General features: G+C 70.7%; 53 protein-coding genes, 3 tRNA genes and 1 pseudogene (2 of these 57 only partly in view). 37 read left to right on the top strand and 20 right to left on the bottom strand.

The genetic code is table 11. From position 1 onward, the window contains the following. The 3 genes from IE264_RS08430 to IE264_RS08420 all read left to right on the top strand — a co-directional run. A protein-coding gene (locus IE264_RS08430) for a ferredoxin-like domain-containing protein (RefSeq protein WP_032760186.1) crosses the window boundary here: on the top strand, nucleotides 1-1216 show its 3' portion. The gene continues 59 nt to the left of window position 1, outside the view; the window shows 1216 of its 1275 coding nt (coding positions 60-1275); the start codon falls outside the window, past its left edge; its stop codon occupies nucleotides 1214-1216. 69 nt (nucleotides 1217-1285) lie between these two features. After that, entirely contained in the window at nucleotides 1286-1912 is a 627-nt protein-coding gene (locus tag IE264_RS08425) for a precorrin-8X methylmutase (protein WP_015610086.1), read from the top strand. Then, a complete protein-coding gene (locus tag IE264_RS08420) occupies nucleotides 1912-3447 on the top strand; it encodes a precorrin-2 C(20)-methyltransferase (RefSeq protein WP_051822038.1) in 1536 nt (511 codons plus the stop codon). The genes IE264_RS08425 and IE264_RS08420 overlap by 1 nt, the downstream gene beginning before the upstream one ends. Here the strand turns inward: IE264_RS08420 and IE264_RS08415 are convergent. Then, entirely contained in the window at nucleotides 3432-4196 is a 765-nt protein-coding gene (locus IE264_RS08415; protein WP_051822039.1) for a cobalt-precorrin-6A reductase, read from the bottom strand. The two genes, IE264_RS08420 and IE264_RS08415, sit on opposite strands and share 16 nt — an antisense overlap. A 31-nt stretch (nucleotides 4197-4227) precedes the next feature. On the opposite strand from IE264_RS08415, the gene IE264_RS08410 reads away from it, so the two are divergent. Continuing rightward, nucleotides 4228-5379, top strand: coding sequence for a cobalt-precorrin-5B (C(1))-methyltransferase (locus tag IE264_RS08410; RefSeq protein WP_032760188.1), 1152 nt, complete (start codon nucleotides 4228-4230; stop codon nucleotides 5377-5379). A 408-nt stretch (nucleotides 5380-5787) separates the two neighbouring features. After that, nucleotides 5788-5862 (top strand) — tRNA-Trp (locus tag IE264_RS08405). Between the two features lie 449 nt (nucleotides 5863-6311). Here IE264_RS08405 and IE264_RS08400 read toward each other — a convergent pair. The 3 genes from IE264_RS08400 to IE264_RS08390 all read right to left on the bottom strand — a co-directional run bounded on the left by IE264_RS08400 (nucleotide 6312) and on the right by IE264_RS08390 (nucleotide 8652). Continuing rightward, nucleotides 6312-7400, bottom strand: a complete 1089-nt coding sequence (locus IE264_RS08400) for a hypothetical protein (protein ID WP_032760190.1) — start codon at nucleotides 7398-7400, stop codon at nucleotides 6312-6314. A gap of 289 nt (nucleotides 7401-7689) precedes the next feature. Next, entirely contained in the window at nucleotides 7690-8055 is a 366-nt protein-coding gene (locus tag IE264_RS08395) for a hypothetical protein (protein WP_032760193.1), read from the bottom strand. 54 nt (nucleotides 8056-8109) lie between these two features. Next, nucleotides 8110-8652, bottom strand: coding sequence for a flavoprotein (locus IE264_RS08390; protein ID WP_032760195.1), 543 nt, complete (start codon nucleotides 8650-8652; stop codon nucleotides 8110-8112). A gap of 116 nt (nucleotides 8653-8768) precedes the next feature. Here IE264_RS08390 and IE264_RS08385 point away from each other — a divergent pair, with 116 nt between their 5' ends. From IE264_RS08385 to IE264_RS08365, 5 genes are all read left to right on the top strand, one after another. Further along, nucleotides 8769-9953: a helix-turn-helix domain-containing protein gene (locus IE264_RS08385; RefSeq protein WP_015610079.1), complete on the top strand. Its 1185-nt coding sequence runs from the start codon at nucleotides 8769-8771 to the stop codon at nucleotides 9951-9953. Nucleotides 9954-10031: 78 nt separating this feature from the next. Continuing rightward, nucleotides 10032-10277 carry a hypothetical protein gene (locus IE264_RS08380; protein WP_051822040.1) on the top strand — a complete coding sequence of 82 codons (246 nt, stop codon included), beginning with the start codon at nucleotides 10032-10034 and terminating at the stop codon, nucleotides 10275-10277. Between the two features lie 571 nt (nucleotides 10278-10848). Then, on the top strand, nucleotides 10849-11670 hold the full coding sequence (locus IE264_RS08375; protein ID WP_190167602.1) for an aminoglycoside phosphotransferase: 822 nt from the start codon (nucleotides 10849-10851) through the stop codon (nucleotides 11668-11670). A 453-nt stretch (nucleotides 11671-12123) separates the two neighbouring features. Next, complete coding sequence (locus IE264_RS08370) at nucleotides 12124-13899, top strand: AIPR family protein (protein ID WP_158706588.1); 1776 nt, start codon at nucleotides 12124-12126, stop codon at nucleotides 13897-13899. A 193-nt stretch (nucleotides 13900-14092) separates the two neighbouring features. After that, nucleotides 14093-14177, top strand: a tRNA-Ser gene (locus IE264_RS08365). A gap of 1191 nt (nucleotides 14178-15368) precedes the next feature. Here the strand turns inward: IE264_RS08365 and IE264_RS08360 are convergent. Next, nucleotides 15369-16109, bottom strand: a complete 741-nt coding sequence (locus IE264_RS08360) for a class I SAM-dependent methyltransferase (protein WP_032760205.1) — start codon at nucleotides 16107-16109, stop codon at nucleotides 15369-15371. Nucleotides 16110-16310: 201 nt separating this feature from the next. On the opposite strand from IE264_RS08360, the gene IE264_RS08355 reads away from it, so the two are divergent. Beyond that, the gene (locus IE264_RS08355; RefSeq protein ID WP_051822041.1) at nucleotides 16311-16988 is read left to right on the top strand and encodes a GNAT family N-acetyltransferase; all 678 of its coding nucleotides are present in this window, start codon (nucleotides 16311-16313) and stop codon (nucleotides 16986-16988) included. Between the two features lie 57 nt (nucleotides 16989-17045). Here IE264_RS08355 and cobM read toward each other — a convergent pair whose 3' ends face one another. Then, complete coding sequence (gene cobM / locus IE264_RS08350) at nucleotides 17046-17795, bottom strand: precorrin-4 C(11)-methyltransferase (protein WP_032760209.1); 750 nt, start codon at nucleotides 17793-17795, stop codon at nucleotides 17046-17048. Beyond that, the gene (locus tag IE264_RS08345) at nucleotides 17792-19090 is read right to left on the bottom strand and encodes a bifunctional cobalt-precorrin-7 (C(5))-methyltransferase/cobalt-precorrin-6B (C(15))-methyltransferase (protein ID WP_032760211.1); all 1299 of its coding nucleotides are present in this window, start codon (nucleotides 19088-19090) and stop codon (nucleotides 17792-17794) included. Before IE264_RS08345 ends, cobM begins: the two co-directional genes overlap by 4 nt. A gap of 221 nt (nucleotides 19091-19311) precedes the next feature. On the opposite strand from IE264_RS08345, the gene IE264_RS08340 reads away from it, so the two are divergent. From IE264_RS08340 to IE264_RS08325, 4 genes are all read left to right on the top strand, one after another. Continuing rightward, nucleotides 19312-19719 carry a YciI family protein gene (locus IE264_RS08340; protein ID WP_015610072.1) on the top strand — a complete coding sequence of 136 codons (408 nt, stop codon included), beginning with the start codon at nucleotides 19312-19314 and terminating at the stop codon, nucleotides 19717-19719. A gap of 24 nt (nucleotides 19720-19743) precedes the next feature. Continuing rightward, nucleotides 19744-21057, top strand: coding sequence for an RNA polymerase sigma factor (locus IE264_RS08335; RefSeq protein WP_032760213.1), 1314 nt, complete (start codon nucleotides 19744-19746; stop codon nucleotides 21055-21057). A 171-nt stretch (nucleotides 21058-21228) separates the two neighbouring features. Then, nucleotides 21229-21963 (top strand): HhH-GPD-type base excision DNA repair protein, encoded by a 735-nt coding sequence (locus tag IE264_RS08330; protein WP_229887443.1) that lies wholly within the window; start codon nucleotides 21229-21231, stop codon nucleotides 21961-21963. Between the two features lie 174 nt (nucleotides 21964-22137). After that, nucleotides 22138-23664 carry a M28 family metallopeptidase gene (locus IE264_RS08325; protein ID WP_032760215.1) on the top strand — a complete coding sequence of 509 codons (1527 nt, stop codon included), beginning with the start codon at nucleotides 22138-22140 and terminating at the stop codon, nucleotides 23662-23664. 187 nt (nucleotides 23665-23851) lie between these two features. Here IE264_RS08325 and IE264_RS08320 read toward each other — a convergent pair whose 3' ends face one another. Further along, complete coding sequence (locus tag IE264_RS08320; protein ID WP_032760217.1) at nucleotides 23852-24172, bottom strand: hypothetical protein; 321 nt, start codon at nucleotides 24170-24172, stop codon at nucleotides 23852-23854. Nucleotides 24173-24514: 342 nt separating this feature from the next. Between IE264_RS08320 and IE264_RS08315 the strand changes: the two genes are divergently transcribed. Together IE264_RS08315 and IE264_RS08310 are read left to right on the top strand one after the other, a co-directional pair. Continuing rightward, entirely contained in the window at nucleotides 24515-24811 is a 297-nt protein-coding gene (locus IE264_RS08315; RefSeq protein WP_003967677.1) for a type II toxin-antitoxin system VapB family antitoxin, read from the top strand. A gap of 190 nt (nucleotides 24812-25001) precedes the next feature. Beyond that, complete coding sequence (locus IE264_RS08310) at nucleotides 25002-25619, top strand: LytR C-terminal domain-containing protein (protein ID WP_032760219.1); 618 nt, start codon at nucleotides 25002-25004, stop codon at nucleotides 25617-25619. A gap of 141 nt (nucleotides 25620-25760) precedes the next feature. Here the strand turns inward: IE264_RS08310 and upp are convergent, their stop codons facing one another. Next, the gene (gene upp, locus IE264_RS08305; protein WP_015610066.1) at nucleotides 25761-26396 is read right to left on the bottom strand and encodes a uracil phosphoribosyltransferase; all 636 of its coding nucleotides are present in this window, start codon (nucleotides 26394-26396) and stop codon (nucleotides 25761-25763) included. A 102-nt stretch (nucleotides 26397-26498) separates the two neighbouring features. Between upp and IE264_RS08300 the strand changes: the two genes are divergently transcribed. The 9 genes from IE264_RS08300 (at nucleotide 26499) to IE264_RS08260 (ending at nucleotide 32641) form a co-directional block, all read left to right on the top strand. Beyond that, the gene (locus IE264_RS08300) at nucleotides 26499-26741 is read left to right on the top strand and encodes a hypothetical protein (RefSeq protein WP_032760279.1); all 243 of its coding nucleotides are present in this window, start codon (nucleotides 26499-26501) and stop codon (nucleotides 26739-26741) included. 218 nt (nucleotides 26742-26959) lie between these two features. Beyond that, the gene (locus tag IE264_RS08295; RefSeq protein ID WP_032760221.1) at nucleotides 26960-27562 is read left to right on the top strand and encodes a tRNA adenosine deaminase-associated protein; all 603 of its coding nucleotides are present in this window, start codon (nucleotides 26960-26962) and stop codon (nucleotides 27560-27562) included. A 227-nt stretch (nucleotides 27563-27789) separates the two neighbouring features. Further along, a complete protein-coding gene (gene tadA, locus IE264_RS08290) occupies nucleotides 27790-28218 on the top strand; it encodes a tRNA adenosine(34) deaminase TadA (protein ID WP_015610063.1) in 429 nt (142 codons plus the stop codon). A gap of 90 nt (nucleotides 28219-28308) precedes the next feature. Beyond that, a tRNA-Ser gene (locus IE264_RS08285) sits at nucleotides 28309-28396 on the top strand. 481 nt (nucleotides 28397-28877) lie between these two features. After that, nucleotides 28878-29042: a hypothetical protein gene (locus IE264_RS08280; protein WP_015610042.1), complete on the top strand. Its 165-nt coding sequence runs from the start codon at nucleotides 28878-28880 to the stop codon at nucleotides 29040-29042. A 19-nt stretch (nucleotides 29043-29061) separates the two neighbouring features. Next, nucleotides 29062-29355 carry a Dabb family protein gene (locus tag IE264_RS08275; protein WP_015610041.1) on the top strand — a complete coding sequence of 98 codons (294 nt, stop codon included), beginning with the start codon at nucleotides 29062-29064 and terminating at the stop codon, nucleotides 29353-29355. 224 nt (nucleotides 29356-29579) lie between these two features. Continuing rightward, a complete protein-coding gene (locus tag IE264_RS08270; protein ID WP_373301908.1) occupies nucleotides 29580-30476 on the top strand; it encodes an RNA polymerase sigma factor SigF in 897 nt (298 codons plus the stop codon). 234 nt (nucleotides 30477-30710) lie between these two features. Next, on the top strand, nucleotides 30711-31577 hold the full coding sequence (locus tag IE264_RS08265; protein WP_015610039.1) for an RNA polymerase sigma factor SigF: 867 nt from the start codon (nucleotides 30711-30713) through the stop codon (nucleotides 31575-31577). Between the two features lie 80 nt (nucleotides 31578-31657). Further along, the gene (locus IE264_RS08260) at nucleotides 31658-32641 is read left to right on the top strand and encodes a hypothetical protein (RefSeq protein ID WP_229887441.1); all 984 of its coding nucleotides are present in this window, start codon (nucleotides 31658-31660) and stop codon (nucleotides 32639-32641) included. 126 nt (nucleotides 32642-32767) lie between these two features. Here IE264_RS08260 and IE264_RS08255 read toward each other — a convergent pair whose 3' ends face one another. After that, nucleotides 32768-32983: a hypothetical protein gene (locus tag IE264_RS08255; protein WP_015610037.1), complete on the bottom strand. Its 216-nt coding sequence runs from the start codon at nucleotides 32981-32983 to the stop codon at nucleotides 32768-32770. Between the two features lie 224 nt (nucleotides 32984-33207). Between IE264_RS08255 and IE264_RS08250 the strand changes: the two genes are divergently transcribed. From IE264_RS08250 to IE264_RS08230, 5 genes are all read left to right on the top strand, one after another. Next, a complete protein-coding gene (locus IE264_RS08250) occupies nucleotides 33208-33720 on the top strand; it encodes a MarR family winged helix-turn-helix transcriptional regulator (RefSeq protein WP_015610036.1) in 513 nt (170 codons plus the stop codon). Between the two features lie 127 nt (nucleotides 33721-33847). Further along, nucleotides 33848-36280 carry an MFS transporter gene (locus IE264_RS08245; RefSeq protein WP_459565680.1) on the top strand — a complete coding sequence of 811 codons (2433 nt, stop codon included), beginning with the start codon at nucleotides 33848-33850 and terminating at the stop codon, nucleotides 36278-36280. Nucleotides 36281-36557: 277 nt separating this feature from the next. Further along, nucleotides 36558-37376: a YceI family protein gene (locus IE264_RS08240; protein ID WP_032760226.1), complete on the top strand. Its 819-nt coding sequence runs from the start codon at nucleotides 36558-36560 to the stop codon at nucleotides 37374-37376. A gap of 26 nt (nucleotides 37377-37402) precedes the next feature. Further along, on the top strand, nucleotides 37403-37873 hold the full coding sequence (locus tag IE264_RS08235; RefSeq protein WP_032760227.1) for a PPOX class F420-dependent oxidoreductase: 471 nt from the start codon (nucleotides 37403-37405) through the stop codon (nucleotides 37871-37873). 35 nt (nucleotides 37874-37908) lie between these two features. Further along, entirely contained in the window at nucleotides 37909-38856 is a 948-nt protein-coding gene (locus tag IE264_RS08230; RefSeq protein ID WP_032760228.1) for an NAD(P)-dependent oxidoreductase, read from the top strand. 99 nt (nucleotides 38857-38955) lie between these two features. Here IE264_RS08230 and IE264_RS08225 read toward each other — a convergent pair whose 3' ends face one another. Together IE264_RS08225 and IE264_RS08220 are read right to left on the bottom strand one after the other, a co-directional pair. Continuing rightward, nucleotides 38956-39762 carry a TetR/AcrR family transcriptional regulator gene (locus IE264_RS08225; protein WP_051822042.1) on the bottom strand — a complete coding sequence of 269 codons (807 nt, stop codon included), beginning with the start codon at nucleotides 39760-39762 and terminating at the stop codon, nucleotides 38956-38958. Between the two features lie 195 nt (nucleotides 39763-39957). Further along, nucleotides 39958-41523, bottom strand: a complete 1566-nt coding sequence (locus IE264_RS08220; RefSeq protein ID WP_032760229.1) for an MFS transporter — start codon at nucleotides 41521-41523, stop codon at nucleotides 39958-39960. A gap of 208 nt (nucleotides 41524-41731) precedes the next feature. Here IE264_RS08220 and IE264_RS08215 point away from each other — a divergent pair, with 208 nt between their 5' ends. Both IE264_RS08215 and IE264_RS08210 read left to right on the top strand, forming a co-directional pair. Next, nucleotides 41732-42598, top strand: coding sequence for an endonuclease/exonuclease/phosphatase family protein (locus IE264_RS08215; RefSeq protein WP_032760230.1), 867 nt, complete (start codon nucleotides 41732-41734; stop codon nucleotides 42596-42598). Between the two features lie 94 nt (nucleotides 42599-42692). Beyond that, nucleotides 42693-43859 carry a serine hydrolase domain-containing protein gene (locus IE264_RS08210; protein ID WP_032760231.1) on the top strand — a complete coding sequence of 389 codons (1167 nt, stop codon included), beginning with the start codon at nucleotides 42693-42695 and terminating at the stop codon, nucleotides 43857-43859. A 29-nt stretch (nucleotides 43860-43888) separates the two neighbouring features. On the opposite strand, the gene IE264_RS08205 is transcribed toward IE264_RS08210, so the two are convergent. The 7 genes from IE264_RS08205 to IE264_RS08175 form a co-directional block, all read right to left on the bottom strand. Beyond that, the gene (locus IE264_RS08205; protein WP_032760232.1) at nucleotides 43889-46057 is read right to left on the bottom strand and encodes a glycosyltransferase family 39 protein; all 2169 of its coding nucleotides are present in this window, start codon (nucleotides 46055-46057) and stop codon (nucleotides 43889-43891) included. Next, entirely contained in the window at nucleotides 46054-47394 is a 1341-nt protein-coding gene (locus IE264_RS08200) for a bifunctional glycosyltransferase family 2/GtrA family protein (protein ID WP_190167601.1), read from the bottom strand. The genes IE264_RS08205 and IE264_RS08200 overlap by 4 nt, the downstream gene beginning before the upstream one ends. A 25-nt stretch (nucleotides 47395-47419) precedes the next feature. Beyond that, nucleotides 47420-49138, bottom strand: coding sequence for a sensor histidine kinase (locus tag IE264_RS08195; RefSeq protein WP_229887467.1), 1719 nt, complete (start codon nucleotides 49136-49138; stop codon nucleotides 47420-47422). Between the two features lie 16 nt (nucleotides 49139-49154). After that, a complete protein-coding gene (locus IE264_RS08190; RefSeq protein WP_031122622.1) occupies nucleotides 49155-49901 on the bottom strand; it encodes a response regulator transcription factor in 747 nt (248 codons plus the stop codon). A 78-nt stretch (nucleotides 49902-49979) separates the two neighbouring features. Then, complete coding sequence (locus IE264_RS08185; protein ID WP_051822044.1) at nucleotides 49980-50861, bottom strand: amidohydrolase family protein; 882 nt, start codon at nucleotides 50859-50861, stop codon at nucleotides 49980-49982. A 23-nt stretch (nucleotides 50862-50884) separates the two neighbouring features. After that, nucleotides 50885-51799, bottom strand: a complete 915-nt coding sequence (locus tag IE264_RS08180; RefSeq protein ID WP_032760233.1) for a DUF2797 domain-containing protein — start codon at nucleotides 51797-51799, stop codon at nucleotides 50885-50887. Between the two features lie 63 nt (nucleotides 51800-51862). Continuing rightward, entirely contained in the window at nucleotides 51863-52501 is a 639-nt protein-coding gene (locus IE264_RS08175; RefSeq protein ID WP_032760234.1) for a hypothetical protein, read from the bottom strand. Between the two features lie 145 nt (nucleotides 52502-52646). Between IE264_RS08175 and sigJ the strand changes: the two genes are divergently transcribed. Both sigJ and IE264_RS08165 read left to right on the top strand, forming a co-directional pair. Further along, on the top strand, nucleotides 52647-53591 hold the full coding sequence (sigJ, locus tag IE264_RS08170; RefSeq protein ID WP_032760235.1) for an RNA polymerase sigma factor SigJ: 945 nt from the start codon (nucleotides 52647-52649) through the stop codon (nucleotides 53589-53591). Nucleotides 53592-53684: 93 nt separating this feature from the next. Next, nucleotides 53685-54890, top strand: a complete 1206-nt coding sequence (locus tag IE264_RS08165) for an NAD(P)/FAD-dependent oxidoreductase (RefSeq protein ID WP_032760236.1) — start codon at nucleotides 53685-53687, stop codon at nucleotides 54888-54890. A gap of 682 nt (nucleotides 54891-55572) precedes the next feature. Here the strand turns inward: IE264_RS08165 and IE264_RS08160 are convergent. Beyond that, nucleotides 55573-55875 (bottom strand): hypothetical protein, encoded by a 303-nt coding sequence (locus tag IE264_RS08160; protein ID WP_032760237.1) that lies wholly within the window; start codon nucleotides 55873-55875, stop codon nucleotides 55573-55575. Between the two features lie 90 nt (nucleotides 55876-55965). Here IE264_RS08160 and IE264_RS08155 point away from each other — a divergent pair. Together IE264_RS08155 and IE264_RS08150 are read left to right on the top strand one after the other, a co-directional pair. Next, nucleotides 55966-56253 (top strand): annotated as a pseudogene (locus tag IE264_RS08155) (radical SAM protein); the annotation flags it as partial. A 113-nt stretch (nucleotides 56254-56366) separates the two neighbouring features. Further along, nucleotides 56367-56727, top strand: partial view of a GNAT family N-acetyltransferase gene (locus tag IE264_RS08150; RefSeq protein WP_032760289.1) — the beginning only. Its footprint extends 506 nt past the window's final position; the window shows 361 of its 867 coding nt (coding positions 1-361); the start codon lies at nucleotides 56367-56369; its stop codon lies beyond the right edge, outside the window.

Raw genomic sequence — 56727 nt, 5'->3', positions numbered from 1 at the left:
CCGCGCCGGTGGCGACGCCTGCCCGGGAACGCTGCGGCTGCACCGGGCCGACGACGGGGCGCTGGCCCGCGTACGCATCCCCGGCGGGGTGCTGAACCCCGGCCAGGCGGACGCGCTCCGGGCGGCGGCCGAGCGGTTCGGGGACGGTGAGCTGCATCTCACCTCGCGCGGCAACGTACAGCTGCGCGGCCTCGGTACGGAGTGCGGCGGCGGGCTCGCGGACCTGCTCACGGCCGCCGGCCTCCTCCCCTCCGCCGCACACGAGCGGGCCCGCAACATCGTGGCCTCGCCGCTGGCGGGCCTGGACGGTTCGCCGTCGCTCGGGCCCTGGCTGGCCGAGCTGGACGCGCTGGTGTGCGGTTCGGCGGCCGCCGCCACGCTCTCCGGCCGCTTCCTCTTCGCCCTGGACGACGGCCGGGGTGACGTGGACGCCCTCGGCGCGGACGTGACGCTGATCGCGGAGGGCCACTCGGAGACCGCCCTGCTGCGGATCGGGGCGAAGGACGAGGCGTTCCGGGTCCCGGCCGCCGAGGCCCCGCGCGCAGCGCTGCTGGCCGCCGAGGAGTTCCTCCGCGCGGCCAGGGACCCCGGCGCCTGGCGCGTGAAGGACCTGCCCGACGACGTACGGACAGAGCTGGCCCGCACCATCGGCTCGGCGGCGGGCCCGGCGGTCCACCGCCCCCGCCCCCGTACGGCAACACCCCCCGCCCCAGGACCCCACGGCTCCGCGATCACCGCCGGTGTCCCCCTGGGCAGGCTCACCCCCGCCCAGTGGCGCCTGCTCACCGAAACGGCCAGGCGGTACGGCGGCGAGCTGCGGCTCACCCCCTGGCGCGGGATCGTCATCCCCGGGCCGGTCCCCCGACCGGAGGCGGCGGAGGCACTCCGCACGCTGTCCGGGTCCGGCCTGATCACCGCCCCCGACTCCCCCTGGACCGGCGTCGGCGCCTGCATCGGCCACCCGGGGTGCGCGAAGTCGCTGTCCGACGTACGGGCAGAAGCGGGGGCCGCCGTGGGACCGCCCGGGCGGCTACCTGTGTACTGGTCCGGGTGCGAACGCCGCTGCGGCCACCCCCACGGCGAGTGGATCGACGTGGTCGTCACGCCGGACGGACACCGGATCTCGCACGTACGGGGAGAGCGGCGGGACCCTCCGACGACCGTGAGGAACGACCCGGCGGCGCTGGCGGCGGCGGTAGCCACGGCCCGCGCCTGAACACCGCCCCACCTCTACACCCTTGCACCCTTCCTTGATGAGCTCCCGGCAGAAGAAAGCGACAGCACTGTGCACCAGTACGAGAAGGACGGACCGGCGATCTACCGCCAGTCCTTCGCCACCATCCGCGCGGAGGCGGATCTGGCCGGGCTGCCCGCCGACGTCAGCCAGGTCGCCGTACGGATGATCCACGCGTGCGGCATGGTCGACCTCGTGACGGACCTCGCCTTCTCGCCGAACGCCGTGGCCGACGCCCGCGCGGCCCTGCGCTCCGGCGCACCGATCCTCTGCGATGTGGCGATGGTGGCCAGCGGAGTCACGCGCAAGCGGCTGCCGGCCAACAACGACGTGGTGTGCACGCTGTCCGACCCGTCCGTGCCCGAGCTGGCCGCGAAGATGGGGACGACCCGCAGCGCGGCGGCCCTGGAGCTGTGGCGGGACCGGATGGAGGGGGCGGTGGTCGCGGTGGGCAACGCCCCGACGGCCCTGTTCCGCCTGCTGGAGATGATCGAGGAGGGCGCCCCGCGCCCCGCCGCCGTCATCGGCGTCCCGGTCGGCTTCATCGGCGCGGCCGAGTCGAAGGAGGCGCTGGCCGGGCATGCGTCGGGCCTGGAGCACCTGATCGTGCGGGGCAGGCGCGGCGGCAGCGCGATAGCGGCGGCGGCCATCAACGCCATAGCCAGCGAGGAAGAGTAGTGAGCACCCCAAGCACCTCCGTGACGGACATCAGCACCGGTCGCCTCTACGGCGTCGGGCTCGGCCCCGGCGACCCGAACCTGATGACGCTGCGGGCCGTCCAGGTCATCGGCGAGGCCGATGTCATCGCGTACCACAGCGCCCGCCACGGCCGTTCGATCGCCCGGTCCATCGCGGCGGCACACCTGCGCCCGGACCACATCGAGGAGCCCCTGGTCTACCCCGTCACGACGGAGACCACGGACCACCCGGGCGGCTACCGGGGCGCGCTGGAGGAGTTCTACGAGAAGGCCGCGGCCCGCCTCGCGGCACACCTGGACGCGGGCCGGACGGTGGCGGTCCTCGCCGAGGGCGACCCGATGTTCTACGGCTCGTACATGCACATGCACAAGCGCCTGGCGGACCGGTACGCCACCGAGGTCGTCCCGGGCGTCACCTCGGTGAGCGCGGCGGCGGCCCGCCTCGGCACCCCCCTGGTCGAGGGCGAGGAGATCCTCACGATCCTCCCCGGCACCCTCCCGGAGGAGGAGCTGACGGCCCGTCTCGCCGCCACCGACACCGCGGTGGTGATGAAGCTGGGGCGTACGTTCCCGGCGGTGCGCGGCGCGTTCGAGGCGTCGGGGCGGCTGGCGGAGGCGCGGTACGTGGAGCGCGCGACGATGGCCGGGGAGCGCACGGGCGACCTGGCGGACATCGACCCGGCGTCGGTCCCGTACTTCTCGGTGGCGGTGCTGCCGAGCCGGGTGGACGCGGTCAGGCCTTCCGGCCGGGCCGGTTCGGGCGAGGTCGTCGTCGTGGGCACCGGCCCGGCGGGCCCGCTGTGGCTGACGCCGGAGACGCGGGGCGCCCTGGCGGCGGCCGACGCCCTGGTCGGCTACACGACCTACCTGGACCGGGTCCCGGTCCGTCCCGGCCAGGCGCGGCACGGCTCGGACAACAAGGTGGAGTCGGAGCGCGCCGAGTTCGCGCTGGACCTGGCCCGCCGGGGCCACCGCGTCGCGGTGGTCTCGGGCGGCGACCCCGGGGTCTTCGCGATGGCGACGGCGGTGCTGGAGGTGGCCACGCAGGAGGAGTACGCGGACATTCCGGTACGGGTCCTGCCCGGGGTCACCGCGGCCAACGCGGCGGCGGCGCGCGCCGGCGCACCTCTGGGCCACGACTACGCCACGATCTCCCTCTCGGACCGCCTCAAGCCCTGGGAGGTCATCGCGGAACGGCTGAACGCGGCGGCCTCGGCGGACCTGGTGCTCGCGCTCTACAACCCGGGCTCCAAGTCCCGTACGTGGCAGGTCGCCAAGGCCCGCGACCTCCTCCTGGAGCACCGCTCCCCGGACACCCCGGTCGTTCTGGCACGGGACGTCGGCGGCCCGACGGAGGACGTACGTACGGTACGGCTGGCGGACGTCGACCCGGCGGAGGTGGACATGCGGACGCTGCTGATCGTGGGCTCGTCGCAGACGCGCTGGGTGCAGCGGGGCGATTCCGGCGCCGACCGGTCCATCGTGTGGACCCCGCGCCGCTACCCGGAGGCGTAGAGGCGTCCTACCCACTCCACGGCCTCGTCGGGCGAGGCGGCCACGGGCACCCCTTCGGGAACCGGTGGCCGCCGCACCACGACGACGGGAATCCCGGCCTCACGGGCGGCGGTGAGCTTGGGAGCGGTGGCGTCGCCGCCACTGTCCTTGGTGACGAGCACCTCGATCCGGTGCCGCCGAATGATCTCCCGCTCCCCTTCAAGACTGAACGGCCCCCGCTCCAGCAGAACTTCCGTCTTCCTCGGGCAGGGCGGCTCCGGCGCATCGACGGACCGCACAAGGAACCACAACGCATCGAGGCCTTCACCGGCAAAGGCGGCAAGCCCCATCCGCCCGGTGGTGAGGAAGACCCGCTCACCGAGTGCGGGCAGCAGCTCGGCAGCCTCGGCGAGCGAGGCGACGGAGTGCCAGCGGTCACCGTCCTGGGCGACCCAGCCCGGCCGGCGGAGGGCGAGAAGAGGAACATGGGCCTGCGCGGCGGCCAGGGCCGCGTTCCGGCTCATGGTGGCGGCGAAGGGGTGGGTGGCATCGACAAGCGCATCGACGTGGTGCTCACGTACCCACTCCGCAAGCCCGTCGGCCCCGCCGAACCCCCCGATGCGCACGTCACCGGACGGAAGCCGGGGAGCGGCCACGCGCCCGGCGAGGGAGCTCGTGACCCGCACGCGCGGATCTCCGACAAGGCTCTCGGCCAGCTGCCGGCCCTCGGTAGTCCCCCCCAGAACAAGCACATGCACAGGCACAGTCATCGAAACGGACTCTCTTCATGAACGGCTTCTCGTGAACGCTGAGGCGCGGGGAACGGCCGGCGGGGCACCGGCGGCGGGCACCGGCGCCCAGGGCGGCCGCAGTGCCCAACTCAAACACACGGGTCTGCGCCCCGGCTGGACGACCGGTGCCTGCGCGACGGCGGCGACGACGGCCGCGTACACGGCACTGCTGACCGGCGACTTCCCGGACCCGGTGAGCATCACGCTGCCGAGGGGCCAGACACCGGCGTTCGCGCTGGCGGTGGAGGAGCTGGGGCCCGGACGGGCGAGCGCCGGGGTGGTGAAGGACGCGGGGGACGACCCGGACGTGACGCACGGGGCGCTGGTGAGGGCGACGGTACGGCGGCTGCCGCCGGGCTCCGGAGTGGTGTTCCGGGCGGGCCCGGGGGTGGGCACGGTGACCCTCCCCGGCCTGCCCCTGGACGTGGGCCAGCCGGCGGTGAACCCGGTGCCGCGCCAGTTGATGCGCGAGCACGTGGAGCGGGTGGCGGCGGAGCACGGGGAGCCGGGGGACGTCGAGGTGACGGTCTCGGTGGACCACGGCGAGGAGATCGCCCGCTCGACGTGGAACGGCCGGCTGGGCATCCTGGGCGGCCTGTCGATCCTGGGCACGACGGGCGTGGTCGTCCCGTACTCCTGCTCGGCCTGGATCGACTCGATCCGCCGGGGCGTGGACGTGGCGAGGGCGGCGGGCCTGACACACGTGGCGGGCTGCACGGGCTCGACCTCCGAGAAAACAGTCACCGCGGAGTACGGCCTGCCGGACATAGCCCTCCTGGACATGGGGGACTTCGCGGGCGCGGTCCTGAAGTACGTACGCCGCCACCCGGTCGCCCGCCTGACGATCTGCGGAGGCTTCGCCAAGCTCTCCAAACTGGCCGCAGGCCACCTGGACCTCCACTCGGCCCGCTCCCAGGTGGACAAACCCTTCCTGGCGGACCTGGCCAGGCAGGGCGGCGCGAGCGAGGAGCTGGCGTCCCGGATCGCCACGGCCAACACGGGCCTGGAGGCGCTGCGCCTCTGCGAGGCGGCGGGGGTGCGCCTGGGCGACCTGGTGGCAGCCCGCGCCCGGGACGAGGCACTGTCCGTGCTGCGCGGGGCCCTGGTGGAGGTGGACGTGATCTGCATCGACCGGGCGGGGGTGGTGGTCGGACGGGGATGACTCACCACCACTTCCCCACCGTGGGGAAGACCGCCCGGCTATGAAGCGCGACCGAGTACGCGAACGGTCCAGCCGGCCGCACGCCAGGCGTCGACATCGAGGGTGCCGCGACCGTCGATGACCTTGGCGTCTGCGACCCGCCGGGCGAGCTGCTCGGGGTCGACATGGCTGAACTCCGGCCACTCGGTCAGATGCAGCAGCAGATCGGCGCGGCGATGTCACCGTGGGTTCAAATTCCACACCCACCGCAGATGAATGGCCCCTGACCAGGTGGATCGGCAGGGCCGTTCATCTTCGCGCCGGCCGGTGATCTCCGCGGTTTCCCGTCAGTTCCCGGCCGAACGGACATGACAAGAAGACGAGTTCCACCTGGACAATAGCGGGAGTCCTTAGGATGCCGGACGGGGCGGAGCTGTAGCGCAGAGGTCGTCGCGCGCGGTCTCCAAAATCGCGAGGACGCCGGTTCGAATCCGGCCGGTTCTGCCTTCTCGCCGTACCCGGGGTGGCTCTACAGCGCTTCGTCTCGGGCCAGGATCAGGCTGACCGAGCCCTCTTCCGAGCGCGGGCGCAGCCAGAGCCCGGAAACGCGCCCAGCTGAGCAGGTGGAGAGGGCCAGGGCTCGCGCCTCTTCCTCGTCCTAAGAGCGCCGCACCAAGAGCTCTCTCATTTACCCTACTTTCCTTGCCTGCTGGCGCTATTTACCTACACAAACCTTGCCCCGACTGGCCTGGAGCAAGGCCGTGCAGGCACTTTCGGGTGCAAAAGTTGCCTACCACGTTGGCCAGGCATCGCTCCCTGCGCCCACCCCGCAGCCCGGCCTCCAGCCGCGTCCGGAAACAGACCCGGCAGAACCGCTCCCGCCCCGCCGAATACAGATGGCTGTCCCGGAACTGGGCATCGCCGCCTGAGCCCCGCTGGCCCAGCAGCCCCCACTACTGACCGCCGGGCACCCCAGTAGCCCCGGAGGCGGCGGCAGCGGCTAGCCTCCCGCGCCACCCATCGGGATCCCGCCCATCTTCCACGGCCTTCGCGGCCTCCTGGGCGAGATCAACTCCCAGATCAGCGGCCCGGCGCTCGGCCCACCGGGCCCAGGCGGCAGCCTGCTGACAGTCGGGACACTCGGTCTCCCCCGCAAAGGCCCGAAAGACATGCTCGGTCCCGGGCCCCTCACAGGTCACAAGAGGAGCCGGAACATACGGAGGAAGAGCAACAGGCACGGCGGCCAACGGAGCATCATCCCTCTCCCCCACCTCATCCCGGACGGACACCGGCTGCCGCCGCCCGGCCTCGGGCGCTTCGGGCATCTTCTTCACGAGCCGATGCCCCAGGAACCCCACAGCGGACCGCACCCCCTCAGACGGCAGTCCACCGCTCAACACCCGCCGAAGCTCCGAGCCCGACACCCCGCGCCGCAACCACTCAACGGCCAGCCCGACAAGCTCACGCGCTTCGGCAACCCCCAGGCGCAGCTGCCGGTCCACGTGCCGCAGGGACAACAACACCCGCTCGGCCTCGGCCTCTTCAGGCGACAGCTCCACCAAAGCTTCGCTCACGTGCGGGGGTTCGGTGGGTGGGTGGGATGAGTTCTTCTCCCGTTCTTCCTCTACCGGTAGTTGATGACCGACGGTCCGAGGACCCGGCTGACCGACGGCCGGAAAGTGCGCACTCGGAGACGAGACCACCCCCACACCAGCCTCCCGCCACACACCAAGAGCATCAGCATCGCTCAACGGCACATTGGAGAAGAGCTGATGGGTGACCCACAACCCGCGCTCCCCGGAAACCCGCCGCTCATGAACGAACCCATTCACAATGAGCTGCTCCTTGGCCCGCTGAAACGCGCGCCCCTTGATACCCAACTTCCGGGCATGCTCGGACAGAGCCAGATGCGTCTGCTCATCGGGCAACCCCTGCACGTACAACAACAAGATCTTCGCGTCACTGCACAGACGCGGATGACGCACGACGTCGTGCGAGGCCTTCGTGTAACGCCGAACCGGCGCGATAGCATGCCAAAGCATCCCGGTGGACCTGTTCTTCCACTAGTTGGGTGAAGGCCCTCGGTTCGGTGCTGTGAACACCTCCGGGGGCCGCCCCATGCGCACGAGGCGGGCACAGAGCGTGATGACATGATGACGCTACCGCAGCGCTGAAGCGCCTTGAGGACAATCCGCCGAATGTGCGGGCAGACCAGCACAGGTCAACCCGTAAGAGTGTCAGGCCAGGGCATGTTGACGCGCAGACAGACGAGTAGGACTCCCGCAAGCCGGCCGGAGCCCCTGCGAGAACCTCCGGCCCGCTCCCGCCCTGTCAGCCCAGGGCCTTCTCGATGGCATCGAAGATGTCGGCATCGGTTTCCTGCTGCCAGACAGGCAGGTCGGCCCAGTCCGCCACGTACCCCGGCTTCGGGTCGTCAAAGTGCTTGAACATCTGGGCGGTCCAACAGATCGCGACGAAGCGCCCACGCTGCTCACGTGACAACCGAGACGCGCGCCCACCACTGACCTCGACGAACTGACGCACCTGCTCGTAAACGGCCCCCGCCGCTTCCCGCTCCCACTGCGGGGTGCCGTCCCACGGAGTGACGTAACCAGCCTTCGGCTCACCGGGGAAGTGCTGGTGGACCCCCGCGATCCAGGCTTCCCGGAACAGTCGTGCACCCTCGATCTGCGACATGCCATCCCCTTCTCATCACGGCGTGCTCAGCGCAGAGTCGGTCACCCTACCGAGCTACGAAGCAGCGCGGATGATCCGTCCAACCTCATCCAGGGCGAGGCCCCAGGGAAATCCCTCGGCTCGACGCTCTCCAGGTTGATTCGGCTCAAATCCTCCAGGCCCGTACAGGACGCTCACCCTCGCTGCCCTCAGCACATCCAACGAGCGATCGAACTGCGGGTGTTGTACGTACGCGGAGTTCGCGCAGGGCATCACCGCAGTAGGAATCCCTTTGCCGATGGCCTCCGCAGCGACACCGACAACGAACTTCGTCGTCAGCCCGAGGGCCCACTCATTGACGGTGTTGAAAGTGGCCGGCGCGACGAGGATCGCATCCGCCGGGGGCCATTCATCCGGCTCTCCGGGCAACTTGTACGCGGAACGCACCGCATGCCCGGTCAACGTTTCGAGCTCGTCCAGCTCAGGCTCCAACCACCGTTGTGCCGTGGGCGTGAGCCCAAGACAGACGTCCCACCCACGTGCCTGCGCATCGGCGATGACGTCGGTCACCTCAAGGGCAGGAGGTGCGGCCGAGCAGAACAGATACAGGGTGGTCATTCCTTCATCCGACCACAGCCCGACCGTCACCGGAACCAGTGGAATCAGCCCGAAAACGGGCCAGACCCGGTGCCCGTCGGTAGCGTTCAAGCGACACGTCAGGAACGGAGCACGGGATGTTCGGACGGGACGACGACCACACAGGCGCACGTATCAAGGAACAGCGGAAGCTGGCCCGCCTCACCCAACGGCAGCTGGCCGACCGCCTTCCGTACTCCTACAGCCTCCTCAACCAGGTCGAGTGCGGCGCCAAGTCGGCAACCCCCGACTTCGTCGCGGCAGTCGCCCAGGTCCTGCGCATCGACGTCACGGTCCTGACAGGGCAGCCGTACGTCACCGAGCTCCAGCAGGACCGCTTGGCTGCCCTCGTTCGGCCGATCCGTGAGGCACTCGACCTCTACGACCTCGGCGTGGACGACGAACTTCCCGGTCGCCCTCCGGCAGAGCTTGTCGCCGCGGCGAACAGACTGTGCGGGCAGGTGCGCGCGGCCCGCCTGCGACAGGCGGCGTGCGAGCTTCCCGGGGTCATCGCAGAGCTCACCGCAGCAGCATGGCGAGCACCGACGACAGGGCTGTGGCAGGCACTCGCCTCCACCTACAGAACAGCCCACGACATCAGTGTGAAGCTCGGCTACTACGACCTCTCGTCCGTGGCGCTGGACCGCATGGACTGGGCCGCTCGACGCGCATCCGATCCCTGTCTGGCCGCAATCCGCCAGTACATGCGGGCCCTGGTCTATTTCCGGGAGGGCGAGTACCGAATCGGGCAACGGCTGATCGCTGTCGGCCACGACCTCGTCGCCGATGCTGAACCTACGAGGGAGAGCACGGCCGTCACCGGCCAGCTGCACCTGGGCGCGTCCATCATTGCTGCACGTGCCGGCCAACAGACCACCGTCGAAGTCCACTTGGCCGAGGCCCGGCTGTGCGCGAGTCGCACCGGCGAAGCCGCCGAGATCCACTGGTTGTCCTTCGGGCCGGCGAACGTATCGCTTCACCAAATGTCCGCCGCAGTGGAGATGCGCCAGTACGACAAGGCGGTGGCGCAGGCGAAGAAGATCACGTTGCCGCCCACGCTCGCCACGTCGAGGCGTGCGCACTTCCTGATCGACCGCGCACGCTCCGAGATGGAGACCGGACGGACCGATGCCGCGCTCAACAGCCTCGTGGAAGCCCGTCGCACCGCCCCCGAGCAGACCCGGTACCACCCAGGGGCGCGGGAGACGATCACCGGCCTGGTGCACATCTCGCGCCGCACCCCCGAATCACTCGGACACATGGCCGCGTGGATCGGCCTATAGCTCCGCGAACCGCGGAACTGCCAACGCTCACGGAACCGTGAGCGTTGGGCCCCACCAAACCCGGCACGCTGATCCCAAGTGATCAACGACAAACCGGGGACCACCATGACCGTGAGGGACTTACCGCCCGTCAGCCAACTGACCGAACAGCAACAGCGCGGCTGGCACTGCGTCCGGTGCCGCGCACGGCTGAGTCCCGGCTCGGACATCGACCTCGGAGAGAAGCGGGTCACCCCGGCCGAGGGCGCCGCCTACTCCTGGTTCCCCCGAGCCTGCGCCGACAGCGCGGCCTGCCGGGTACGCGAATCGGAGACGCCGTCGTGACCGCCCCCAAAGCCTCGGCCCCACGAGACCTTCCAACTCCGGAACCCTCCGGTCTTGACCGGCCGCCCGGCCAGCTCTGCGCCCGCTGCGACAAGCCCTTGACCGGGAACGCCGACCGCCTCGACAACTCCGGCTAAATGTCGGGCGCCCACCCGGACACGTGGCTACACCCCGTCGGCCACCCAGGCTGCCGCCCGTATCCGGCGATCGGCGCACGCCTCCGAACGGTAGGTCGGACCAAGTGGTGAGTCTCCTGCGGCACCGACGACGCCAAACCTCACCTGCCAGCACATGGCTGTCGGCTCTACTCAGGCCCTGGCACGTTCGCGGGAGGGCCTGAACCGCTCACCGGCGGCGCCACAACACGCCTCGGAGAGGTGGCCACAGCTGGGGATGCCATCAGCCTGGTGGTGGCCCGCTTGCCCGTGGATCTGGGCTGCAACGAGGACAACCGCTACCGGTAGACAACCGGCCACACAGAACCGCAGGGGTTCCGGACTTTCGTCCGTCCGACGCCCCGCACCACTGCACACCCACCACCGCACCCGCCTCCGTGGAAGAGTGAAACCCCATGGCGACCACCCGCATCGGCCTCGACCGACTGCCACCCGCCGCCCGCACCGCCGTAGAAGAGCGCACCGGCCCCCTCCTGGCGGTCGAGGAGAGTACCGAGGGCTTCAACAGCGAGATCGCGGCCCGCGTCACCTCCGCCACGGGCACCTGGCACATCAAAGGCCTGCGCACCGACCACCCCCGCGCCTGGACCCAGCACCGGGAAGCCACCATCGCCCCCTTCCTCACCAACCTGGCCCCCGCCCTCCGCTGGCGCGTCGAAACCGCCGGATGGGACCTCCTCGGCTTCGAAGCCCTGGACGGCCACCACGCCAACTACGCCCCCGGCTCCCCTGACCTCCCCGAAGTCGCATCTCTCCTGCGCCGCCTCAACGAGACCCCCTGCCCCGACATCGAACTACGCCGAGCCGAACAACGCCTGGAGCACTACGCCGCCCACCCCGACGACTTCCGCCACTTCGCCGGGACCCACCTGCTCCACACCGACCCGAACAACACCAACGTCCTCGTCAACGCTCACGCCCCCCAGGGCAATCGGGCCCGCCTGGTCGACTGGGCCTGGGCAACCCGCGGAGCAGCCTGGCTCGACGCCGGCTACTGGACCATCTGGCTCATCGCCGCCGGACATACCCCGGCCTCCGCCGAGCACTGGGCCGCCGAAATCCCCGCCTGGCGCACGGCACCCCCCGAGGGCATCACCGCCTTCGCCGCAGCCAACGCCAACATCTGGTCCGAGATCAGCAACGCCGACCCCGGCCCGTGGACCCTGCGCCTCTCGACTGCCGCCAACGCCTGGCACGCACACCGGAAGACTGGCTGAACGGCGATCCGCCGGTTGCCACCAGCCGAGCCGCCAGTGCAAAGCCAGGATCCCTGTGTATTGCTCCACAGGGATCCTGGCCTGCTGTGCGCTCAGCAGGATTCGAACCGGCAACCTTCTGGTCCGTAGCTCTAGCCGGATCGGTCACCGGTGGTCATACCGGCCGCTACGAGGCCGTGGGGAGGTGGTGGCGAACGGGGGCGGTTGCCGTGGTTGCGGTACCCCGCTGCTGTACATCAGCTCCAGCCTGAGAGGGACCCTTCGGATCACGTCACCATCGTCAGCGCTCGTTCTTGGCCAGCGGATCATTCGGCGACAGGAGATCCGACCGAGGCTACCGAAAGGCAAGTCATGTTTCCTGACCGTTCGCTCACGTCGACGGCAAATCAGACGCTACGCTCACTGACAAACACCGCGATGATGATCAGCGCTCGCGCTGGCTAGGGGGATGACGTGCACACGCTCACGGGAAAACGAGTGGCTAAGTTTGCGCGAGACTTTGGCTTCGAGGGCGGCGAGGCGAAGCAATTCGAGCTGTACGTCGCAGCCAACTATCTCTTCCCCTACGTACGGGACGATGTCGAGCAGATTGAGCGCACTGTTATCGGCGGTGGGACCGATGAGGGCATCGACATCGCTGTCGTCGTAGTCAACGGGCAGATCGTCTTCGAACCCTCAGAAATTGACGATCTCATCTCAGACCAGGCGTCTAATTCAGCGAGGGTACTCTTCGTCCAGGCTAAGACAAGCGAGTCCTACGACTCTAAGCTCATCGCGAAGTTCCTCCACGGCGTCGAGGCCGTGACGAAGTACGCGATTAAGGCGAAGAGTGTCAAGCTTCCTCCGGCCTTGGTTGACCTGGCTTCTTTGATCGATCGGATCGCAGAGAGCGGCGACAAGTTTCAGGACACGCGAATCCCGTGCGAACTCTTCTACGTCACCACCAGTGGAAATGACGGGAAGAGTGCACAGCAGGAGCTTCAGGTCACAGAAGCGATCGAACGTATTCAATCTCTCGGCATTTATTCAGAACCTTTGCACCTCAACACTCATGGTCACGATGCACTAGCGGCGAAGCTGAAAGAGCGTCACGGGCCACAGAACATTCGGTTCAACTTTGAGAAGCGGCAGACCATTCCTGCGACTGAGCGTGTGAGTGAGGCTTACATCGGGCTCATGTCCGGCACGGAGGTGATGAAGCTGCTCACGGATGAAACTGGCTCCGTACGACCAGGGATCTTCGACGACAACGTGCGTCTCGATCTCGGTAGCCACAACCCAGTGAATACCCGGATCACGAAAACCCTTCGGAGCGACGACCGCGAGCACTTTCCCTTCCTCAATAACGGACTCACGATTATTGCGACATCTCTCCGAGGGTCGGGTGACAGATTCTTCATCTCCGGGTATCAGATCGTAAATGGCGGCCAGACGAGTCACCAGCTCGTTAGGTGGGCGGCAAGTGAAGCGGTTAAGACCACGCCGGCCCTACTCTCTGACCTTTGGATCCCGGTGAAGATCGTCAGTTCAGACGACGCTGGGGTGCGAACCAGCGTGGCGATCGCTACTAACCTGCAAACTGCCATCGGCTCAACTGACATTCAGGCGAGTTCCCAGATGGCGAAAGATGTGGAAGAGTATTTCAACCAGTCGGGCGTAAACGGCCTACGTTATCTGCGGCAGAACCAGTATGCGTCCCTTGATTTCCCGCGGACTCGCGTTGTCACGACTCCCGAACTCAACCGAGCGGTCGCCGCTACACTGTTCGGTGATTCTTTCCGAGCGATCGGCGCCCCGAAGGAGCTAGAGGCTGAGGGCTCGTTCGTTTGGGGTGAATACTCTGTTGAGGCTTACTACTACGCGGCCTGGATCTTGTATCGGGTAGACAGATTCTTCGCCCGAACACCCGACTCGACCACTCTCAAAGCCGCGAAGTATCATATTGCAATGATGGTGTCCGCTCTGATCACCCCGGAACTTGTTCCTATCTTCGAAACCCCTGAGACAGACACAGCAAGAAGGCTACTGAGGGGTGCTAAGAAGCTGAAGTTCAAGATTTCGGACTCGGAGAAGATTGAAGTAGCGATCACTGCTGCATTCGAGCTTGCCGCCGATCAGTTTAAGTTTGTATTGAACGAGGGCAGGAGTTTGCGCAAGGATGATGTGCGCAACCGTCGCAACCAGGAGGCTCTGCTGCAAAAGGCCAAGGAGTCGAGTGCCGGGGTCTGATGCTCTGCGCGACACGGTGAGTATCGCGACGCACGACCACGACCAACCGTGGACGCCAGCGGACCATAAGCGCGGGTGCAGCAGCCCAAGGACAGCGCGCTTCCAAAGTTGCTTTGGGACGAAGAGGTCGCCGTGGCCACCCGCGGGTCGGGCGAGGTGTACGAGGGCTTGCTCAGGCCTTGGGCGCAATTCAGCGTGGTTTCGTTAGGCAGGTGGAACGGTCTTGAAAACCGTCGTGGCAGCGATGTCACCGTGGGTTCAAACCCACACCCACTGCAGATGAGAGGCCCCTGACCAGGCGAATCGGTCGGGGGCCGCTTATTAGGGTTTCGGGCTCAGTAGACCGTGTGGTTCCCTCTTGGATACCGCGCTTAGGCCCACGGCTGGGGCACGAGAACCGGGGGCGGAGTGTCGGACACTACGGACTGGCTAAGCGCTGCGGGTGGCATCGTTGGCGCGGTGGGCGGTCCCGCTGGGTTGTGGGCGGCTTGGAACCAGCACCGGGCTAACCGGCGGCGAAGGTACGGCCCTCCTGAAGCGCTAGTCGGTCTTCTCGCGAAGATCATCGACATCGGGCGTGACGTGGCGTTCTCGTTTCGAGATCAGGCTTGGCTGGACGCATCCGGGCTTTCGGTTGCTAGTGACCGTATGGCCGAGCTGGTGCACCTCGTCCGCAACGAGAGTCTCGCTGAGGACCTGACACTGGTCGGTGCTCAAGTAACGCTCGTGCTTGGTGCTGTGCCCCATGAGTTCCAGAGCCGGGACAGTCGTACGAGCACAGTTGCTAAGCAGGCTCGATATGCCGACCAACTGGTTGACGAAGGACGCGAGTGTCTCGAAAAGCTGCGTAGGCATATGTAGTGCAGGCATCGGCGCATCACCCCACTTCATCCCAGCACTTTCCCTAGCTCCCATCCCGTCCGCCTTCGGCCCACACGTCGTGGAGCGGTCGTGGTTCAGGGTGTCAAGGTGGAGCGCGCCACTGTACGAACGACCTTGACGCCCTGGGCCGCGACTGCTCGGCTCTGCCTGGGTCGAAGTGGTCGGGATGGGAGCCCCCCGCGACGCTCGCCCCGCTTCGGCCGGCACTCGCGAACGGCGCCCCTCCCATCCCGGAGTCTGAGCGCCCCCGCCGGAGGCATCGTCGTGAAGCCGCGGGCTTGGTTCTCGTCTCATGCCCCTCGGGCCTATCCACTGCGGGCGCGCGTCGGCGGCAGCGCCGAGCGGGCCGAAGGCAGGAGCGCGGGCGCAGCCAGAGCCGGGAAGCGCGCCCGGCGGAGCGGAGCGCAGCCGGGTGCCTTGAATGAGGTAGAGAAACCTGTAACAGCACGCCGGTGGCTAGCAGAAGGCTCAAGCTCTCCCAGCACCTTCGCTGTCACCGACAACGATCTCCGCTATTGGTCGCCAAGAGCACGCTCGTGCGGCTTTCCATCAGCAGCCAGCCCGTTGCCTCCCGCAGGCCTCGCCCCTTAGTCAGGAACCTCGTGGCTGAGCAGGTGAGGAGCCCCGGACCCTCGCTTCTTCCTCGCTCGGAGAAGGGTCGTGCTCACCGGCGCCTCGCCGTCTCGCCCCGGGTCGTGGACCGTATCGCCATGCATGACGTCGAACCCGTGCTCGTCCAACAACTCCTTCCACACCGACGCCCCCAGGACCCACCGCTGCATCGTGCCGAGGCGGCCGTCAGGCATGCGGGTCGGGATGTCGGCGGGGCGGCACTCCGTCTCGGGTGGCGCGCCCGTTCGGTAGTGGGCGAGTGTCGAGAACACCAGGGTGCCGCCGGGGCGGAAGGCCACCGCGGCGGACGGGAGCAAGGTCTGTGGGTCGCTGAAGTCGAGTGCGCCGAAGATGCTGTAGACGACGTCCAGACTGGATGGGTGGTCCCGGAGGTATGCGGCAGCGTCATCGTGGACGAAGTCCAGGCCGGGCACATCTTCGTAGAGGTCACGGCCACGGCTGTGCTGCGCGGTGGAGCTGTCGACCGCGATGACGCGCGCCGCTTTCAACTCGGCTGCTACATAAGCAGCCTGGTGGCCGGCTCCGGCGCCCAGCTCCGCGACCGTACGACCGGTGAGGTCCCCCAGCAGTTCGGCCCCAGGTCCGATCCGCTGGTACCAGTCCCAGTGGAGGCGGCTGAGGGAGCGGCGTCCGCGCGAGGAAGCTCCGTAGTGCTGCCAGTGATCAGGCCCGGTGGCCCGGGAAGTTGAGGTCACAGCCGACATCCTGGCCCGCTCATAGTGATCGGTACGGAGGTCCCGCCCTATTCACCCCTACGCGGCAGACCTGCCTCACAGGCGGCGAATGGGACCCGGGGTTCCCAGTGGACACAGCCGGGTGAGGAGATCGCCATATGACCGTAAGACTTCCCGCGTAATGTGCATTTGCGTTCTGTACCTATTACGGAGGGATCCGCAATGGACGCCGAAGCCGTACGTTCATGGGTGGAAGGCTGGGTCGTCTCACGCGGAGCCGCGCCGCCGGTGTCCGAGCCCTGGGGCTTCACCATCGACGTCGGGCTGAGCGGCCACGTCACCCGGCACGTGCTGACGGATGCTGAGGAGTCACTGGTCCGCAAACTGACGGAGACGGTCACCATCCCGGGCACCTGGCTCAAGATCTTCTTGCCGCCGCAGACCGTCGCCTCGTGGGCAGCGCCCGGCTGGCGCCTCGCTGACGACGGTTTCCTGATGTCGACACCGCTGCGCACGAACGCCGCAGTGGCCCCCGACGGCTACCAGGTGCGCACTTGGGCGCGGGGCGGGGTCACGCGGGTGCTCGTGGTGACGGAGGACGGTGCGTTCGCTGCCCGTGGTCAGATCGCTCTGCCCGGCCCTGGGCGCACCGCCGTCTTCGACCAGATCGAGACTTCGTCGGCCCACCGTCGCAGGGGCCTCGGCAGCCTCGTCATGCGGACGCTGGAGAACGCCGCTGTTGCCTCGGGCTCCTCATCTGCTGTGCTGGCCGGGACGGTTGATGGCCGGGCGCTGTACGAGTTCCTGGGGTGGCGCACCCTCGGCCCGATGACCAGCGTGGTCCGCGAAGCTCCGCCGCAGGAGCAGGAGCAGGAGCAGGGTGAGGGGGAGGGGATCTGAGCAGGCGTTCGTGGGCCGGTGTCTCTTTCCGAGTGGGCTGGAGCCCCACTCAGGGCGTCAGCACCCGCCCCGCTCCCGCCCCACCGCATACAGGTGGCTGTCCCGGAACTGCTCCGCCCCCAGCGTCCGCCCCACCATGATGACCGCCGTCCTGACCACCCCGGCGGCCTTCACCTGGTCCGCGATCGAGTCCAGCGTCCCCCGCAACACGATCTCGTCCGGGCGTGACGCCATCGCCACCACCGCCGCCGGGCAGTCCGCTCCGTAGTGCGGCAGCAGCTCCTCCACCACCCGGTCCACGTACCGGGCCGCCAGGTGCAGCACGATCAGGGCGCCGCTGCGGCCCAGCGTGGCCAGGTCCTCGCCTTCCGGCATCGCCGTGGCTCGTTGCGCGATGCGGGTCAGGATCACCGTCTGGCCGACCGTCGGGACCGTCAGTTCGCGCTTCAGGGCCGCGGCCGCCGCCGCGAACGCGGGGACGCCTGGGACGACTTCGTACGGGACTCCCGCCTCGTCCAGGCGCTTCATCTGCTCGTTCACCGCGCTGAACACCGACGGGTCGCCCGAGTGCAGCCGCGCCACGTCGTGGCCGTCTGCGTCGGCCCGTACGAGCTCCTCGGTGATCTGCTCGATGTCCAGGTTCGCCGTGTCGATCAGGCGGGCGTCCTCCGGGCACTCCGCCAGCAGCTCCACCGGGACCAGGCTGCCCGCGTACAGGCAGACCGGGCTGGCGGCGAGCAGGCGCGCGCCGCGCACCGTGATCAGGTCGGCCGCGCCGGGGCCCGCGCCGATGAAGTACACCGTCATGTTCGATCTCCTGGGACTGGGACTCGGGCTGGGGATGGGACTGCGGAGGGGGATGGGGATGGGGATTTGCGTACCGACCATTGCGTCACCGGCATCGCCTGGCGCCAGCCCGTGAACCCGCCCACCGGGACCGCGTGCGCGACCGCGAGCCGGGTCAGCTCGCCGCCGTACGCCCGGTACCACTCGCCCAGCAGCGCCTCCGACTCCAGCGTCACCGTGTTCGCGACCAGTCGGCCCCCCGGCCTCAGCGCCTCCCAGCACGCGTCCAGCAGGCCCGGTGCCGTCAGGCCGCCGCCGATGAACACCGCGTCCGGCACGTCCAGTTCGGACAGGGACGAGGGGGCCGGGCCCGTGACGACCCGCAGGCCCGGGACTCCCAGGCGGTCCGCGTTCCTCACGATCCGCTCGGCCCGCACCGGGTCCCTCTCCACGCTCACCGCCCGGCAGGAAACGTGTGTCCGCATCCACTCGATCGCGATCGAGCCCGAGCCGCCGCCCACGTCCCACAGCAGCTCTCCGGGCGCGGGCGCCAACGCCCCGAGCGTGGCCGCCCTGATGTGGCGCTTGGTGAGCTGGCCGTCGTGCTCGTACGCCTCGTCCGGCAGGCCCGGTACGGCCCCGAGGCGCAGCGCGTCCTGCGACGCCCGGCAGTCGATCGCGATGACGTTCAGGCGGTCTCCGGGCGCGTGCGCCCAGCTCTCCGCGACGCCGTCCACGTACGCCTCCGCCTCGCTGCCCAGCTGTTCCAGGACGCGCATGCGGCTCGGGCCGAAGCCGTGGGCCGTGAGCAGGGCCGCCACCGTCGCGGGCGTCGTCGCGTCCGCGCTCAGGACCAGCAGCCTCCGGCCCTCGTGGAGGGAGACGGCCAGCCGTGCCGCCGGGCGGCCCACCAGCGTCACGACCTCCGTGTCCTCCAGGGGCCAGCCGATCCGCGCGCAGGCGTACGAGACCGAGGACGGGTGCGGGAGCACGTGCAGCGACTCCGGGCCCAGCTCCTCCGCGAGCGCGCGCCCGATCCCGTAGAACATCGGGTCCCCGCTCGCCAGCACCGCGATCCGGCGCTCCCGGTGCTCGGCCAGGAGCCGGGGTACGCCGGGGCGCAGCGGCGACGGCCAGCCCACCCGTACGCCCGCGCACTCCGGCGGGAGCAGGTCCAGCTGACGCGCCCCGCCGATCAGCACCTCCGCCTCCCGCAGCGCCGCCCGCGCCGCGCCGGACAGCCCGGACCAGCCGTCCGCGCCGATCCCCACGACGGAGACGGGGTGCACGGGAGGAGCGGGAGGGGTGGCAGACACGGTCGGGACCTCGTTCAGCTGCGGAGGAGGCGGGTGGACGCAACGCTGCCGAACTTTACTGAACGTCCCGTTCCGACCCCTCCAGCGGGTGAATCCCGACGCCGGCGGGTGAATCCCGAAAAGAACCGCGCGTCGTGTCGAGAACCTCGGACCGGCCCCGACGTCCCCTGTGTAAGCGGAGAACCGAGGAAACGAAGAGCTACCGCCAGGAGGCGACGGTCATGAAGTATCTGGTGATGGTCCAGGGCAGCCAGACGGACTACGAGGCGCAGGCCGGCAAGGGGTCTCCCGACAGTCCGGCCTGGGACGAGAAGGCCATGCAGGAGATGTTCGCCTACATGGGCAGCATCAACGATGACCTCGCCGAGTCGGGCGAGCTGGTGACCGGGTACGGGCTCACGGAGCCCGCGCAGGGGCGGGCCGTGAGCGTCGACGCCGAGGGGCGGCCGGTGGTGTCGGACGGGCCGTACAGCGAGACGAAGGAGCTGCTCGCCGGGTTCTGGGTCCTCGAATGCGAGAGCCTGGAGAGGGTGACCGAGATCGCCGCCCGCGTGGCACGCTGTCCGCAGCCGGCCGGGGCGCCCGAGTACCCGGTGCTCATCCGGACCATCGGTGGCGGCATCGACTAGTTCGACCAGGAGCAATAGTTCGACCTGGAGCAACCACCGAAGGCGGACCGTACGACCGACGACGACATCGAGGACCTGCTGCGCCTGCACGCGCCGCAGGTCCTCGGCGCGCTCGTCCGCCGTTACGGGCACTTCGACCCGGCCGAGGACGCCGTCCAGGAGGCCCTGATCGCGGCGGCCGGGCAGTGGCCGGAGGACGGAGTTCCGGAGAACCCGCGCGGCTGGCTGATCCGGGTCGCGTCCCGCCGCCTCACCGACCGACTGCGCAGCGACACCGCGCGCCGGCGGCGGGAGGAGACCGCGGCGGCCCTCACCCCGGCGGACGCGTTCGTCGCCCCACCGCCCGGGGAAGGCCCCTCCGAGCTGGGGGGCCGGGCGCCCTCCGAGGACGACACGCTCACCCTGCTCTTCCTCTGCTGCCACCCCGTGCTCTCCCCCGCCGCCCAGATCGCGCTCACCCTGCGCGCGGTCGGCGGGCTCACCACGGCGGAGATCGCCCGCGCCCATCTGGTGCCGGAGGCGACGATGGCGCAGCGGATCAGCCGGGCCAAGCGGGCGGTGCGCGGTACGGAGTTCCGGCGGCCGGAGCCGGAGGACCGCGACCGGCGTCTTGCGGCCGTCCTCCAGGTCCTCTACCTGATCTTCAACGAGGGGTACACCGCCACCGCAGGCCCCGAACTGCACCGCACCGACCTGGCCCGCGAGGCGATCCGGCTGACCCGTTCCGTACGCCGGCTCCTGCCCCACGAAGGGCGCGTGACCGGGCTGCTGGCGCTCATGGTCCTCACCGAGGCGCGCACTCCGGCGCGCACCGGGCGGGACGGTGAGTTGATCCCGCTCGACGAACAGGACCGCGCCCTCTGGGACCGTACGGCCATCGCGGAGGGCACCGCGCTCGCCGAGGAGGCGCTCACCCAGGGACCGGCCGGGGACTACCAGCTCCAGGCCGCCATCGCCGCCCTGCACGACGAGGCCGGGCGCGCCGAGGACACCGACTGGCCGCAGATCCTCGCCCTGTACGAGCTCCTCGTGCGCCGCACCCCCGACCCCGCCGCCGCCCTGGGCCGCGCGGTCACGGTGGCCATGGTGCACGGGCCGCGGGCGGGGCTCGCGGCGGTCGACTCGCTGGCCGGGCCGACGGCTGAGCACTCCGGCGCGGGCGCCCGCGCGGAACCCTCGGCGGGTCACTACCGGCTCGACGCCGTACGCGCCCATCTCCTGGAGCGCGCCGGGGAGCGGGAGGCCGCCCGGACCGCCTACCGCGCGGCCGCCGACGGCACACTCAGCGAACCCGAGGCCCGGTACCTGCGGGCGCGGGCGGAGCGGTTGGACCCGTAACGGGCACGGCAGTCGGGCGGCCCGGTTGCGCCCGTAAGCAGGCCGTACCGGCGCAGAGACACCCACAGCGATACCCCGGACGCGCTGCGCTACCCCCTTCGGCCGAAGCCTGAGGGGCCATCGGCGCGGCTGGAGTCGCCGTCGGCGCCCGGCCTCGGGATCATCGAAAGTATGACCAAGAGTGACAACGGCAGGGACAGCACCAGCAAGGACGGCAACACCAGCAAGGTCGGCCACACCAGCAAGGTCGGCAGCACCGGCGAGGACGGCCTCACTCTGCGGATCGCGCAGCAGCCGGAGGCCGACGAACTCCTCGCCCGCAGCCCTCTGGCCGCCCTCGTCGGCATGCTGCTGGACCAACAGGTCCCGATGGAGTGGGCGTTCACGGGCCCGTACACGCTGGCGGAGCGGATGGGTTCGGACGATCTGGACGCGGGGAAGATCGCCGCCTACGACCCCGATGCCTTCACCTCCCTCTTCACCACCAAACCGGCCCTCCACCGCTACCCGGGCTCCATGGCCCAGCGGGTCCAGCAGCTGTGCCAGTACCTGGTGGCCGAGTACGAGGGGGACGCGAGCGCGGTGTGGCGGGACGCCGGTACCGGGGAGGAGCTGCTGCGACGGCTGAACGCCCTGCCGGGTTTCGGCGCCCAGAAGGCCCAGATCTTCCTGGCGCTGCTCGGCAAGCAGTTCGGCGTACGTCCCGCGGGGTGGCGGGCGGCGGCGGGGGCGTACGGCGAGGACGGGTCGCGCCGGTCGGTCGCCGACATCACCGGGCCGGAGTCGCTCGCGGAGGTGCGCGCGTACAAGCAGGAGGCAAAGGCGGCGGCGAAAGCAGCGAAGGCAGCCAAGACGACCACGACGGCCACGACGGCGAAAGCGGCCAAGGGCCCCTCCAAGGGGTGACCGGAATGCACAGCTCAGCGCACAGCCGGACAGAACAGTCGGCGGAAACGATCAAAAGCAGCCACTGCTGTTCCCAGGGGCCACCCCACTCGCTAGCTTTCGCAGCACATTCGTTCACACGTCCAGAACGTCTTGACCGGAAGGACTCTTGTGCACGCAACACGTCGCAGAGCCATGGCAGTTGTGGCCGCCACCGCTCTGGCCACGCCGCTCCTCCTGGGCGCCGCCCCGCACCACGGGCACTCGCACGGGTCCGGCCCCTCGAAAGAGGCGGCCAAGCTGTCCCGGGAGCTGGTGAAGAACGCGTCCGCGCGTGACGCCTACCGTCATCTCCAGCAGTTCCAGGCGATAGCCGACTCGGCCGGCGGTCACCGCGCGGCGGGATCGCTCGGCCACGACGCCTCGGCGGCGTACGTCTACCGGCAGCTCCAGCGGGCCGGGTACCAGGTCTCCTACGAGAGCTTCCGCTTCGATTACACGGAGACCCTGGCCGAAAAGCTCGCCGTGGTGTCGCCGACGTCCCGCGATGTGACGATCAAGGCGATGACCTTCACTCCGTCGACCAGGGTGGGCGGCCTGACGGCGGGACTCGTCGCCGTCCCCGTCGACGACACGTCCGGCTGCGAGGCGTCCGACTACGCCTCCGCCAACTTCACCGGCAAGATCGCGCTGATCAAGCGCGGCGGCTGCCCCTTCGCCGACAAGCAGGCGGCGGCAGCGACGGCCGGAGCGGCCGGAGCGGTCATCTACAACAACACCGAGGGCCTCCTGTCCGGCACGCTCGGCGACGCCACGGCCGGCAGGATCCCCACCGGCGGCGTCACCCAGGAGGAGGGCGCGGAACTCGTCGCCGACCTGGCCGCCGGCGAGGTCACGGTCTCCTTCGAGATCCGCCAGCTCCAGGAGGAGCGCACCACCCGCAACGTCATAGCCGAGACGCGCGGCGGCAACGCCGCGAAGACCGTGGTGCTCGGCGCCCACCTCGACTCCGTCACCGAGGGCCCCGGCATCAACGACAACGGCTCGGGCTCCGCCGGACTGCTCGAAGTGGCCCTGGAACTCGCCAAGTCGAAGAGCAAGCCCGCCAACAAGGTCCGGTTCGCCTGGTGGTCGGCCGAGGAGAACGGCCTGCTCGGCTCGGAGGCGTACGTCGCCGGGCTCTCCGAGAAGCAGCGCCAGCAGATCAAGCTCTACCTGAACTTCGACATGATCGCCTCGCCCAACGGCGTCCAGTTCGTCTACGACGGCGACGACTCCGACGGCGTCGGCGCGGGCCCCGGCCCGGAGGGCTCCGCCCAACTGGAGCGCGACATAAACAAGTTCCTCGACGGCAAGCGCAAGAAGCACGAGGGCACGGACTTCTCCGGCCGCTCGGACTACGGCCCGTTCATCGAGGTCGGCATCCCCTCCGGCGGTACGTTCACGGGCGCCGAGGGCTTCAAGACGGCGGCCCAGGCCAAGACCTACGGCGGGCAGGCGGGCGTGGCCTACGACCCGTGCTACCACGCGGCCTGCGACGACCTGGACAACATCGACATGCGGCACTTCGACGTCAACATCGACGTGATCGCCAACGCCGTCGGCACGTACGCCCACGACCTGCGCTCGCTGACCCGTCCGGTGACCCCGGCCCCCAGCACCGGCACGCCGGGCGGCGGCGGCGGTCTGCACGACGGCCACGGCCACGAGGTCACGGAGTAGGGCCTGCGTCATGGACTAGGGCCCATGCCCTGGACTAGGGCCCGTGTCCTGGAGCAGGGCCCATGCCCTGAAGTAGGGCACAGCGCGGCCCCGCAGGAGCAATCTCCTGCGGGGCCGTCGTGGTCCAGGACCGGACCCTGCCCGGTGCCTGCCGAACGGCGGACATCGCTTCAACAGGTCACGGACCTCACAGACCGGTGATGTCCCGCGCCCTCTTCAGCGCGGAGCCGAGCCTGTCCACCGCGGCACCGTGCCGCTTCGCGCGCTCAGCGACGTCCGCCGGCACCAGCCGCTCGGCGGTCCGCACGGCATGGGCGTCCGGGTCTCCGTAAGCGGTCTGCGGGCTCTCTCCCGTATCCGCGCAGTGCGTGGTGACTTCCTTGACCGCCTGGAGCACCACGGCCCGGTCCACGCCCGGCTGCATGGCCAGCCGCACCTGGAAGCGCGCCATCCACTTCTCGCGGGCCTTCTCCCCCGCCGCGTCCGCCGTCCGGTCCTTCCTTGCCACGCGCCCTCCCGGGGTGATCGACACAGCTGTACGTCGGGAGGTCAGACGCCTGAGTAAGGGAAAAGGTTCACGGGCAGGAAGCCGATGCCGAGGTGCCGCCCACGGCACACGGCACACGGCCCACCGCCCACCGCCCACCGCCCACCGCCCACCGCCCACCGCAGGCGAACGTCGGGCACCACCCGAAGGTCGGACACCACCCCGCCTGCGGCGTGCCCCACTCGTACGAGCGAACCCCTGTCCCGGTATCCAGCGCTATGCGGCGCTCTACGTCCTTTGCCGGGGCACCGCGGTGGGGTTCCCTGGCTGCGCCCGGAGCCCCTTGCCCGGTAGGCTTTCCGTGTGATCTTCAAGCGCATCGGAAATGGGAAGCCATACCCCGACCACGGCCGGGAATCCACCCGGCAGTGGGCGGATGTCGCGCCGCGTCCGGTTCGCCTGGACCAGCTCGTGACCACCAAGGGCCAGCTGGACCTGGAGACCCTCCTCGCCGAGGACTCCACGTTCTACGGCGACCTGTTCGCCCACGTCGTGAAGTGGCAGGGCGATCTGTACCTGGAGGACGGGCTGCACCGGGCGGTCCGGGCCGCGCTCCAGCAGCGTCAGGTGCTGCACGCGCGCGTCCTCGACCTGGGCTGAGACCGCCACACCAGAGGCACGCCCCGCGCACCCCTCCCACGACGCCTTACCACCCCCATGACGACCGCACGCGAATTCGGGCCTTTCGGGTGCTTTCGTGCTCATCCGGGTGCCATACGTTGATCATTTAGTACGCATCATCACCGGGTCGCACTACGCTGCCTCCATGAGCATGCTCACTCCCCCCGGCATGGGCGGAAAGTACCGCATCACGGGCGACACCTATCCCCGCATGCGCCGCCCCCGGCACCGCCGCAGAATCGTCCTCGCGGGCGTCTCGGCCGTGGTGGCCCTCGGCCTGGCCGGCTGGGGAACACTGCAGCTCATCGACGTCTTCACGGGCGGCGACAAGAGCGCCAGCGCGGCCGGTCACAGCCGCGACTGCCCCACGCCGAAGGCGGTGGCACCCGCCAAGGCGCTGCCCAAGCCGGCCGGCATCAAGGTCAACGTCTACAACGCGACGACGCGCAGCGGGCTCGCCAAGACCGCCGCGGAGGAGCTGAAGAAGCGCGGGTTCACCATCGGGGAGGTGGGCAACGCCCCGAAGGAGTACGACAAGAAGGTCCCCGGCCCCGGAGTGCTGCTCGGCGCCCCGACCGCGGCGGACGGCAGCTTCACCGTGCTGGGCACGCAGCTGCCGGGCACGGTGCAGAAGACCGACACCCGCAAGACGGCGGAGGTCGATCTGATCCTCGGCGCGAAGTTCAAGGCGTTCAGCACCCCGGCGGAGGCGACCGCCGCCATGACGGCGCTCACGAAGCCCTCCCCGGCCCCGTCCGACTCCTGCTCGACGACGAAGAGCGGCTGAGCGGCCCGCACCACGGACGCAGACGCACCGGTGCCCCTCCCGCAACGTACGAGCGGGAGGGGCACCGTCCTGTTCCTGAACCGTTCCTGCGACCGTCCGGCAGGCTGCGACCGTCCCGGTCGACCGTGACCGTCCGGTCGGCTAGTCCGCAGTCCCGTACATCCGGTCACCGGCGTCGCCGAGGCCCGGCACGATGTAGCCGTTCTCGTTGAGCCGCTCGTCGACGGAGGCGGTGACGACGGTGACGGGGGCGCCCGCCAGCTCGCGCTCCATCACCTCGACGCCCTCGGGCGCCGCGAGGAGCACGACGGCGGTGACGTCGTCGGCGCCGCGCTTGATCAGCTCGCGGATGGCCGCGACGAGGGTGCCGCCGGTGGCCAGCATCGGGTCGAGGACGTAGACCTGGCGGCCGGAGAGGTCCTCGGGCATCCGGGTCGCGTACGTCTCCGCCTGGAGCGTCTCCTCGTTGCGGATCATGCCGAGGAAGCCCACTTCGGCGGTGGGCAGCAGGCGCACCATGCCGTCCAGCATGCCGAGACCGGCGCGCAGGATCGGGACGACGAGGGGACGGGGGTGCGACAGCTTGACCCCCGTCGTGGGCGTCACCGGGGTCTCGATGTCGACCTGCTCGGTACGCACATCCCGGGTGGCCTCGTAGGCGAGAAGGGTGACCAGCTCGTCGGCGAGGCGCCGGAAGGTCGGGGAGTCGGTGCGCTTGTCGCGCAGCGTGGTCAGTTTGTGCGCCACCAGCGGGTGGTCGACGACGTGGATCCGCATGCGTCAACAGTAACCGCGCCTTCCGGCACTCTGCGCTGGCATCAACCACCTGTTCGGGGGGAAGGTGGGGGCATACGGACCCAGCGTTGGGGTGGTGTGTCGATGGCGGACGGGGAACAGCGGCGGAACCCGGTCTCACGCGCAGTGAGCGACGCGCGCGAACCGCGCGACACGACGGGTGAGGCCGCGGACGCGCAGGAGAGTGACACGGCCCGCCGCCGGAGGCGCGCCCAGTTCCTCCGTGAGCTCCACGAGGCCAAGCAGCTCCGCGACCGGGTCCAGCCGCGCAGGGCCCGTGCCGCCCGTATGCGGCAACAGATGCGGATGCGCACGTTCCGTTGGTGAAGCCGTCCCGTACCACCGGCGCACTCCCCCTCTGATCGGGTCCGTCAGGGAGACGGCCGACCAGGCACTCCTGGAACTGATGGCCGACGCAACGGCCGAAGAGGTCTCGCCCGGCGCTTGTTTCTGCCACGATGCCGATTGGGCGGGGCTCAGGACAGACGGATCGCCGTCTGCCCTCCCGTCGGACCGATTCGCCTATGACCAGTGGGAGAGTCACGGTGTACTTCGCCGCACTGCTCGCGCGCACCGAAGACGGGTGGGAAGCGAGCGATACAGAGCTCGACGATGTGGAGACCCTGTCCGACCTGACGGATCTGGCCCAGGAGGCCTCGGTGGACGAGGACACGGTCCTGGTCTACATCGAGCAGGAGGACGCCTGGTTCGGCATCCTCCGGGTGGACGGTGAGGAGGACCCCCGTATCTACGTCTCGGACGCGTCCGCCGCCGCCCGCTCCTCCTACGGGGAGATCCTGCTCACCGACGAACTGCTCGGCCGGGAACCAGGGGCCGAGGACGAGATCGCCGCGCTGGAAGAGCTCGTCGACCTCGACGGCACGGAGGACGGCGACCCGGACGTTCCGGCCGGGCCGGCCGGAACCGCCGCCGACCGGCAAGCCCATCCCCCTTCTCATCCCGATACCGATTCCGACCCCGATACCGGCACCGATCCGGACGCCGTACCGGCGGGCCCGATCGGCGAGCTGGGCATCCTCGCCGACTTCGGGGTCTCCGAGAAGGACCTGCTGACGCTGCGAACCGACGCGCTGACGGAGATCGCCGACGCGCTGGGAGCGGCCGAGGTGCTGGAGGCCGTCCGCTAGGAGGTGTCCGGCACTGACCGGGAGGTCTCCGGCCCCGACCGGGTCGGTCCGTCTCCTTCCCCTCCCCCTCCCCTCCCCTCCCCTCCCCTCCCCTCCCCTCCCCTCCCCTCCCCGTCCGTTAAGGTCCGCGGGTGACCGCACGACCGCCCGACCCCTCACCCCGGCCCGTCCCGGATGCCGTACGCGTACCCGAGCCCGACCCCGTACGCGATCCGTGGCAGGCCCCGATGCGCCGCGCCCTGGCCGAGGCCGAGCGGGCGGCGTCGGCCGGCGACGTCCCGGTCGGCGCCGTCGTGCTCGGCCCCGACGGCACTGAGCTCGCCGCCGCCCACAACGAGCGCGAGGCCACCGGCGACCCGACCGCCCACGCCGAGATCCTGGCCCTGCGCCGGGCGGCCGAGGCGGTGGGCGAGTGGCGCCTGACCGGCTGCACGCTGGTGGTCACCCTGGAGCCCTGCACGATGTGCGCGGGCGCCCTGGTCCAGTCCCGGGTGGCCCGGGTCGTCTACGGAGCCCGCGACGAGAAGGCGGGCGCGGCCGGCTCCCTCTGGGACGTCATCCGCGACCGCCGCCTGAACCACCGCCCGGAGGTGATCGCCGGCGTCCTGGAGGACGACTGCGCGACCCAGCTGACGGCATTCTTCCGCACGCTCTGACCGGGCACGGCCCCGCCACCTGACCAGGTACGGCTCCGCCTCCGAGAACCGATTTCTGTGCACACCCCGGGATGGTCTAAGCTCTCTCTCGGTAGCGTGTCCGAGCGGCCGAAGGAGCTCGCCTCGAAAGCGAGTGTGGCGTAACCCGTCACCGTGGGTTCAAATCCCACCGCTACCGCTTCTGACACCCCCTTGATCTGCGGAGACGCGGTCAAGGGGGTGTTCTGCGTCCGGGACATCTCGTCACGGGTCTTCGTACACCCGCGAGAAGTCAGCGCGAGAAGTCAGCGCGAGAAGTCAGCGCGAAGAGTCAGGTCGGGGGAAGCGGCGTCGGGGGGACAAGCCGCTTCCCCCGATGAGAACAGGGCTCCTGGTCGGCCGCCGCGGTCGGGGGGAAGTCGCGCGGCGGTGACACTGCGGAGGGGCCTGTTCCGGCCCTCCGGTTCCTGCCAGGTCCGGGAGGGCCGGAGTCCATCCTGCCGTGGGGCAGAAGCCGCATCGGCGGGCAAAGGGCCTTGATGGGTGGGCCCTAGGTCCTTAAAGGGCGTATCAGTGATCGGGAGCAGCCACTGGATACGGCCATACGTGCGGATACAATCTGCCGATCGCACGCGAGGTCCAGGCAAGGTCCAGGCGGGGTCTACGGGGAGGCAAGGGCAGTGGCGCAAGCGAGGAAGATCGCGCTCTACATAGTGGTGGTCTTCGTGCTGTACACGATCATCACCTCGCCCGAACGGGCCGCCGACCTCGTAGGGGTAGGGTTCGAAGGCGTTTCCAGCGCCGCTCAGGGCGTCGGCGACTTCATGACCGAACTGGTGAAGTAGCGAAGCAGTAGGGGTACCGATGATCCGCCACCTGGTCCTGTTCAAGCTGAACGAAGGCGTCGAGCGGGACGATCCGCGGGTCGTCGCCGGGGACCGCGCCTTCCGGGAGCTGGCGGGGCAGGTTCCTGAGCTGGAGTTCTGGGAGTGCGCCTGGAACATCACCGACCGGCCGATCGCGTACGACTACGCCATCAACTCCGCCGTCGCCGACGAGGACGCCCTCAAGCGCTACATCGAGCACCCGGCCCACCAGGCCGCCGCGGGCCAGTGGCGCGAATTCGCCACTTGGGTGATCGCGGACTATCCCTTCTGATCCCCTCCCGCGCGCAGACGCGGGACCGGTTCCACCTGACCCCTCGCCCTCCGGCGGGGGGTTTCTTCGTCCTGTTTAAACCTTTATGACCTCAACACGGCACTTTGCGGTGCTTGCACACAGTGGACATGTCTTGTGATGCTATGACCGCTTTTGACGGATGAGTTGACCGTAGTTGACCGCGAAGGGGTGGCGTCACCGTGCCGGCCAGTACAGCGCCTCAAGTGCCTCCCCAGTCCGTCCAGCCATCCCCGGCCGCCTCCGCGGCGCCTCCGGCCGCCGTCCAGGCCGCTCGGGTGGCCCCGTCCGAGGAGATCCAGACCGAGACCCCGGACCCCACCACCCCGCCCGCCAGAACCCGCGGGGCGGACACCAGGGCCCTCACCCAGGTGCTCTTCGGTCAGCTCAAGGACCTGGAGCCCGGCACCCCGGAACACGGCCGCGTCCGGGCCGCCCTCATCGAGGCGAACCTCCCCCTCGTCCGGTACGCCGCCGCCCGCTTCCGCAGCCGCAACGAGCCGATGGAGGACGTCGTCCAGGTCGGCACCATCGGCCTGATCAACGCCATCGACCGCTTCGACCCGGAACGCGGCGTCCAGTTCCCCACGTTCGCGATGCCCACCGTCGTCGGCGAGATCAAGCGCTACTTCCGCGACAACGTGCGCACCGTCCACGTCCCCCGCCGACTGCACGAGCTCTGGGTCCAGGTCACCGGCGCCACCGAGGACCTGACGACGGCTCACGGGCGCTCCCCCACCACCGCCGAGATCGCCGAGCGGCTGAAGATCTCCGAGGACGAGGTGCTCGCCTGCATCGAGGCCGGGCGCTCGTACCACGCGACCTCACTGGAAGCCGCTCAGGAGGGCGACGGGCTGCCGGGGCTGCTCGACCGGCTCGGTTACGAGGACCCCGCGCTCGCCGGAGTCGAGCACCGTGACCTCGTACGCCACCTCCTCGTCCAGCTCCCCGAGCGCGAGCAGCGCATCCTTCTCCTGCGCTACTACAGCAACTTGACCCAGTCTCAGATCAGCGCCGAACTAGGCGTCTCCCAGATGCATGTGTCAAGGCTTCTGGCCAGAAGTTTCGCCCGACTGAGGTCCGCAAACAGGATCGAGGCGTAACCGGAACGGGTAGACCCTCCAGAGATCGGTTCTGACGGCATAAAAGCCCTACACCCCCTGTTTCCAGGGCGGATTCAGCGCTAACTTGTCGACATGTCACTACAGCGTGTTGCCGACATGTGACATTCTGCTCGAAGCGCGTTTGCCGCAGCCCCGCCTCCGGTATTCAGGTGGAGGCTGCGTTCCTCCGATGGTCGCGGCCACCGCGACCGTCCGCGACCTCAAGGGGGTGGCATGTCCGCAGAACAGGGCAGCTCGAAGGTGCTCACGCTCACGAAGAGCGTGCCGGCACCCGCCGTGCTCACCAGCTCGCCGGAAGCCATCGACACCCGCACTCTGTCCCGCTCCCTGTTCCTGCGGCTCGCCGCGCTCGGCCCCGCTTCGGGTCCCGAGGGAACGGACAGTCCGGAGCGGACCTATGTGCGGGACACGCTCATCGAGCTCAACCTCCCGCTGGTGCGTTACGCAGCGGCGCGGTTCCGCAGCCGTAACGAACCGATGGAGGACATCGTCCAGGTCGGCACGATCGGCCTGATCAAGGCGATCGACCGGTTCGACTGCGAACGGGGCGTGGAGTTCCCGACGTTCGCGATGCCGACCGTCGTGGGCGAGATCAAACGCTTCTTCCGCGACACCTCCTGGTCCGTACGGGTGCCCCGGCGCCTCCAGGAGCTGCGGCTCGCGCTGACGAAGACCAGCGACGAGCTGGCCCAGAAGCTCGACCGCTCCCCGACCGTGCCGGAGCTCGCGAAGGCCCTCGGGGTCTCCGAGGAGGACGTGGTCGACGGTCTCGCCGTCGGCAACGCGTACACCGCCTCCTCGCTCGACTCCCCCTCGCCCGAGGACGACGGCGGCGAGGGCTCCCTCGCCGACCGCCTCGGTTACGAGGACGCGGCCCTGGAGGGCGTCGAGTACCGCGAGTCGCTGAAGCCGCTGCTGGCCAAACTCGCCCCGCGCGAGCGCCAGATCATCATGCTGCGGTTCTTCGCCAACATGACCCAGTCGCAGATCGGCGAGGAGGTCGGCATCTCCCAGATGCACGTCTCCCGGCTGCTCACCCGCACCCTCGCCCAGCTCAGGGAAGGGCTCATCTCCGACTGAGGCCCGGCCGGAAGCCCCGTCACGTCGTGAGCCCTTGCACGAGGGTTCAGATTTGACGGGGCGTCAGACACACTGGCGCGATGCGACGTCAGATGCGTCAGACCCGGCAGCCCCGTCAGACCCGTCGGATACGTCAGGCACGCCGGACACTCGGTCCCAACGGCCGCCGGGGCACCGTGATCGCCGCCTCGGCGGTCGCGCTGTGTCTGGGCGGCGGTCTCCTCGTCGGCTGCGGGGGCGGCCCCGGGGACGGTTACGTGGCGGTGGGCGCCGCCGGCAGTGGGCCCGAGCGGTCCACGGGCGGGGCCGAGGAGCCGTCGGGGAAGGTCACGCTGGTCCCGTTGGACGGCGGCGCGGAGGAGGACGGGAGCGGGGGCGGAGCCGGCGGCCGTGGCGGCAGCCGGAGCCCAGGAGCCCCATCCGGAGACCCCGGCGGCGCCGACACAGCCGACGGGCGTACGGGAGGACCCGGCGCGCAGCCCGCCGGCTCCGGCCCGGGAGACGGCCCGGAAGGCAGCTCGGGAGACGGCCCGGCAGGTGGCGCGAGCGGAGAGCGTACGGGGGTGCCCGGCGGGCCCGGGTCGGGGCCAGGGGCCACCACCGGCACCGGAGCGAAGCCGGACCGGCCCTCGAAGCCCCCGAAGCCCCCGGGGAGCGGGTCCACGCCCTCGGCCCCCAGCAGCCCCAAGCCCGGCGGCGGAGGCGGAGGCGGCACGACCAGCCCTCCTTCCCCCGCCAAACCCACTCCTCCCCCCACACCCGCCGCGCTGAAGCTCAGCGCCCCGCAACGCGCGCTGGCGGACAAGCGGTGGTGCGAGAAGGTCACCGTGGAGTTCCGCAACACCGGCGGCACCCCGGCCCGCTCGGGAACCATCGCCTTCGCCACGCACATCATCGGGGCCCTGGGCGTCGACTGGGCGACCATCAGATCCAGCCAGCCGCTGCCCGCCCCGATAGCGGCAGGCGCGACGAGGTCGCAGACGTACACGGTCTGCCTGGAGTCCTGGCGGGTGCCCCTGGGGATGCGCGTCGAGACCCAGGACGTCTCCGCCGTGTGGGAGTGAACCCCGAGCGCGACGACGGATGCGTACGGAAACGCCCGTGGGGCGGGCGGTGGCCGCGCGGGCGCGGTTCCACCGTCCGCCCCACGGGCGTTCAGGCCGTCATACGTCTTCGAGTGGGTCGGTGCGTCAGCCCAGTGCGAGCCACGCCACCGCGCCGAGGACGACGACGACCGCGACGACGATCGCGATCACCCCGGCCTTCGGCCCGGAAGAGGTCGCCGCGGGCTGCTGCCGGCGCTGCGGCTCGCCCTCGTCGACGAAGGCGCGGAACATCTGGGTGCTGCCCGCCGGATCAGGGGTGCCCTCGGGGCCCGGCTGAGGGGCGTGGGGGTTGTGTGCCATGGGGCAGGACCCTAGCGAACTCGGGCCTGCCGCCCAACCCCCGGGCCACCCGGCACCCCTCCCGAGCGGCGGCGGAGCGCACGGAAATCGGGCTTGACCGGGACCCTACGGAGGCTTTTACGTTCCTTTACTTCTGCAAGCCCGTTTTCGTTTGCCTGTAGCAACCAACGGCTTCTATGGTTGCCCTAAGCAACAACATAGGCATCAGTGCGTTGGGGGGTCCCGTGGCCGCACGGAGTCGGTACGAGGAACTGGCCCGGCAGCTCAGCGCCGTCGGGGCCGTCAAGCGGGGACTTGCCCGCGCACTGCCCCCCGAGTGTCCCGGTGGCTCCGCCGCCGTGCTGACGCTCCTGGACCGGCACGGCGAGATGCGGATCAGCAGACTCGCCGAGCTGATGGCCGTGGACCTCTCGGTGACCAGTCGCCACGTGGCCCATGTGGCCGAGCGCGGCTGGATCGAGCGGTCCCCCGACCCGGCGGACAAGCGGTCCCGCATCCTGCGGCTGACCCCCGGCGGTCACGCGCAGCTCGACGAGCTGACGCGGCGGACCACCGAGATGTTCGCCCGCAACCTTGCCGACTGGACCGACGAGGACGTCGGCCGGCTCAACACGCTGCTGTCCCGGCTGCGCGACAGCTTCGCCTGTCGCGGACCCGGTGGCTGTGCCCCCGGAAGCCACTCCGGCGAGTGCCGGAACGGGCTCGGCGACGACGCGTACACCCGTACATCTGTTTAACAGAAGCAAACACGCACGGATAAGGAACTCAATGGCTACGACCACACCGACCGGTGTGCGGGGCGGCCACGCCAAGCACGGAGGGCACGGGGGCCACAGCGGCTCCGGTGCCCCCGACGGCACGCCGATGACCCACCGGCAGATCATGGAAGCGCTGACCGGGCTGCTGCTCGGCATGTTCGTCGCGATCCTGTCGTCGACGGTCGTTTCCAACGCCCTCCCCGAGATCATCTCCGACCTCGGCGGCGGGCAGAGCGCCTACACCTGGGTCGTCACGGCCTCGCTGCTGGCCATGACCGCGACCACGCCCCTGTGGGGCAAGCTCTCGGACCTGTTCAGCAAGAAGCTGCTGGTCCAGATAGCCCTCGTCATCTACGTTCTGGGATCGGTCGTCGCCGGTCTGTCGACCAGCAGCGGGATGCTCATCGCCTGCCGGGTCGTCCAGGGCATCGGCGTCGGCGGTCTCTCCGCCCTCGCGCAGATCGTGATGGCCGCGATGATCGCCCCGCGCGAGCGCGGCCGCTACAGCGGCTACCTGGGCGCGGTCTTCGCCGTCGCCACCGTCGGCGGCCCGCTGCTCGGCGGTGTCATCACCGACACCAGCTGGATGGGCTGGCGCTGGTGCTTCTACGTGGGTGTGCCGTTCGCGATCATCGCCCTCATCGTGCTCCAGAAGACCCTGAAGCTCCCGGTCGTCAAGCGCGAGGGCGTCAAGGTCGACTGGACCGGCGCGTTCTTCATCAGCGCCGCCGTCTCGCTCCTGCTGGTCTGGGTGACCTTCGCGGGTGACAAGTACGACTGGCTGTCGTGGCAGACGTACGTCATGGTCGCGGGCTCTGTCCTGCTCGGCCTGATCTTCGTCTTCACCGAGTCGCGGGCCAAGGAACCGATCATTCCGCTGCGCCTCTTCCGCAACCGCACCATCACCCTGGCGTCCATCGCCTCGCTCTTCGTCGGCATCGCGATGTTCGCGGGCACGGTCTTCTTCAGCCAGTACTTCCAGCTCGCGCGCGGCAAGTCGCCGACGATGTCCGGCGTCATGACCATCCCGATGATCACGGGCCTCTTCCTCTCCTCGACCATCTCCGGTCAGGTCATCACCAAGACGGGCCGCTGGAAGGCATGGCTGGTCAGCGGTGGCTTCCTGGTCACCGCGGGGCTCGGGCTGCTCGGCACGATCCGGTACGACACCGAGTACTGGCACGTCGCGGTCTACATGTTCGTCATGGGTCTCGGCATCGGCATGATGATGCAGAACCTGGTCCTCGCGACGCAGAACCAGGTCGCTCCCGAGGACCTCGGTTCCGCGAGCTCCGTCGTCACCTTCTTCCGGTCCCTCGGCGGCGCGATCGGCGTCTCGGCGCTCGGTGCCGTCCTCGGCAACCGCGTCACGCAGTACGTCAAGGAGGGCCTCGCCGACCTCGGTCCCGAGGGCGCCAAGCTCGGCCACGGCGGTACGGGCGGCGGGGGCATCCCCGACCTGGACAAGCTGCCCGAGCCGTTCCGCCTGGTCATGGAGGCCGCGTACGGGCACGGCGTCGGCGACGTCTTCCTGTACGCCGCTCCGTGCGCGCTGGTCGCCTTCATCGTGACGCTCTTCATCAAGGAGGTCGCTCTGAAGACCAGCGCCGGGAACGACAGCCAGAGCGGCACCCAGGAGACCGCCCCCGTGGCCGCTCCGGTGGAAGCGGACGTTCCGGCTGCCGTCGGCGCCACCGCTCTCGTCTCCGAGGGCGCGGCCGGGGTCACCTCCATCGACACGGCCGATGCCGCCACCTCGTACGAGACCGTCCAGGGCACGCCCGTACAGGGTGTCGTGCGCGGCGCCGAAGGGGCTCCGGTCGCCCGTGCGGCCGTCACACTGATCTCGCTGGGCGGCCGGCAGCTGGGGCGTTCCGTCGCCCGGGCCGACGGCGGGTACACCCTGGACGCGCCGGGCTCCGGCAGCTACGTCCTGATCGCCTCCGCCGACGGTTTCCAGCCGCAGGCGTCCACGGTGGTCGTCGGCGAGGAGCCGCTGGCCTTCGACATCCTGCTCTCCGGTACGAGCGGACTGGCCGGAAACGTCAGGGCCGCCGAGGCCGGTACGCCGGTCGAGGGCGCGATGGTCATCGTGACCGACGTACGCGGCGATGTGCTGGCCACCGGGACGTCCGGCCGGACCGGGGAGTTCGCGTTCGGCGAGCTGGTCCCGGGCTCCGTGACCGTCGCGGTCAACGCGGCCGGGTTCCGCCCGCTGGCGCTGCCGGTGGAGATCGGCGGCCAGGGCGTCACCCGCGTCGAGGCCGCACTGCGGTCCGGTGCGCTGGTCCAGGGCGTCGTACGGGCCGGGTCCGCCCGGGCCCCGCTGGCCGACGCCCGGGTCACGCTGATCGACGCGGCGGGCAACGTGGTCGCCACCGCGACGACCGGCGAGGACGGCGCGTACGCCTTCGCCGACCTGGACGCGGGCGAGTACTCGGTCATCGCGACCGGCTACCCGCCGGTGGCCGGATCCCTCACCGTCAGCGGTCCGGGAGTCGACGGGCACGACATCGAACTCGCCCACCCGGGCGAGTGATCGACCCCGACGGATCGGACCCGTCGGATTGATCCCTTCAGTACGGGCGCGCGTGCACCTATAGGGATGCGCGTGAACACGTGAAGGGATCGCGAAGACCCCTGGTCGGACGGCACTTCTTGCGGAGAGGCTGTCGCGACCAGGTGGAAATGGGCCCCGGAGGTGGGTACGGCAGGCAGGGGACGGCCTGCCGTGTTCGCCCCGGGGCCCGACTCATGTGCCCCGGGGCGGCGGAGCAGACCGCCCGCGGGTCATCGAGCTAGGAGAAGAGATACGGATGGCACTTCGCGCACAGGTACGGACGCGGGACGGCTGGGCGGTCCAGCACGCCGTCGTGACGGTCACCGACATGACCGGCACCCAGGTGCTGCGGGCCGCGGCCGACGAGGACGGGGCCGTCCGCACGGACGGGTCCCTGCCGGCCGGCGCGTACACGGTGATCGTCACGGCGGTCGGGTACGCCCCCACCGCCTCCACCGCCCTCGTCACGGCGCGCGGCCGGATCGAGGGCGGGCAGATCGTGCTGGCCCGCCAGGGCGGGGTGGAGCTCCCGCCGCCGGGCGCCTGGTCCCTGGACCCGGCCCACTCCTCGGTCGGCGCGGTCGCCCAGCACCTGGGGATCTCCAGCGTGCACGGCCGGTTCACCGACTTCGGCGGCCGGATCACGATCGCCGAGGACGTCTCCCGATCCCGGGTCGACGCGGTGATCGGCGCGGCGAGCATCGACACCGGCAACGGCATGCGGGACAAGCACCTGCGCTCGCCCGACTTCCTGGACGTGGACCGGTACCCGGAGATCACCTACCGCTCCACCGGCCTCACCCCGGCCGGCCCCGACCGCTGGAGCGTCCACGGCGAGCTGACCATGCACGGCGTCTCCCGCCCGGTCGGCCTGGACCTCAGCTACCTCGGCACCGGGCCCGACCCGTGGGGCGGGGTGCGCGCCGCCTTCCACGCCACCGCCGAGCTGCGCCGGGACGACTTCGCGATGAACTACAACCAGGTCGTCCAGGCGGGCATCTCCGCGATCGGCACGACCCTGCGCGTGGAGCTGGACATCCAGGCGGTCCAGGGCGAGGCGCTGCCCCAGCAGTGACCGGGGGCGGTCGTAGGGTGGTGGGCATGGCTCCCAACATCGCGACCAACACCGCCGTGGAACTCGATGAGTTGCTGGCGTTCGTACGGCCCCGACACCGGGCGATCCTGCTCACCACCCGGGCCGACGGCCGCCCCCAGGGCTCCCCGCTGACCTGCGGGGTCGACGACTCGGGCCGGATCGTCATGTCGACGTACCCGGAACGCGCCAAGACCCGCAACGCCAAGCGCGACGAGCGGGTCAGCGTGATCGTCCTCTCCGACGCGTGGGACGGGCCGTGGGTGCAGATCGACGGCTCGGCGGAAGTGCTCGACGTCCCCGAATCGGTCGAGCCGCTCGTCGAGTACTTCCGGAACATCTCCGGTGAGCACCCGGACTGGGACGAGTACCGGGCCGCCATGGTGAAGCAGGGCAAGTCGATCATCCGGGTCACCCCGGAGCGCTGGGGCCCCGTCGCGACCGGCGGCTTCCCGGCCCACCTGGCACCGGGCACGTGACAGGCGCGGTGCCGGGGACGCCGAGGACGCGAGAGGTGGTGCCCGCTCCTGAACTCCTCGCGCGGGCCCGGCTGCTGGTCGCTCCCGAGCTGAGCGCCCCTCTCGTACGGGAGTTGGAGCGGATCACCGGCCGGGGCGCCGAGCCCCTGGGGGACGGGGAGCCGGCCGCCGGGCCCCTCCTCTGCGTGGGAGCCGCGCTGCCCGGTGGGCTGCGTACCGACCGGCTGCTCTGGTTCCACAGCGTCAACGCCGGTACGGACCCGCTGCTCGCCGCAGGACCCTGGCCCGCCGGAGCGCTGCTGACCCGGACCGTGGGGCGGATGGGCGAGCGGATCGCCCAGTACGTCCTGGGCTGGGTGCTCGCCGAGTGCCAGTCCGTCCCCGAGTTCACCGCCCAGCACGCCCGCGCGCACTGGGAGCGCCTCCCTACGGAGCTCGTCGCCGGGCAGACCGCCCTGATCTACGGAACCGGGCGCATCGGCGCGGCCGTCGCCGGGCTGCTGCGCGGCTGTGGCGTCCGCACGGTGGGCGTGGCCCGCACCGCGCGGACCGGGCCGCCCCCGCCGGGCTTCGACCGGGTGATCGGGGCGGAAGAGGACGCCGGGGAGCTGGTGGGCGCCCGGTGGGTGATCTCCGCCCTGCCGTTGACCGGGGCGACGCAGGGCTTCTTCGGGACGGGCCGGTTCGCGGCGGTGCGGCGGGCGACGTTCGTCAACGTGGGCCGGGGCGCGACGGTGGACATGGGGGCGCTGGAGACCGCGCTGCGGGACGGCCGGGTGCGGCGGGCGGTGCTGGACGTGCTGCCCGAGGAGCCCGCCGCGCCCACGGACCCGGTCTGGCGGCTGCCCCGTACGGTGATCACCTCGCACTCCGCGGGGATCACCGCCGACGAGGACGTGGCCCGGGACTTCACCGCGTGCTGGGAAGCCGTGGCGGCGGGACGGCGACCGGAGCTGGCGGTGGACACGGGGCGCGGATACTGAGCAGTGGTTGGGGCTGCTGAGCCGTGGTTGAGGCTGCTGAGCCGTTGTTGAGGGCTACTGAGCCGTTGTCGGGGGCGTGGCTTCTGAGGACGAGCCGGGTCACTGAGCCGTCGTCGGGGCGCCCGCCCGCTCGCACATCGCCTCGATGCCCGCGATCAGCAGGTCCAGCGCGAAGACGAAGTCCCGTTCGCGCATCTCCTCGACCGTGTCGCCGCCCCGCGCCGCCATCAGGTCGTCGGAGGACTCGACGATCTTCCTCAGGTGCGGCTGGGCCCGGATCGTGCCCATCGCGTGCCGGTGGTACTCGTCCTGGGTGAGCCCGGTCGCGTCGCACCGCGCCTTGAAGTGGCCCTCGACGGTGCCGAATCCGTACACGAACTGGAAGCACGCCGAGAGCGCGCCCGTCTGCCGTTCCAGGGGCAGGCCGGTGGCGCGGATGACATCCATGACGGCGGACGAGAACAGCACAGAGTTCGGGCCGATGTTGAGGAAGGTACCGGCGAGCGGGGAGATCCAGATGTGCCGGACGAGCAGTTCGCGGTAGCTGCGGGCCAGGTCGCGGAGCCGCTCCCGCCAGTCGGCGTCCTCCCGCGGGGGGGCGATCTCCGCGTAGACCGCGTCGAGCGCCAGCTCCAGGAGGTCGTCCTTGGTGTCGACGTACCAGTAGAGGGACATCGCGGTGACGTCCAGCTCGGCGGCGAGCCGGCGCATGGAGAACTTGGCGAGGCCCTCGGCGTCCAGCAGCCGTACCGACGCCTCGGTGATCCGGTTGCGGTCCAGGCCGGCGGGGGACTCGGTCCTGCGGGTGCGCGAGGGGGTCCGTCGATCGAGCCACACGCTGGTCCGCGCGGGGTCCTTCGCGGGGTCCTTCGCGGGGTTCGTCACACGGTCGGACGCGGACACCATGGCGCACTCTCCTCGTCTTGCGGGGACCGCCCCCGCCGGTACGGTCCTGCCGATACGGCCCTGCCCTGCCGGTACGGTCGGCCTGTGCGGGCGTACGGCCCCGACTGCCCTGCCGGTACGGCCTGCCCCGACTTGCCCTGCCGGTAGGGCGGCGTACCGGACGTCCACGGTCCGGTACGCGCGTCCCCTCCGATGCTATGCCGCCGGTCCCGTCGAGTCTGCCCGGCCTCCGGCCGCCGCAGCCGCCTCCTTCGGGGCCGGGTGCCCTGCCGCTTCCACCCGTTCGGCCCGGCGCAGCAGCAGCGCCGCGAGCAGGCCGCCCGCCAGCACCGCGACCGCGCCGACCAGTTGGCTGGCCTCCAGGCCCGAGGCGAAGGCGTCCTTGATCGTCTCGCGCTCCCCCGGCCCTTCGGCGGCGGCCAGAGCGGCGGGCAGCGACGCCGCGCCGACGGCGGCCGGTACGAGGGCGGCGAACCGGATGTTCAGGACCGCGCCGAGCACCGCGACCCCGAGCCCGTTGCCGAACTCCGCGAGCGTGCCGTTGACCCCCGCGCCCACACCGGCCTTCTCCGGCGGGATGGCGCTCATGATGGCGTTGGCCATCGCGGGCATCGCGAGGGCGATCCCCACGCCCATCACGACCAGGCCGAACAGCATCCCGGTGTACCCGTCACGGCCGAGCACCGCGATGGCCGCGAGACCGGCCGCCAGAGCGCTCATCCCCGCCGCGATGGTGGCGGGCGTCCCCATCCTCGGGACGAGGCGGGCGCCCAGCCCGGTCAGGTTGAGGGCGACCACGGTGAGCGCCATCGGCGCCGTACGCAGACCAGCCTCCAACGGCCCGTAGCCGAGGACGAACTGAAGGTGCTGCGTGAGCAGGAAGAGGGAACCGCCCATGCCGAACGCGACCAGGATCGCGCCCGCCACCGCGCCGATGAACTTCTGGTTCCGGAAGAAGTGCATGTCGAGCATGGGGTGCGGGATGTGCAGCTCCCACAGGACGAACCCGGCGAGCACGGCGACCCCGACGAACGCCGTGAACAGCACCCGGGCCGACGTCCAGCCGTGTTCGGGCCCGGAGATGATCGCGAACACGACCGCGGTCATCCCGATCGTGGAGAGCAGCGCGCCGAGCAGGTCGGGCCGCTCCCCGCGCGGATTCTTGAACTCCGGTACGAGTCGGACGACGGCGACCAGGCCGATCAGGGCGACCGGGATGTTGATGAGGAAGATCGCGCCCCACCAGAAGTGGTCGAGCACGACCCCGCCGACGAGCGGCCCGGCGGCGAACCCGAGGGAGTTGACGGTCGACCAGAGGCCGATCGCCTTGACCCGCTCGGAGTCGTCGAAGATCTGGACGACGACGGCGAGGGTGGTGGTGATCAGCAGCGCGCCCCCGATCCCCATGCCGGCGCGGGCCGCGATGAGCTGGCCGGAGGACTGGGCGAGCCCGGCCGCCAGCGAGCCGATGCCGAACAGGGCGAGGCCCACGACCAGCATCTTCTTGCGCCCGTAGCGGTCGGCGGAGCTGCCGGCGGTGAGCAGCAGGCCGGACTGGACGAGCGAGTAGGCGTTGATCATCCACTGCACATCGGCGGTGGAGGCGTCGAGCTCCGTGGTGAGGGAAGGGATCGCGACGTTGAGGACGGTGTTGTCGAGCAGCACGGTGAGCTGGGCGAGGCAGATGACGCCGAGGATCAGCCAGCGCTGCGGGTGCCCCTGGGGGGCGAGGTCGGGTCGCTGTGCGGCGGGCGCCGTCATGCGGGCTCCTGGGTCTCCGGCGCGGCTCGATGCCTTGACGGCCGGTTGGTTCTACGGTGTATAGGACGTAAGCGTTGTACACCGTAGGGCACTCCCTGTACGGCGTACAACTTGAATTCGGCCTGTGCGCCGGGCCTGTCGTACCTGCCGCCCCTGCCGTGCCTGCGTGCCTGTCGCGTCCGTCGTGTCCGTCGTCGTCTGGAGAGCCATGTCACTGCGTCGCCGTCACCCCATCCGTCTCCGTCTCCGTCTCCGTCTCCCGCAACTTCTTCTCACCACCGCCCTGTTGGGCGCGTTACTCGGACCGCCCGCTGCCGCGGCCTCCCGGCCCCCCGTGCCGCTGCGGGTCGTCACGTACAACGTCCACGCCGGGGCCGGCGCGGACAACGTCTTCGACCTCGACCGCCAGACAGCGGAACTGCGCTCGATCAAGGCGGATGTGATCGGCGTCCAGGAGGTCGACCGGCACTGGGGTGCCCGCAGTGAGTGGCGGGATCTCGCGGGCGAGCTGGCCGAGCGGCTGGGCATGTACGTGTTCTTCGCCCCGATCTACAGCCTGGACCCGGCCGAACCGGGCGGGCCACGGGCGGAGTACGGGGTGGCGGTGCTGTCCCGGTACCGGATCCTGAGCGCCGAGAACCACGAGATCACCCGGCTATCGACCCAGGACCCGAACCCGGCCCCCGCCCCCGCCCCGGGGTTCGGCGAGGTCGTCGTACGGGTGAAGGGGCAGCCCGTACACGTCTACGTGACCCACCTCGACTACCGCCCGGACCCCGCCGTACGCGTCGCCCAGGTCGCCGACACCCGGCGGATCATGGCCGAGGACCGGGGCCCGAAGGTCCTGCTCGGCGACTTCAACGCGGAGCCCGGCGCCCCCGAGCTGGCCCCGCTGTGGGCGGAGCTGACGGACGCCGGTCCGGAGGCGCCGACCTTCCCTGCGCAGGACCCGGTCAAGCGCATCGACTACGTGGTGATGTCCAAGACGGCCCAGGTGCGGCGCGCTTGGGTGCCGGAGAGCGTCGCCTCGGACCACCGGGCGGTCGTGGCGGACCTGGTGCTGCGGGGGCGATGAGGCAGGGGAGGTTCCGGAGTCTCTTATGTGCCGCACCCTGAGAGGGCGGACTCACGACAGAGCACGCGGTAGCGGTACCGCAGAGAGGCCGATCATGAGCACCAGTACCCCGCACGGACTGCAGGAACTGCTGGACTCCCACATCGCCGGGGGACCGGTGCCGGGCGCTGTGGCGCTGGTCGCCCGGGGCGATCGGGTGGAGGTGGCGGCGGCCGGCCCGGCCACGCTCGCCGGGGCGGCGCCCATGCGGCGGGACTCGGCCTTCCGTATCGCCTCGATCACCAAGCCGGTCGTCGCAGCGGCCGCCATGACCCTGGTCGAGGACGGCCTGATCGCCCCCGCCGACCCGGTCGCCGCGTGGCTGCCCGAGCTGTCCTCGCCGTTGGTCGTCCGGACCCCGCAGAGCCCGGTCGACGACGTGGTGCCGGCGGTCCGCCCGATCACCCTCCTGGACCTGCTGACCTTCCGGGCCGGATACGGCTTCCCGTCCGACTTCTCGCTCCCGGCCGTCGCCCCGCTGTTCGCCGAGCTGAAACAGGGCCCGCCGCAGCCGCAGGCCGTGCCCGGGCCGGACGCCTGGATGGCCGCGCTCTCCCGGATCCCGCTGCTCCACCAGCCGGGCGACGGCTGGCTCTACAACACGTGCTCCGACATCCTCGGGGTCCTGATCGCCCGGGTCACCGACCGTCCGCTGCCCGAGTACCTGGCGGAACGGCTGTTCGAGCCCCTCGGGATGACGGACACCGGGTTCTCCGTGGCGCCCGGCGCCCTGGACCGGTTCACCGGCTACTACCGGGCGGGGGAGGGCGGCGGCTGGGAGCTGGTCGACGCCCCGGACGGGCAGTGGAGCAGCCCGCCCGACTTCCCGTCCGGCGCCGGCGGCCTGGTCTCGACCGTCGACGACTGGTACGCCTTCGGCCGGATGCTGCTCGCCGAAGGCCTGGCGGACGACGGACGGCGGGTACTGGCCGGCGAGTCGGTCCGGCAGATGATCACCGACCAGCTGACCCCGGACCAGCGCGCGGCGAGCGGCCTGTTCACGGAGGGCCAGGGCTGGGGGTTCGGCGGCTCGGTGGACGTCGAGATCACCGCCCCCTGGAACGTACTCGGCCGGTACGGCTGGATCGGCGGCACCGGCACCACGGCCCACATCATCCCGGCCACGGGCACGGTCGCCGTCCTGCTCACGCAGAAGGAACTGGGCGGACCGGTGGCGCCCAGCATGATGCGGGACTTCTGGACGTACGCGGCCGGGTTCTGACCCGGTCCCGACCGCGTACGCTCCCGTCCTCAGCCGGCCGGCTGCGTCAGGTCGTAGAAGGTGGCGCTGCCGACGGTGACCTCGGTGAAGTTCTCCGTCACCCAGGAGGAGATCTGGGACGAGGTCCCGTTGCCGCCGCCTCCCATGCCTCCGCCTCCCATGCCTCCGCCGCCCGTTCCTCCGCCCGTTCCGCCCGAGACGAAGTAGTGGATCTTCCCTTCCGCCACGTACTTCTTGAACTGGGCGAGCGTCGGTGACGGGTCGCTGCCGTTGAACCCGCCGATGGCCATCACCGGTTCGCCGGTGGCGAGCTGGTAGCTGGCCGCGTTCTGCGCGCCGACGGCTGCGGCGGCCCAGGTGTAGGCGTCGGCGTCCTTCTCCAGGAGCGCCTTCGCCTCGGTGGAGACGGACGCGCCGTTGAGCAGCCCGCCCATACCGCCGCCTCCGCCGCCGCCGAACGCCCCGCCCTCACCGGCAGCGCCGGGAGCGGTTCCGCCGGGGGTCGTTCCGCCGGGCGCGGTGGGCACACCACCGGGCGCGTTGCCTTGCTGACCACCCTGGCCCTGACCCTGGCCTGGGGACTGCCCCTGCCCCCGGAACTGCCCCTGCCCGCCAGGCGGCTGCATCCCCGCCCGCTGCCCGCGCCCGTCATCGCCACCGCCGCCGAAACCACCGGGACCGCCCCGGCCACCGCCCCCCGGTCCGCCCATACCGCCCCCGCCCGCAGGACCGGCGGTCACGATCGACCCCTGGTGCCCGGAGTTCAGGGTGCTCAGCGTGTACGCCGTCGGCGCCGCGAGCGAGGCGGCGAAGCTGAGCCCCACCACCGCGAGGGCCAGACCCCGGCCGCCGAACCGCCCCACGACCAGCAGCCCGAGCGCCCCCACCACCCCGCCCACCAGAACCGCCCACCGCAGCCACGGCAGGTACTCCGGGGTGCGGCCCAGCAGGACGTACGCCCAGACCACCGTCACGACGACCGTGCCCGCGAGCACCGCCCTCGGCCACCAGGCGCTCCGCTCCTCCCACAGCACCGCCACCCCCATGGCGACGAGCGCCGCGATGTACGGGGCGAGGGCCACCGTGTAGTACTGGTGGAAGATCCCGGCCATGAAGCTGAACACCGCGGCCGTCATGACCAGCGCCCCGCCCCAGGCGAGGAACGCGGCCCGCGCGGAGTCGGTCCGCCCGGCCTTCCGGGTCAGCCAGAGACCGGCCACCAGCAGGATCAGCGCGGCGGGCAGCAGCCAGGCGATCTGGCCGCCGACCTCGGAGTTGAACATCCGCCCGATGCCGGTCTCGCCCCAGCCGCCGCCACCGCGGCCACCACCCCCGCCCCCGCCCCCGACGCTTCCGGTCTCCTCGCCATTGAGGCGGCCAAGGCCGTTGTAGCCGAAGGTGAGCTCCAGGAACGAGTTGTTCTGCGAGCCACCGACGTACGGCCGCGAGGAAGCGGGCATCAGCTCCACGATCGCCACCCACCAGCCACCGGCGACGACCATCGTCAGGGCGGACAGGGCGAGTTGGCCGAGCCGTTTCCGTACGGGAACGGAGGCGCACACCGCGTACAGCACGGCCAGCGGCGGCAGGATCAGGAACGCCTGGAGGGTCTTCGTCAGGAACGCGAACCCGACCGCGGCCCCCGCCCACAGCAGCCACTTCGTCCGCCCCTGCTCCAGCGCCCGCAGCACGCACCACACGGTGACGGTCATCAGCAGGGCGAGCAGCGCGTCCGGGTTGTTGAAGCGGAACATCAGCGCGGCGACGGGCGTCAGCGCGAACACGCCCACCGCGATCAGCCCGGCGACCGGCCCGAAGCGACGGCGTACGGCGGTGTTGAGCACGGCCGCCGTGGCGACGCCCATCAGGACCTGAGGGGCCAGGATCGCCCAGGAGTTGAGCCCGAAGAGCCGCACCGACAGGGCCATCGGCCAGAGGGCGGCGGGCGGCTTGTCGACGGTGATGGCGTTCGCGGAGTCCAGCGAACCGAAGAAGAGCGCCTTCCAGCTCTGGCTGCCGGCCTGGACGGCGGCGGAGTAGAAGGAGTTGGCGTAACCGGAGGCGCTGAGGTTGTAGAAGTAGGCGAGCGCGACGGCCAGGAGGAGCCCGTACAGCGCGGGGCGGGCCCAGCGGGGGCCGCCGGCGCGTTCGGGCGGCGCGGGCACCGGGATCGGGGGTGCGACGGTCGTCGTGGTCATCGGACGTCCTCGGAATCGGAATCGGAATCGGGTTCGGGTTCGGGGCAGGCGCGGGCCGGGAAGACCCAGGCGCGCAGGAGCAGGAAGCGCAGCACGGTGGCGGCGAGGTTGGCGGTGATCAGGACGGCCAGCTCGGTGGAGTGCGAGGGCGAGCCGGTGGCCGCGCCGAGCGCCGCGAGGGAGCCGCTGGTCAGGGCGAGGCCGATCGCGAAGACGACGAGGCCCTGGGCCTGATGGCGGACGGCTCCGTCCCGGCCGCGTACGCCGAAGGTGAGCCTCCGGTTCGCTGCGGTGTTGGCGACGGCGGAGACGAGGAGCGCGCCGCCGTTGGCGAGCTGCGGGCCGACACCGAGCCGGAAGAGGGAGTAGAGGGCCAGGTAGAAGAGGGTGGAGAGCACACCCACGACACAGAACCCGACGAGCTGCCGGGCCAGTCCGCGCTCCACCCCGGTCAGCGCCCGGTCGCGCGGGTCGTCGCCGAAGGGCCGTGCCAGCCGGTCCAGCGGCAGCGCGCCCACGGCGAGCGCCCGCCCCACCCGCCACACGCCTTTCAGGTCCTCGGCCGCCGTCCGCACGATGTGGACGGTCGAGTCGGGGTCGTCGATCCAGTCGACGGGCACCTCGTGGATGCGCAGCCCGGCCCGCTCGGCGAGGACCAGCAGCTCGGTGTCGAAGAACCAGCCGCTGTCCTCCACCATCGGCAGCAGCCGCTCGGCCACCTCGCTGCGGACCGCCTTGAACCCGCACTGGGCGTCGCTGAATCCGGCGGCGAGGGAGGAGCGCAGGATGAGGTTGTAGGCGCGCGAGATGAACTCCCGCTTCGACCCGCGCACCACCCGCGCACTCCGTGCGAGCCGCGAGCCGATGGCCAGGTCGGAGTGGCCGGAGATCAGCGGGGCGACCAGCGGGAGCAGGGCGTTGAGGTCGGTGGAGAGGTCGACGTCCATGTAGGCGAGGACCGGGGCGTCGGACTCCGACCAGACGGTACGCAGCGCCCGCCCGCGCCCCTTCTCCTCCAGCCGCACGTACCGCACCCCGCGCAGCTCCGCCGCGAGCGCGGCAGCGACGGCGGGGGTGGAATCGGTGGACGCGTTGTCCGCGACGGTGATGCGGAAGGCGTACGGGAAGGTGCGGGAGAGGTGGTCGTGGAGGCGCAGGACGCAGGGGCGGAGGTCCTTCTCCTCGTTGTACACGGGGACGACGACATCGAGCACGGGGACGCCGGAGGCGGCGGCCGCCCCGCAGGCCGGGAGGTGCGCCCTGACCGGCAGACGGGCGCGGTCTCTGCTGGTGCGGCCGTTGGCGCCGGGGCCGCTCCGGAGGCTGTCGGTGGTCATGCACCGACGCTCGCCGCCCGCGCTGTCACACCGGTGTGGTGAGCCTGTCCCTGCCCTGTGAGTCCGTGCCCGTGCTCTGTGAGTCCGTGCCCGTGCCCGTGTCCGTGGCCGTGCTCTGTGGGTCCGTGCCCGTGTCCGTGGCCGTGCTCTGTGAGTCCGTGTCCGTGTCCGTGCTCTGTGAGTGCTCGTACGGGCCGGCTTCGGCGGGCAGTTCGACCACGAAGACCGTCCGGCCCGGCGCGGAGTCCACCCGTACGCGCCCGCCGTGCGCGGAGACGACGGCCTGCACGATGGCGAGACCGAGGCCGGTGGAGCCGGTGGTGGTCCCCGTGGCCTTGTCCGTGGCGTCCCCGCGCGAGCGGGAGGCGTCCCCGCGCGCGAACCGCTCGAAGACGTGCGGCAGCAGCTCAGCGGGGATGCCCGGGCCGTCGTCCCGCACCTCCAGGGTGACCGGCTCATCGGCGCGTTCCGACGGCCGTACGGACACCGTCACCGTGGTCCCCGGCGGGGTGTGGGTGCGGGCGTTGGCCAGCAGGTTGACCAGCACCTGCTGGAGCCGGGCGGGATCGGCGCGTACGGTCACGGGCCCGGCGGGCTCGTCGGGCAGATCGAGCCGCCAGTGGTGGAGGGCGTCGGCCTCGGCGGCGGCGTCCGCCACCCGGGCGTCGCTGACCGCGTCCACGACCAACGGCAGCAGATCAGTGCTCTCGTACGAGAGCGGGCGTCCGGCATCGAGCCGGGCCAGCAGCAGCAGATCCTCCACCAGACCCGTCATCCGGTCCGCCTCCGACTCGATCCGCCCCAGTGCGTGCCGGGTGACGGAGCCGGAGTCCGACGGCTCCCGGCCGGTCACGCGCCGGGTCAGCTCGGCGTACCCGCGGATCGAGGCCAGCGGGGTGCGCAGCTCATGGCTGGCGTCGGCGACGAACTGCCGTACCCGCGTCTCGCTCTCCTGACGGACCGCCAGCGCCGAACCGACGTGCCCCAGCATCCGGTTGAGCGCCGCCCCGACCTGCCCGACCTCGGTACGGGGATCGGCCTCGGCGTCCGGAACGCGCTCCAGGAGCGCCACCTCACCGCTGTGCAGGGGGAGTTCGGCGACCCGGGTGGCGGTGGCGGCGACCCGGCGCAGCGGGCGCATGGCGACGCCGACGAGGACGGTGCCCGCGAGGGAGGCGGCGATGAGCCCGGCGGCGGTGACGCAGACCTCGACGAGGATCAGGGTGTTCAGCGCCCCGCTCACCTCGGCGGTGGGAATCCCGACGAGGACGGTCCGGCCCTCGGCGGTGGTGGCGGCCTCCACCCGGTAGCCGCCGAGGCCGGGCAGTTCGACGCTCCGGGTCCCCTCGCCGGTCTCGGGGGCCTCGGCCTCCAGTGCGCGCCGCTGCTGCCCGGTCAGGGGCTCCGCGCTCTCCTGGGAGCGCAGCCCGCTGTCCTCGACGACCTTCGAAGCGGTGACGTCCCCGTCGTCCCCGACGAGCGCCCCGAACGTGCCCAGCGGCTGCCCGCCCCCGCCGACGAAGCCGAGCCGGCCGGCCTCGCGCAGGGCGTCGGGCACCGGCTGGGGGCCGGGCGGCCGCTCCGCGCGTACGGCGATGGAGTGCAGCTGGTCGTCCAGCTTGTCGTACATGTAGCTGTGGAAGGCGATGGCGGTGACGGACCCGATGGCGGCCGAGACGACGGCGATGAGGGAGACGGCGGCCACGACGAGCCGGGTCCGCAGGGTCCAGGGCCGCCGCAGCACGCCCACCCCTGTTCGCCTACTCACCGGGCTTGATCAGATACCCCGCCCCGCGCCGGGTGTGGATCATCGGCGTCCGTCCGGCGTCGATCTTCTTGCGGAGGTAGGAGATGTAGAGCTCGACCACGTTGGCCTGGCCGCCGAAGTCGTAGTTCCAGACCCGGTCCAGGATCTGCGCCTTGCTGAGCACCCGGCGCGGGTTGCGCATCAGGAACCGCAGCAGCTCGAACTCCGTTGCGGTCAGGTGGATCGCGTCCCCGCCCCGGCTCACCTCGTGGCTGTCCTCGTCGAGCACCAGGTCGCCGACGGTGAGCGTCGACTGGCTCCGCTCGGCCGCGAGCGCCGTGCCCGAGCGGCGGATCAGCCCGCGCAGCCGGGCCACGACCTCCTCCAGACTGAACGGCTTGGTCACGTAGTCGTCGCCGCCCGCCGTGAGCCCGGCGATCCGGTCCTCCACGGCGTCCCGGGCGGTCAGGAAGAGGACGGGCACATCGGAGTACTCGCGCCGGATCCGGCCCAGCACGGCGAGCCCGTCCATGTCCGGCAGCATCACGTCAAGGACCACGGCGTCCGGGCGGAAGTCCCGGGCGGCGCGCACGGCCCCGGCCCCGTCACCGGCGCTGCGCACCTCCCAGCCCTCGTACCGCAGTGCCATCGAGAGCAGCTCGGCGAGCGGAGCCTCGTCGTCCACGACCAGGACGCGCACGGGCGTACGGTCCGGCCTGAGCAGTTCGGTACGCCCCTGGGGCGCGGTCGTCGTCGTCATGGGACCACCCTGTGAGGCGCCCGTGAGAGAAGCCTGACCCGTTCCTGTGAATTACCTGAGAAAGCGCGGGCCGGACCCTCAGGAACCGGGCCCGAACAACGCCTCCGCGTTCCCGTGACAGACGGCCCGCAACCAGTCGTCCCCCAGCCCCAGCCGCTCCAGCGCCTCCAGCTGGTGGACGTACGGATACGGGATGTTCGGGAAGTCCGTCCCCAGCAGGATCCGGTCCCCGAGATCGGCGAGCCGCCCGCGCTGGTCGGCCGGGAACGGCGTGAACCCCTCGCTGAAGTCGGTGAACGCCATCGTCGTGTCGAGCCGCACCTCCGGATACGCGGCCGCCAGCGCCAGGAACTCCGCGTACTCCGGCATCCCCATGTGCGCGACGATCAGCCGCAGCCGGGGGTGACGCGCGAGGAGGAGCCCGATGGGTCCGGGCCCGGTGAACCTCCCCGGGGCCGGCCCGGACCCGCAGTGCATCACGACGGGCACCCCGGCCTCGGCGAGCAGACCCCAAGCCCCCTCCAGCAAAGGGTCATTCGCGTCATAGCCCCCGACCTGGAGGTGCGACTTGAAGACCCGCGCCCCGTTCTCGACGGCCTCCTTCACGTACAACTCCACGCCCTCCTCCGGGAAGAGGGTCGCGGTGTGCAGGCAGTCGGGCGTCCGGGCGGCGAAGTCCGCGGCCCAGTCGTTGAGCCAGCGGGCCATGCCGGGCTTGTGCGGGTAGAGCATGGAGGTGAAACGGAGGACCCCGAACGACCGGAGCACGGACAGCCGTTGCTCCTCCTCGTACCGGTAGGTGATCGGCCACTCCATACCGGTGAGCGGCCCGGCGGAGTCGAAGTAGGCCCACACCTTGCGCAGGACCTGCTCGGGCATGAAGTGGGTGTGCACGTCGATGATGCCGGGCAGCCCGAGCCGCTCCCAGAACCGCACGACGTCATGGCTCTCGGCTTCCACGGACAACTCCTCATCGGGCAGGGTCAGAACAACCCACCCTGCACGCCGCCGCCCCCGATGTCGATGAGGGGGACACGTACATCGTTCGGCGCTGCCGGGTCCACGGCGGCGAGCTCCCACCCGGTGATCAGCCGCGTATCCAGCACGACCACGCCACCACTACCGCCCTCGTCCCCGTCTCCGCCCCCTCCCACGGCAAGGTGAAGATCGGGCCCGGCGGCAGCCACCAACCGCCCCGCCACAACGCCCCCGTCGACCAGCTCACTCACGGACCGCGTGGCGCCGGCCGAACGCCCCAGCCCGAAGATTTCCGCATGATCGACGACGTCAAGAGGCAGGGGCTCCAACGACTCGGGCCAACCACGCCCTTGAAGCGCGGCGGCCCGCCCGTACAACTCCACCACCTCGGCCGACCGCTCCTGCTCACCCGGGAGTCGGCCGCGTACGGCCCGCTTCCTGGCGTACGGGATCCGGTCCGGCACCCCGAGGGCGGCCCGCAGCACCTCCTCGGTCCGCCGGGCCGCCATGAGGGGCCCGCGCCCGAGCCAGGTGAACGCCACGGCCCCCTGCTCCCGCAGCCGGGCGGCGCCCCGCTCCTCCCGGGTGATCCCGACCTTGACCATGCCGGGCCCGAACCAGGCGAGATAGACGCGGTACGTACGCGGGTCGTCCAGCAGCGTGTCGGCGGCCACCGAGTGCGCCCGGTCCAGCCGCGCACACTCCGGGCACCGGGCCCCGGTACTGCGCACGGACACCACGGCCCCCAGAGGGCACACGTTCCCCCGGGCCCCCACACAGTGCCGCTCCCCCACCGCCCGGAACCCGAGCCCGGCCCCGTACGCGAGAACGCTCACCCGGCGCTCGGCGCCCTTGCTCCACCCCAACTGCGGTGCGTCCCCCGGCCACGCGACCCCGGTACACCGCCACCCGAAGGCCACCCGAACCCCGTTCTCTCCACCGGGAGCCGATGAACCGGCCCCGCCCTCACGTCTCCGCGAAGGCTAACGGGCGCCGTGCGGAAACCCCTCCGCACCACCGGCCGGGCCGATGGCAGGGCCGCCGATGGGGCCACCGGTCGAGCCCATGGCCGGGCTGCCGACCGGACCCCCTCCAACACCTTCGATCCGCTGCCGCATCCCGGCCATACGGCGGACGAAGCGCCGGTTGAACCAGGCCATCCACCCCAGGAACGCCGCCCCGAACGCCAGCCCCCACACGCCCGCCGCCACGTTCCCGGCGGCGAACCAGAGCAGCGGGGTGCCGAAGAGGATCAGCCCCAGCAGCGGGAAGGCCCACCACTGATTGCGGCGCAGCTTCTCCTCCCGGCGGCGGATCAGCCGGACCATGACCGCCTGTTCGGCCGGGTCCTCGGGCAGCTCGCCGTTCCTGGCGATGCGCCGCTCCAGCTCCGGCACGCGCGCGGCCTCGGTCCCCACCGCCCGGGCGTCCCGACGTCGGCGGCGCATGATGTACCACGTCATGAACCCGGCGTAGACGAGCCCGCCGGCCAGGATCCCGGGCCACCCCGACCACCCGTCGAAGGCCAGCCGGATACCGGCCCACACCACCAGCACCAGCAGCGCCACCGCCCACCACCGGTCCTGCCACCGCTGCACCTGGCCGTGCCTCTGCGACACCATCGGTAACCTCCGCACGGGGAGCGCCCATCACGCCCCGTACATTTCCGGCTACCCCGGCACGGGCCGCTGATGCGGCGGGCGCGGGCGGCAGCGGCCGGGATCGTCGCCCGTCCCCGTGCTCCGGGGTGCCGTTAGGATCCGGACCATGGCTCTGACGAGGACCCACGTGGACCGGTTCGAGGCCTCCATGCCCCGTCTGGAGGCCATCGCCTACCGCCTGCTCGGCTCGGCGAGCGATGCCGAGGACGCCGTGCAGGACACGTTCCTGCGGTGGCAGGCCGCAGACGTCGACCACATCGAGGTCCCCGAGGCCTGGCTGACGAAGGTCCTCACCAACCTGTGCCTCAACCAGCTCACCTCGGCCCGCGCCCGGCGCGAGTCGTACGTGGGCCAGTGGCTGCCCGAGCCGCTGCTCGCCGGGGACCCGATGCTCGGCCCCGCCGACACCGCGGAGCAGCGCGAGTCGGTCTCGTACGCGGTGCTCGCCCTCATGGAGCGCCTGACGCCCAACGAGCGGGTGGTGTACGTACTGCGGGAGGCGTTCGACTACCCGCACCGGAGGATCGCGGAGATCCTCGACATCACCGAGACCTCCTGCCAGCAGATCTTCCACCGCGCGAAGAAGCACATCGCGGAGGGCAAGGCCCGTACGGAGATCGACGAGGCCGCCGCCCGGCGGATCGTCGAGGAGTTCCTCGCCGCCGCCACCAGCGGGCGGACCGAGCCGCTCGTGCGGCTCCTCACCTCGGACGCCATCGCGATCGGCGACGGCGGCGGGAAGGTGCCGGCCCGCACGAAGGCGTTCGAGGGGGCCCTGGCGGTCGCGAAGTTCATGCGGGGCCTGTTCAAGCCCAGCAAGGCCAAGCGCGATCTCGTGGGCGGCTCGGCCGAGATCTACTCCACGACCGCCAACGGCGCCCCCGCCGTCGTGGCGGTCGTCGACGGCCGGGTCATCGGCGTCATGTGCGTCGAGATCACCGACGACGGCATCGCCGCGTTCCGCAACCAGGCCAACCCCGACAAGCTCGAACGCGCGAACCGGCGGTGGGCCGCCACCGACCACGGAGAGCCCCTGTTCCACGCCTTCTGACCACCCTGTGGTGCAGGTCACATCGCACACCTGTCAGGAAACGGCGGGCTGCCCGGTTCAAGGGGCGGAACCGCGCGAGACAGGAGTCAGGACATGCAGGTCACGCAGGTCACGCAGCACCGCATCATCGTCATCGGAGCCGGATACTCCGGAGCGATCGCCGCCGGACGCCTCGCCAGGAGGCTGCGCCGCCAGGACGTCGCCATCACCCTCGTCAACGCCGAGCCCGACTTCGTCGAGCGGGTCAGGATGCACCAGCTGGCGGTCGGCCAGGAGCTCCGGCCCCGCCTCTTCAGCGAGATGTTCGCGGGTACGGGGGTGCGGCTGCGGCTCGCGAGGGTGACGGCCGTCGACGTGGACCGCAGGACGGTCACCGTCACGGACGGGCAGTCCACCGAGGAACTCCCGTACGACACCCTCGTGTACGCCCTCGGCAGCGCCTGGAACACGCAGGGCGTCCCCGGGACCGCCGAGCACGCCCACGACATCGCCGGCCGCCCCGGCGCGCTCCGGCTCCGCGAGCGCCTGGCCGGCCTGGCCGCCGGGCAGCCCGTGGTCGTCGTGGGCGGCGGACTCACCGGCCTGGAGGCCGCGACCGAGATCGCCGAGGCCCGCCCGGACCTCGACGTGGCCCTCGCCGCCCGCGGCGGGCTCGGCGACTGGCTCTCCCCCAAGGGCGCCCGGCACCTGCGGAAGGTCGTCGACCGGCTCGGCATCACCGTGCACGAACACACCGCAGTCACCGCCGTCGAGGCCGACCGCGTCACCACCGCCGACTCCACCATCCCGGCCGCGGTGACCGTGTGGACGACGGGCTTCGCGGTCCACCCGATCGCGCAGGCGACCGCGCTGAAGACCGACACCACGGGCCGGATCGAGGTCGACGGCACCATGCGCTCGCTCTCCCACCCGGACGTGTACGCCATCGGCGACGCGGCCCGGGTGATGGGCCCGGGCGACAAGCCACTGCGCATGTCGTGCGCCTCGGGCGTCCCCACCGCCTGGCAGGCCGCAGACTCCATCGCCTCCCGCCTGACCGGCACGAAGCCCACGACCGTCCCGCTGCGCTACTTCAACCAGTGCATCTCCCTGGGCCGCAGGGACGGCCTCATCCAGTACGTCACCGCCGACGACCGCGCCCGCCCCGCAGCCCTCACCGGACGAACGGCCGCCCTCTACAAGGAGTTGGTCTGCAAGGGCGCGGCCTGGGGCGTCGCCAACCCGACCCTGGGGCTGCCGACCCGGCGGCACGGCGTCATCACACAGCAGCCGGCGGAAGCGGTCGCCCGAGCGGCTTGAGGTTCGGGCGGAACGCCCGCTCGCCGCTCCGTCCGGGCAACGCGAGAGGCCCCCAGGATTTCTCCTGAGGGCCTCTGGCCTGATGTGCACTCGGCAGGATTCGAACCTGCAACCTTCTGATCCGGGGCTCTAGCCGGATCGGTCAGTCACGGTCATACCGGCCGCTTCGTGACCCAGGAGGGGCGTCATTGGATGAGGACGGTTGCTGTGGTTGCGGTACTTCGGTGCTGTACCGCGCTCTCATGCGGCCCCGGCGCTGTCGCACCTGTCGGTATACGTCGATGCTCGCGACCAAGAACATGGCCCCGGCGGCAAGCGCCCACATCGCGGAACTTCCCGAGCTGTACAACCGCAGTCCCTGAACCAGGAGATAGACCGAGGTGATCAAACCTATGTAAGGCATTGCCTTGTCCAACAGACCGCCATCTTTCAGCGGATTCTTCATGCTCGCCCCCTCAGGAGAGCGGCAATGGGCGGCACCCCGCGTTGTGCCGAGCCATGAGGTTCGACCTCATCCCTATCAGGTCGGCCGTGGGGAGCTGCGGACGTCGGCCAACCCGCTCCCGTACTCGACTTGCCGTCCGCTGAGGTTCGATGCCGACCGCTTGTGGCCGCCCTTGTTGGTGTCAGGTGTTGATGTCAGCAGTCGCGTGCAGTCTTGACAAGATGATGGTGAAGTCCATCAGTCAGTGACCTTGTAGTGAATGGCCTGCTCTCCAGCCGCATCACCAAGTTGCTGTGCGATCTCGGCGGCAATCAGATCCGCCGAGGCGGACGACTCGGAACCTTCGATGTCGACGTACCAGGTACCTGCAAGCTCCCAAGAGGCACTGACGGTGGCCTTACCGACGCGAAAGACCAGGACATCGCTGTCGTCCACGATCTTGCATTGCAGAGACTTCGGCAGGAGGTAACTGGAGAGACCGCCAGCGGGTATGGCGGGCCAGTCGCTGCCGCTCCGGGTGCCGATCGTGTATTCGGGCATAGCCGCATCCTGCCAGCTTGGTGTTGCTGACAACTCACCCCAACCCCCTGCTCACCCTGGCTCCCATCCCGTCCGCCTTCGACCCACACACCGTGGAGCGGGTGTGGTCCAGGGCGTCAAGGTGGAGCGCGCCACTGTACGAACGACCTTGACGCCCTGGACCGCGACGACCAGAGCGACCTCGTGGCCGAAGGCATCGACGGCCTCACCCGCCTCGGCACCATCGCCGACCACCTCATGCCTCGCACCGGAGGGTGCGAGGGCTGTGCCCTGTCCGGCACCTGCCGGGTCTGCCGCCCCCTGGCCAAGCACTACCAGGAGGCCGAGGCGCCGCTGCACAGCTACTGCCAGCACGGAGACAAGAAGACCACCTCATGAACCCGCCCGTACCGGTGACCATCCTCCCCAGCCCGCCGACCTCGGCCCGCCGCGCCCCGACGCACTCGCGTCGGGGCCTGAACCCGGCCCGGCCCACCACTGGGGTGCGGCTCATGTTCTTCCGCTGGGACTGGCTCCAGCCCCAACTGACCGCACCGATCGTGCCGACCCTCGGCCCCGTCCACCCCGACGCCCTGTCCGTCGGCATCTTCGAGGACATCCTGCGAGCGGCCGGCACCGGGATCTTCCTGCCTTATGACAAGGACCGACGCTGGGGCGGCGAGAAGGACGAGAGAGTCCTCCGCGAGGACGTGGTGCACCAGCGCGAGCGCACCCTCATCCCCACCCTGATTCGGCGCGGACGCGGCGCCGTGAAGGTTTTCGCCTTCGGGTTTCCCGACAGCGTGGTCGATGAGGCCACCGAACTGGCCGCCAAGCTCGCAGCCCGGCATGACGTGGTCAACGCCAGGGTCG

Source organism: Streptomyces microflavus (assembly GCF_014650075.1).
Taxonomy (GTDB): Bacteria; Actinomycetota; Actinomycetes; order Streptomycetales; family Streptomycetaceae; genus Streptomyces; species Streptomyces microflavus.
This window is presented reverse-complemented; position numbering and strand designations above follow the sequence as displayed.

Bases quoted from the DNA above. Each gene is read 5' to 3' on its own strand.
- IE264_RS08415 (WP_051822039.1), bottom strand. From the start codon at position 4,196: ATGACTGTGCCTGTGCATGTGCTTGTTCTGGGGGGGACTACCGAGGGC.
- IE264_RS08400 (WP_032760190.1), bottom strand. From the start codon at position 7,400: ATGCTTTGGCATGCTATCGCGCCGGTTCGGCGTTACACGAAGGCCTCG.
- IE264_RS08395 (WP_032760193.1), bottom strand. From the start codon at position 8,055: ATGTCGCAGATCGAGGGTGCACGACTGTTCCGGGAAGCCTGGATCGCG.
- IE264_RS08390 (WP_032760195.1), bottom strand. From the start codon at position 8,652: ATGACCACCCTGTATCTGTTCTGCTCGGCCGCACCTCCTGCCCTTGAG.
- IE264_RS08385 (WP_015610079.1), top strand. From the start codon at position 8,769: ATGTTCGGACGGGACGACGACCACACAGGCGCACGTATCAAGGAACAG.
- IE264_RS08375 (WP_190167602.1), top strand. From the start codon at position 10,849: ATGGCGACCACCCGCATCGGCCTCGACCGACTGCCACCCGCCGCCCGC.
- IE264_RS08355 (WP_051822041.1), top strand. From the start codon at position 16,311: ATGGACGCCGAAGCCGTACGTTCATGGGTGGAAGGCTGGGTCGTCTCA.
- cobM (WP_032760209.1), bottom strand. From the start codon at position 17,795: ATGACGGTGTACTTCATCGGCGCGGGCCCCGGCGCGGCCGACCTGATC.
- IE264_RS08340 (WP_015610072.1), top strand. From the start codon at position 19,312: ATGAAGTATCTGGTGATGGTCCAGGGCAGCCAGACGGACTACGAGGCG.
- IE264_RS08330 (WP_229887443.1), top strand. From the start codon at position 21,229: ATGACCAAGAGTGACAACGGCAGGGACAGCACCAGCAAGGACGGCAAC.
- IE264_RS08325 (WP_032760215.1), top strand. From the start codon at position 22,138: ATGGCAGTTGTGGCCGCCACCGCTCTGGCCACGCCGCTCCTCCTGGGC.
- IE264_RS08310 (WP_032760219.1), top strand. From the start codon at position 25,002: ATGGGCGGAAAGTACCGCATCACGGGCGACACCTATCCCCGCATGCGC.
- upp (WP_015610066.1), bottom strand. From the start codon at position 26,396: ATGCGGATCCACGTCGTCGACCACCCGCTGGTGGCGCACAAACTGACC.
- IE264_RS08300 (WP_032760279.1), top strand. From the start codon at position 26,499: ATGGCGGACGGGGAACAGCGGCGGAACCCGGTCTCACGCGCAGTGAGC.
- tadA (WP_015610063.1), top strand. From the start codon at position 27,790: ATGCGCCGCGCCCTGGCCGAGGCCGAGCGGGCGGCGTCGGCCGGCGAC.
- IE264_RS08275 (WP_015610041.1), top strand. From the start codon at position 29,062: ATGATCCGCCACCTGGTCCTGTTCAAGCTGAACGAAGGCGTCGAGCGG.
- IE264_RS08265 (WP_015610039.1), top strand. From the start codon at position 30,711: ATGTCCGCAGAACAGGGCAGCTCGAAGGTGCTCACGCTCACGAAGAGC.
- IE264_RS08260 (WP_229887441.1), top strand. From the start codon at position 31,658: ATGCGACGTCAGATGCGTCAGACCCGGCAGCCCCGTCAGACCCGTCGG.
- IE264_RS08255 (WP_015610037.1), bottom strand. From the start codon at position 32,983: ATGGCACACAACCCCCACGCCCCTCAGCCGGGCCCCGAGGGCACCCCT.
- IE264_RS08245 (WP_459565680.1), top strand. From the start codon at position 33,848: ATGACCCACCGGCAGATCATGGAAGCGCTGACCGGGCTGCTGCTCGGC.
- IE264_RS08240 (WP_032760226.1), top strand. From the start codon at position 36,558: ATGGCACTTCGCGCACAGGTACGGACGCGGGACGGCTGGGCGGTCCAG.
- IE264_RS08235 (WP_032760227.1), top strand. From the start codon at position 37,403: ATGGCTCCCAACATCGCGACCAACACCGCCGTGGAACTCGATGAGTTG.
- IE264_RS08225 (WP_051822042.1), bottom strand. From the start codon at position 39,762: ATGGTGTCCGCGTCCGACCGTGTGACGAACCCCGCGAAGGACCCCGCG.
- IE264_RS08220 (WP_032760229.1), bottom strand. From the start codon at position 41,523: ATGACGGCGCCCGCCGCACAGCGACCCGACCTCGCCCCCCAGGGGCAC.
- IE264_RS08215 (WP_032760230.1), top strand. From the start codon at position 41,732: ATGTCACTGCGTCGCCGTCACCCCATCCGTCTCCGTCTCCGTCTCCGT.
- IE264_RS08210 (WP_032760231.1), top strand. From the start codon at position 42,693: ATGAGCACCAGTACCCCGCACGGACTGCAGGAACTGCTGGACTCCCAC.
- IE264_RS08205 (WP_032760232.1), bottom strand. From the start codon at position 46,057: ATGACCACGACGACCGTCGCACCCCCGATCCCGGTGCCCGCGCCGCCC.
- IE264_RS08200 (WP_190167601.1), bottom strand. From the start codon at position 47,394: ATGACCACCGACAGCCTCCGGAGCGGCCCCGGCGCCAACGGCCGCACC.
- IE264_RS08190 (WP_031122622.1), bottom strand. From the start codon at position 49,901: ATGACGACGACGACCGCGCCCCAGGGGCGTACCGAACTGCTCAGGCCG.
- IE264_RS08175 (WP_032760234.1), bottom strand. From the start codon at position 52,501: ATGGTGTCGCAGAGGCACGGCCAGGTGCAGCGGTGGCAGGACCGGTGG.
- sigJ (WP_032760235.1), top strand. From the start codon at position 52,647: ATGGCTCTGACGAGGACCCACGTGGACCGGTTCGAGGCCTCCATGCCC.
- IE264_RS08165 (WP_032760236.1), top strand. From the start codon at position 53,685: ATGCAGGTCACGCAGGTCACGCAGCACCGCATCATCGTCATCGGAGCC.
- IE264_RS08160 (WP_032760237.1), bottom strand. From the start codon at position 55,875: ATGCCCGAATACACGATCGGCACCCGGAGCGGCAGCGACTGGCCCGCC.